The following is a 57,329-nucleotide window of genomic DNA, read 5'->3' on the forward strand; positions in this document are numbered from 1 at the left end:
CGCGCTACGTCAACAAGGGCCACATCGCCCGCGCCGCCCTGGAGGCGACGGCGTTCCAGACGCGCGAGGTGCTCGACGCGGTCAACGCCGACTCGGGCGTCGACCTGACCGAGCTGAAGGTCGACGGCGGCATGACCGGCAACGACGCTCTGATGCAGTTCCAGGCCGACATCCTGAACGTGCCCGTGGTGCGTCCGGTCGTCGCCGAGACCACCGCGCTGGGCGCCGCCTACGCGGCCGGCCTCGCGGTCGGCTTCTGGGAGACGCTCGACGACCTGCGCTCGAACTGGCAGGAGGACAAGCGCTGGACGCCGAACATCGACGCGGACGAGCGCGATCGCACCCTCCGCCTCTGGAAGAAGGCCGTCACGAAGACCTTCGACTGGGTCGACGAGGACGTCAACTGACGCCAGCCTCACCTGAGGTGACAGCACGCTGACACGAGCTCCACGCGAGCTGACAGCACGAGGGCCCGTTCCGTCAGGAACGGGCCCTCCGTCGTGTCCGAGCCGACCGCCTCCTCGGGACCTCTGCAGGCAGCCCCGCAGGAGGCGGTCGGCACGGCTCAGCGCCGGGTGGCGGCCACCCAGTCGTCCAGCTTGCGGGAGGCGGCGCCCGAGTCGATCGCCTGGGCGGCGACCAGCAGCTGCTCGCGGAACCGGGTCAGGATCGGCCGGTCGCGCTCGGCCGGGTCCTGGGCGAGCCGGTAGGACACGAGGCCGGCCGCGGCGTTGAGCAGGACGATGTCGCGGACCGGCCCGGTCTCGCCGTCGAGGACTCGACGGGCCACCCCGGCGTTGTGCTCGGCGTCGCCGCCCACGAGGTCGGCGATGGCGGCACGCGGGATCCCGAGCTCGAGGGGGTCCAGGTCGTGCTCGGTCACCGAGCCGGCCGACACCTCCCAGATGTGGCTGTGGCCCGTGGTCGTGAGCTCGTCGAGACCGTCGTCGCCGCGGAACACCAGGGCCGTCGCCCCCCGCGTCTGGAACACGCCGACGATCAGCGCGACCTTCTCGGGCGACGCGACGCCGACCGCGCTCGCCTCGGGTCGAGCCGGGTTGACGAGCGGGCCGAGGAAGTTGAACACCGTGGGCACGCCGATCTCGCGGCGGACCGCGGCGGCGTGGCCGAACCCGGGGTGGAACGCGGCCGCGAAGGCGAACGTGAGCCCCACCTCCCCCAGCACCTCGGCGACCCGGTCGGCGCCGAGCCCCAGGTCGATGCCGAGGGCCGCCAGCACGTCGGACGACCCCGACGACGAGCTCGCCGCGCGGTTGCCGTGCTTGATGACGGGGACGCCCGTCGACGCGACGACGACGGACGCCATCGTCGACACGTTCACCGTGCCGAAGCGGTCGCCGCCCGTGCCCACGATGTCGACGGCCATGGAGTCGACGGGCAGCGGCACCGCGTGGGCGAGCACGGCGTCGCGGAAGCCCACGATCTCGTCGACGGTCTCGCCCTTCGCCCGGAGCGCCACGAGGAACGCCGCGAGCTGAGCCGGGGTCGCCTCCCCCACCATGACGCGCTCCATCGCCCAGGTCGCCTCGCTGATCGAGAGGTCGTGCCCGGAGAGCAGCTGGTCGATGAGGAAGGGCCAGGTCAGGTCGTCGATCATGCCGCCAAGGCTAGCGGCGCACAGGGTGGCCCATTACATAGCTCGTCGTCAACGCAAAATCCACCACCCGGGGTTTCCTGCGCAAACCCTGGGCCGGTTACCAGGCATAATGGTCGACGTGACAAGTACCTCTCTCTCGAGACCTTCTGCAGGACCGGTCGTGAACCGGCCGAGCACGGTTGCCGTGGGCACCATCGTGTGGCTCGGCAGCGAGGTCATGTTCTTCGCCGGCCTCTTCGCGATCTACTTCACGCTGCGCAGCACCTCCCCCGGCCTGTGGGCTGCGGAGACCGCCAAGCTCGACGTGCCGTTCGCCCTGACGAACACGATCATGCTCGTGCTCTCGTCGGTCACCTGCCAGTTCGGCGTCTTCGCCGCCGAGCGCATGCAGGCACGACGCACCGGCAAGCTGTTCCAGGTCGGCTCGTGGGGCATGGTCGAGTGGTTCTTCCTCACCTACTCCATGGGCGCCGCGTTCATCTGCCTGCAGGTCTTCGAGTACGCGCACCTCATCTCCGAGCACGTCACCCTCAGCTCAAGCGCCTACGGCTCGGCCTTCTACATGACGACCGGGTTCCACGGGGCCCACGTCATCGGCGGGCTCATCGCGTTCCTGCTCACGATCGGCCGCGCCTTCGCCGTCAAGAACTTCGGTCACAAGGAGGCGACGACCGCCATCGTCGTCTCGTACTACTGGCACTTCGTCGACGTGGTGTGGATCGGCCTCTTCATGGTCGTCTACGTCCTCAAATAGGCATTGGATCCCTCGCACAGCATGTTCCTCAAAAGCTCAGCAGCCACGTCCTCTCCTGAGGGCCGCACGCCCAAGCGCCGCCCGGCCAAGACCGGTCGCCGCAGCCCCCTGGCCACGGCCTCGCTCCTCCTGGTCGGCCTGCTGACCACCGGCGGTGCCTACGCCCTCTTCTCGTCCACCGCCACGGCCGACGAGAGCACCACCTCTGCCGCCTCGCAGCAGAGCATCGACGAGGGCCAGAAGCTCTTCGCCTCGAACTGCGCCACCTGCCACGGCCTCGCCGCCGACGGCACGGGCGAGGGCCCCAGCCTCATCGGCGTAGGTGCGGCCTCGGTCGACTTCCAGGTCGGCACGGGACGCATGCCCATGGCGGCCAACGGCCCCCAGGCCGAAGAGAAGCCGACGCAGTTCACCGACGACCAGGTCTACGACCTCGCCGCCTACGTCGCCTCGCTGGCCCCCGGCCCCGCGATCCCCGACGACGAGTACCTGCAGGCTGACGGCGACACCACCAACGGTGCCGAACTGTTCCGCATCAACTGCGCCATGTGCCACAACGTCGCCGGTGCAGGAGGCGCCCTCACCGAGGGCAAGTACGCCCCCGCACTCGACGGCGTCAGCGGCGCTCACATCTACGAGGCCATGCTGACCGGTCCGCAGAACATGCCCGTCTTCAACGACCTCAACCTGTCCCCGCAGGACAAGGCCGACGTCATCACCTACCTCAAGTACCTGGAGAAGAACCCGTCGCCCGGCGGGTTCGAGCTCGGGAGCCTCGGCCCCGTCGCCGAGGGCCTCTTCATCTGGATCTTCGGCCTCGGCGCGATCGTCGCCGTGACCATCTGGCTCACCGCCCGGTCCAACTGACCCGCGACTCTCCCGCACTCCACGAAAGGCAAGAAACCATGGCACAGCACGACGACGAGGCCCCGATCACGGGCTCGGCTGTCGAGAAGCATGAGCCTCGACAGGTGTCGGCCGGCACGGCCGTCGTCACGACGGACGTCTTCGAGAACCCGGGTGAGCCGCCCCACCGCGACCGCGTCACCGACATCGACCCCCGGGCCGAGAAGCGTGCCGAGCGCCAGGTCAGCATCTGGTTCTTCCTCTCGATCGTCGGCAGCATCGGTGCCATCGGCGCCTACGTGGCTTTCCCGATCACGTCCGGCGACTCGGGCTCCGTCCGCCTGAACAACCTCTTCCTGGGCCTCGGCATCGCCCTCGGCCTGCTCTCCGTCGGCATCGGTGCGGTGCACTGGTCGAAGACGCTGATGCCTGCGCGCGAGATCACGGAGATGCGCCACAGCACCCGTGGCACGGACGAGACCCGCGAGAAGGCCGTCGAGGTCTTCTCGCTGGGCAACCAGGAGTCGGGCTTCGGTCGTCGTGCCCTGATCCGCAACAGCCTCATCGGCGCACTCGTCGCCACTCCCCTGCCGGCCGTCGTGATCTTCCGCGACCTGGCCCCGGCTGAAGACCCCAACGAGGTCCTCCGTCACACCCTCTGGGAAGACGGCATGCACCTCACCCGCGACCCTGACGGCTCGCGCATCAGAGCGTCCGACGTGACCCTGGGCTCGGTGTTCCACGTGATCCCCGAGAACCTGAACGAGTCGGAGCACCTCCTCGAGGAGAAGGCGAAGGCAGCAGTGCTGCTCATGCGCCTGAAGCCCGAGGACCTCAACATCCCTGAAGGCCGCGAGGGATGGCAGTACGACGGCATCGTCGCGTACTCCAAGATCTGCACGCACGTAGGGTGCCCCGTGGCGCTCTACGAGCAGCAGACACACCACCTGCTCTGCCCCTGCCACCAGTCGACCTTCGACGTGACGAACAACTGCGAAGTGATCTTCGGACCGGCCAAGCGGCCGCTCCCGCAGCTGCCCATCGCCGTGGACTCCGACGGGTACCTCGTCGCGCAGAGCGACTTCCACGAACCTGTGGGCCCTAGCTTCTGGGAGCGCGAAAAGTGATCACCACCACCCCTGCACCGAGCACGGAGACGACTACGTCCGAGGGCTCGAACACGACCACCACGGCACCGGCGTTCGCCCCCACCAGGACGAACAAGATCTTCGGGGCCGCGGCGAACTACGTCGACGAGCGCACCAGCATGTCGGGCCTCGTCCGCGAGGTGGGTCGCAAGATCTTCCCCGACCACTGGTCGTTCATGCTCGGCGAGGTCGCGCTCTACTCGTTCGTCGTGATCCTGCTCTCGGGCACGTTCCTGACGTTCTTCTTCCAGCCGTCCATGGCCGAGGTCAACTACAACGGCTCGTACGTGCCGCTCAAGGGCCTCAACATGTCGGCCGCCATGGCCTCGACGCTGGACATCTCGTTCGACATCCGCGGCGGGCTCCTGTTCCGCCAGATCCACCACTGGGCAGCCCTGCTGTTCGTGGCGTCGATCATGCTGCACATGCTGCGCGTCTACTTCACCGGCGCGTTCCGCAAGCCGCGTGAGATCAACTGGGTCGTCGGCTTCACCCTCTGGGTGCTGGCCATGGCCGAGGGCTTCACCGGCTACTCGCTCCCCGACGACCTGCTCTCCGGGAACGGCGCGCGGATCATCGACGGCATGGTCAAGGGCATCCCCGTGATCGGCGTCTGGATCTCGTACCTGCTCTTCGGCGGCGAGTTCCCCGGCACCGACATGGTGGGTCGCTTCTACTCGCTGCACATCATGCTGCTGCCGGCGCTCCTGATCGCCCTCCTCGGTGTCCACCTCCTGCTGCTCATCATCAACAAGCACACGCAGTGGGCCGGCCCCGGCAAGACCAACGAGAACGTCGTCGGCGTGCCCGTCATGCCGGTCTTCGCCGCCAAGGCCGGTGGGTTCTTCTTCATCGTCTTCGGCGTCCTGGTCCTGATCGCCTCGCTCTTCACGATCAACCCGATCTGGAACTACGGCCCCTACGACCCGTCCCCGGTCTCTGCGGGAACACAGCCTGACTGGTACATCGGCTTCGCGGACGGCGCGCTGCGACTGGTGCCGCCGGGCTGGGAGTTCCTGTTCTTCGGCTACACGGTGTCGATGAACATCCTGGCGCCCATCGGCGTCCTGGTGATCTTCATCCTCGCGGTGCTGCTGTACCCGTTCCTCGAGGCATGGGTGACCGGCGACAAGCGCGAACACCACATCCTCGACCGTCCCCGCAACGCTCCCACCCGTACGGCGATCGGTGCTGCTGGCATCGTCGTCTACGCAGCTCTCTGGGCCGCGGCCAGCTCGGACATCATGGCGACGCACTTCAGGCTCTCGCTGAACTTCGTGATCCACTCGGTCCAGGCCGTGCTGATCATCGGTCCGTTCCTGGCCTTCTGGATCACCAAGCGCGTCTGCCTGGCGCTCCAGAAGAAGGACCGCGAGATCGCCCTGCACGGCTACGAGTCCGGTCGCATCGTCCGCCTCCCCGGTGGCGAGTACGTCGAGGTCCACGAGCAGCTCGACGAGTACGAGCGCTGGCGTCTGCTCAACTTCAACGAGTACGAGCCGCTGATGATCCGTCCCAACGCGAACGGCCAGATCACTCCCCTGCAGCGCGTTCGTGCATCGGTCTCGACGTTCTTCTTCGAGGACCGCATCGCACCGGTCAAGCGCTCGGAGATCGAGGCCTCGCACCACGACGAGCACTGACTCACCAGCACCACCCGGAGGGCCCGACCGCACCAGCGGTCGGGCCCTCCGCCGTTCGCGCAGGTCCTCCGGCACCCGCACCTCCGGCCGGTCCTGCACCTCCGACCGACTCCGCACCTCCGACCGCCTCCGCCGCTCCGGGCCGCCCCTGCCCGCCCCTCCGGCCGGCTCCGCCCCTCCGGCCGGCTCCGCCCCCTCCGGGCCGCCCCTGCCCGCCCGGGCCGATCCTGCACGGGATGACACGGCTGCTGTCCCGCCTGGAGATGTTGCGGCGGGTTCCCGTACCTCGCGGCGGGTGAGCACCTGCCCTCTGGCATCAGTGGCAACCGGTTCCCACTCCCCCAGCCCTCACCCTCACAACGGGTGCGGCGGGTTCCCGCAGCCCTCGGCGGGTTCCTGCCGCACTCGGCGGGTTCCCGCGGCCCTGGGCGGGTCCGCGCTGACCCGCCGGGGACGACAACAACCCGCCGAACGCATCTACACCGCGTCGACGCATGCCTGTGGTCGCCGAGAGGGCTGCCTGCAGGATCCTCCGGGTTCGGCGGGTTCCTGCCGCACTCGGCGGGTTCCCACAGCCCTCGGCGGGTCCGTGCTGACCCGCCGAGGACGAGGGCAACCCGCCCAACCCGTTCTACCGCGTCGATCCATGCCCCTGGTCGCCAAGAGAGCTGCCTGCAGGATCCTCCGGGTTCGGCGGGTTCTCGCCGCGATCGGCGGGTTCCCGCGGCCCTGGGCGGGTCCGGGCTGACCCGCCGGGGACGACAGCAACCCGCCGACTCCAGCCGGTCCGTCTCGATGGACTGGCGACACCGACGGTAGTCCGGCGTGGAGCCCCCACCGCAGCCAGGCGGGCCTGTCGTGCTGCCTTCGGTACGCTGTGCCCGCCACCCGTCCGCCTCCTGTGACCACAGGCGGGCAAGCGCCAACCTGCATCGGTGCCAGGGACTTGGCGGCGGCTCGGGCCCTCCGGGCCGGGAGCCGTGGCCCAGAGGGCTCCGGCGGGTTCCCGTGGCCGCTGGCGGGCGGGCGTGAACCCGCCCCGGGTGGCGGGAACCCGCCGACATGACAGGACGACACCGGTAGCTGGTCCGTGCCCGTACCTTGGGCTCCCCAGAGGTTGCCATGCGCCGGGCACTACTACGCCGACGAGCCGGCTAGCTCCTCACGGCCGCAACGACAGATGCCGCCCACCCGTGAGGGTGAGCGGCATCCATGCAGGACCCGAGGGTCAGTGGGCGAAGTTGCCCCGGTAGTACTCGTAGACCCAGCCGACGAGGGCGACGGCGACGAGGGCCCCACCGATGTAGATGATCCACATGCCGACCGCGAGGGCCAGGAAGATCAGGCCACAGGAGAAGGCGAGGAGGATGGGCCACCACGACCACGGGCTGAAGTGCCCGAGCTCGGGGTCGCCGTCGTCGATGTTCGCGTCCGGACGGTCCTCAGCGAGCTCGCCGCCCTGGGCCGCGTGCGAGCGACCCATGTAGAAGGCGAGGAACACGCCCAGGGCGCCAGCCAGACCGATGCCCATGGTGCCGGCCCACTCGACACGTCCGACGTCGATGAGGCTCCAGATGACGTACACGGCGTCCATCAGGAAGAAGAAGATCGCGAGGATCCAGAACAGGGTCGCGTTGGTTCTCATCGGACTACTTCACCTCGTTGCTGGATGCGTCGTACGTGGGGGCCTCGGGTGCGTCCTTGACCGGACCGATGCCGACGGGGATGCCTGCCTCGGGGTGGTTGAGGTCGAACGCCGGCGACTCCGAGCGGATGCGCGGGATCGACGTGAAGTTGTGACGGGGCGGCGGGCACGAGGTGGCCCACTCGAGCGAACGGGAGTAGCCCCAGGGGTCGTTGACCTCGACCTTGGGCGCCCGACGCGCGGTGATGTAGACGTTGTAGAGGAACGGCAGGATCGAGACGCCGAGCAGCATGGCGCCGATCGTCGACAGCTGGTTCATCCACGTGAAGTGGTCCTCGGCCTGATAGGTCGCGTAGCGACGGGGCATGCCCATGACGCCGAGCCAGTGCTGGATGAGGAACGTCGTGTGGAAGCCGATGAACAGCATCCAGAAGTGGATCTTGCCGAGACGCTCGTTGAGCATCTTGCCCGTCCACTTCGGCCACCAGAAGTAGAAGCCGGAGAACATGGCGAAGACGACCGTGCCGAACACCACGTAGTGGAAGTGCGCCACGACGAAGTAGGTGTCGGAGACGTGGAAGTCGAGCGGCGGCGAGGCGAGGATGACACCGGTCAGACCACCGAAGGTGAACGTGACCAGGAAGCCGATCGCCCAGAGCATCGGGGTCTCGAACGTGACCGATCCGCGCCACATCGTGCCGATCCAGTTGAAGATCTTCACGCCGGTGGGGACCGCGATGAGCATCGTCATCAGCGAGAAGAACGGCAGCAGGACGGAGCCGGTGACGTACATGTGGTGCGCCCAGACGGTGACCGAGAGTGCGGCGATGGAGATCGTCGCGTACACGAGCGTCTTGTAGCCGAAGATCGGCTTGCGGCTGAAGACCGGGAAGACCTCGGACACGATGCCGAAGAACGGCAACGCGATGATGTACACCTCAGGGTGACCGAAGAACCAGAAGAGGTGCTGCCACAGGATGGCGCCTCCGTTGGCCGGGTTGAAGACCTGTGCGTCGAACACCCGGTCGAACCCGAGCCCGAACAGCGCCGCGGCCAGCACGGGGAAGGCCATGATCACGAGGATCGAGGTGATCAGCGTGTTCCAGGTGAAGATCGGCATGCGCCACATCGTCATGCCGGGGGCGCGCATGGTCACGATCGTGGTGATGAAGTTCACCGAGCCGAGGATGGTGCTGAATCCGGTCATGCCGAGCCCGAAGACCCACAAGTTGCCGCCGAGCCCTGGTGAGAACGTCGTGTCCGACAACGGCGCGTAGGCGAACCAGCCGAAGGAGGCGGCGCCCTGGGGGGTGAGGAAGCCGGCGACCGCGATGAGCGAGCCGAACAGGTAGAGCCAGAAGGCGAAGCCGTTCAGTCGCGGGAAGGCGACGTCGGGCGCACCGATCTGCAGCGGCATCAGGGCGTTGGCGAAGCCCGAGAACAGCGGCGTCGCGAACATGAGCAGCATGATCGTGCCGTGCATGGTGAAGAGCTGGTTGTACTGCTCTTTGGTCTGGACGATCTCGAGCCCGGGAGCGAAGAGCTGCGCACGGATGAGCAGCGCCATCACCCCGCCGAGGCAGAAGAACAGGAACGACGCGATCAGGTACATGTACCCGATGGTCTTGTGATCGGTCGACGTCAACCACGTGACGACGACGTTGCCCTTGCGGCCGACCTTCGAGGCGCCGAAGTTCTGGCCGGAGGAGGTGCCGCCTGTGGTGGGGCGGGTGGCGGTGGCTGTCATCGAACCCGTGCCTTTACTTCTCGTCCGAACCGGCGGCGACGGGCGCCTCGTTGTTCGGCTGGTTGGTGTTGGTGTTGTACTGGTCGCCGAGGAGGCCGGTGTTGCCCTCGTCGGCGAGCGTGCTGAGGTAGTCCTCGTACTCGCTCTCGGAGACGACCTTCACGTTGAAGAGCATCAGGGAGTGGTACTCGCCACAGAGCTCGGCGCACTTGCCCGTGAACGTGCCCTCTTTCTCGGGCGTGAAGTACATGAAGTTGGTCTTGCCGGGGATCGTGTCCTTCTTGTAGAGGAAGTCGACGATCCAGAACGAGTGGGCGACGTCGCGCGACTTGAGGTCGATCTGGACGGTCTTGCCGACGGGCAGGTACAGGACCGGGAGCGCGTCCTGGTCGACCTCGCCGCTCGGGAGCTCCTGGGCCTGGATGCCCTGGTAGTAGACGCTGTCGTCTTCTTGCTGCTGGTCTATGTAGTTGAAGTCCCACGCCCAGCGCTTGGCGTAGACGTCGATCTTGACGTCGGGGTTGGCCGTCGGCTCTTCGATGGCGGCCTGGTCGCGCGCGGTGAAGGCGAAGAAGCCCAGCACGAGGATGAGCGGCACGACCGTGTAGAAGATCTCGATCGGCATGTTGTAGCGGAGCTGCACGGGCAGGCCCGTCTGGCCCTTGCGACGCCGGTAGGCGATGCAGGTCCAGATGATGAGGCCCCAGACGATGAGGCCGACGATCAGCAGGACGATCCACGACGTGACCCAGAGGCCGATGATGCTGTCGACGTGGTTGGTCGTGCCCGCAGTGGTGGGGAGCCAGCCCTGGAGCTGCTCGGGCGTACATCCCGCGAGGACGAGGGCCATGACGGCGGCCACGGGGATGGCGGCCCAACGAAGACGGCGGTTAGAACGCACTGTTACCTCTCGGATGACACGACAGCTTGGGGTCTTCCCAGTCTAGGACGGGACTTCCCTAGCCTACTCGCAGGTTGACCAGGCCTCTGCACACGGCCCCGCCGAGTCGTTCGAGCACGAGGCACCTGGACGTGCGAGAGGGACCACCTCTCGGCGGTCCCTCTCGTGTGGTGCGTCGTCAGCGGCCCCTCGGGGGCGCCTCCTGCGTCAGTGGAAGCTGTCGCCGCAGGCGCAGCTGCCCTGTGCGTTGGGGTTGTCGATGGTGAAGCCCTGCTTCTGGATCGTGTCCTCGAAGTCGATGGCCGCGCCGTCGAGGTAGGGAACGCTCATCTTGTCGACGACGACCTCGACGCCGTCGAAGTCGACGGTCGCGTCGTTCTCGAGGAGGCGCTCGTCGAAGTAGAGCTGGTAGATCAGGCCGGAGCAGCCACCGGGCTGCACGGCCACGCGGAGGCGGAGGTCGTCACGCCCTTCCTGCGTCAGGAGGCTCTTCACCTTGTCGGCGGCGGTCGCGGTGATCGTGACGCCGTGGGCGGTCGTCGTGTCGCCGGCGGTCGTCTCGACGGCGGGGGTCGCGGTGTCGGTCATGGAGCCTCCTCGGGTCGGTGCACGGGTGCACTCGTCGTCGACCAGTGTAAGCAGCCCGGTCCGGAATTTGTTCCCGGACCGGGTCTGCCTCAGCCCCGCGCGTCGAGCCGGGCGATCAGCACGGCCTCGCTCAGCACCGCGCGGTGCAGCACGCCGAGGTGCTGCGACTCGTTCGGGCTGTGCGCCCGCGTGTCCGGGTCCTCGACGCCCGTGACGAGGATCTGGGCCTCGGGGAACGTGCGGACGAGATCGGCGATGAAGGGGATCGAGCCGCCGATGCCGATCTGCAGGGGCGCCTCCCCCCAGGCCTCGGTCATGGCCGCGGTGGCCTCGGCCAGGGCCCAGCCGCTCGTGTCGACGAGGAACGGGTCGCCCTGGTCGACGTCGTCGATCTCGACGTGAGCGCCGAACGGGGCGTGCTCCCGGAGGTGCGACTCGATCGCCGCGTAGGCCTCGGACGCTGCCTGCCCGGGGGCGATGCGCGCGCTGATCCGCACAGACACCTCGGGCGACAGCGTGTTCGACGCGTTCGCGACGCTCGGGGCGTCGATGCCCGTGACCGTGACGGACGGCTGCGACCAGACGCGGCTGAGGAGCGGCCCGGTGCCGATCGGCGTCACGCCCTCGAGCAGGCCGGCCTCCTCGCGCAGCTGCTGCTCGGTCTGCTCAGGGTGCTCGGCCTCGCGGCTGTGCAGCCCGGCGACGGCGACGCTGCCCGCGTCGTCGTGCAGGGTGGCGAGCAGCTTGATCATGGCGAGCATCGCGTCCGGCACCGCGCCGCCGACCATGCCCGAGTGGGACGCGTGCGCCAGGGTGCGGACGGTCAGCCGGAAGGTCACGTTGCCCCGGAGGCCCACGGTGATCGCGGGGACGGTGGTGCTCCAGTTGCCCGAGTCGGCGACGACGATGACGTCGGCCGCGAGGTCGTCCCGGTGCTGGCGGAGGAAGTCGGCGAACGAGCGCGAGCCGAACTCCTCCTCGCCCTCGATGAAGACGGCGACGCCGACGCCGAGGTCGTCGCCGAGCACCTCGCGGACGGCCCGCAGCGCGGCGACGTGCGTCATCACGCCGGCCTTGTCGTCGGAGGCGCCCCGCCCGTAGAGACGATCGCCCTTGACGGTGGGCTCGAACGGAGGCGAGTCCCAGTCGGCGTCGTCGCCCTGCGGCTGGACGTCGTGGTGCGCGTAGAGCAGCACCGTCGGCTTGCCGTCGCGCGCGGGACGACGGGCGAGGACCGCGGGCTGCCCGAGGGCGCCGGTGTCGCCGATCGGGGCACGGCTCACCTGCACGGTCTCGAAGAGGCCGGTGCCCCGGACGAGCTCCGCGACGGCCTCGGCGCTGGCGGCCACGTGGGCCGGGTCGAAGGCGTCCCAGGAGACGGACGGGATGCGCACGAGGCCGCCCAGGTCGGCGACGGCGGCGGGGAACCCGCCCTGCACCGCCTCCGCGAGTTCGCTGACAGTACGAGGATCGGTCGGGGTCACGGGGTGCTGCGAGTCGGTCATGCAGGTAATCTTAGGAACTCGTTCAACCCCGAGGACTCTCCGTGGCCAAGGCACCTGACAAGACCATCACGACGACCGTCGACGAGACGGAGCCGCTGACGACCGGCAAGGGACGGCCGACGCCGACCCGGCGCGAGCGCGAGGCCGCCAACCAGCGCCCGCTCGTGGCCACCGGCAAGGAGGCGCAGAAGGCGCAGCGCGCCCGTCTCGCCGAGCAGCGCGAGCGCCAGCGAGTCGGCCTCGCGAACGGCGAGGAGAAGTTCCTCCCCGAGCGCGACAAGGGCGTCCAGCGGAAGTTCATCCGCGACTACGTCGACGCTCGCTACAGCGTCGGCGAGGCGATGATCCCGGTCATGGTGCTCGTCATCGTGATGAGCATCGTCCAGAACGTGGCCGTCCAGACCACGACGCTCTTCGTGCTGTGGGGCTTCTTCATCTTCGCCGTCGGCGACTGCCTCCTCGCGGGGCAGCGGGTCTCCTCGCAGCTGCGTGCCAAGTTCGGCGACGACGGCCTGCAGAAAGGCAACCGCTGGTACACCGCCATGCGCGCCATGCAGATGAAGCCGATGCGCCTGCCGAAGCCGCAGGTGAAGCGCCGCGAGTTCCCCACCCTCTAGCGAGGCAGTGCGAAGAAACCCCCGACCACGTGGTCGGGGGGTTTCTTCGTTCCGGTGCGCCGGTCCGGGGAAGATGCCCCTGTCGGGGCCGGCGACGCTGGTCAGGCTGCGCAGCGGAGTGCGCGCAGCCCCCGGTTGACCTTCCGTGCCCAGAGCGGCCCCTCGTAGAGGAACGCCGTGTAGCCCTGCACGAGCGTTGCGCCGGCGTCGAGCCTGGCCTGGACCTCGGCGGCGGTCGTCACTCCCCCGACGGACACGACGCAGGTCTCGGCGGGCAGCACGGAGCGGAGCACGCGCAGCACCTCGAGTGACCGCGCCGCCAGCGGGGCCCCGGAGAGGCCGCCGGCCCCTGCGGCCTCGACGACCGAGGACGAGGTCCGCAGTCCAGACCGAGACAGGGTGGTGTTGGTGGCGATCACTCCCCCGAGACCGATGTCCGTGACGAGCTCGGCGATGTGGCGGATGCCGTCGTCGTCGAGGTCCGGGGCGATCTTGACGAGCACGGGGGTCTCGCCCGCGGCCGCGTGGACGGCGCGCAGCAGCGGCGACAGCTTGTCCAGCTCCTGCAGGCCGCGGAGACCGGGCGTGTTCGGCGAGCTGACGTTGACGGCCAGGTAGTCGGCCAGCGGGGCGAGCAGACGAGTGCTCACGAGGTAGTCGTCCACCGCGTCGTCCACCTCGACCACGCGGCTCTTGCCGATGTTGACGCCGATGACGGGCCGGACCGGGGCACGCCGCGCGCTGGTGAGCTCACCGGCCGCCTGCGCCGCGCCTCCGTTGTTGAAGCCCATGCGGTTGACGACCGCGAGGTCCGGCACGAGCCGGAACAGCCGCGGACGCTCGTTGCCTGGCTGGGCCCTGGCCGTGATCGTGCCGACCTCGACGTGGCCGAAGCCGAGCGCCCCGAGACCGGCGATGCCCGTGGCGTCCTTGTCGAAGCCGGCGGCGACGCCGAACGGCGAGTCGAAGCGGAGGCCGAGTGCCTCGACGGCGAGCGACGGGTGCGGGGCCGTGAGGCGTCGGACCAGCGGTGCCAGACCGAGCCGGGGCACGGCACGGATGACACGGGACGCGAGGTGGTGCGCGTCCTCGGGGTCCATCTTCGAGAGCGCCAGGTCGAAGAGGACCCGGTAGGCCGTCCTCACTCGTCGACCGATCGAGGCGTGCGCACCCGGTCGCGGTGCTCGTCGCGCAGCTGCGTGATGGACGCCTCGAAGTCCTCGAGCGAGTCGAAGGCCTGGTAGACGCTCGCGAAGCGCAGGTAGGCCACCTCGTCGAGCTCGCGCAGCGGCGGGAGGATGGCGAGGCCGATGTCGTTCGCCTCGATCTGGGACGTGCCGGACGCGCGGACCGCCTCCTCGACCTTCTGGGCCAGGACGGCCAGGTCGCCGTCGGTCACCGGACGGCCCTGGCAGGCCTTGCGGACGCCGGAGATGATCTTCTCCCGGCTGAACGGCTCGAGCACGCCGTTGCGCTTGACGACGTTGAGGCTGGCCGTCTCGGTCGTGCTGAAGCGCCGGCCGCAGTTCGGGCACTGACGTCGCCGGCGGATGGAGGTGCCGTCGTCGCTCGTGCGGGAGTCGACGACGCGGGAATCGGGGTGGCGACAGAAAGGACAGAACATGGTGCCCTCAGCGTACTGGGAGCCCGTGCCTCGACCCCTCGACGCCACGGGCCCGACGCAGCCGGCCGCGCCCAGCACAGGAGCGGCCGGGGCGACCGGTCAGGGCTTGTGCAGACGCGCGGCCACGGCCTCGCCGTGCGCCGGCAGCAGCTCGGCCCGGGAGAGGGCGACGAGGCGGTCGGCGACCTCGGCCAGGGCGTCGTGCTCGTAGCGCACGATCTGCTGCGGCCGCAGGAACGTGTACGCGCCGAGCCCGGACGAGAACCGGGACTGCCCGCCGGTCGGCAGGACGTGGTTCGAGCCGGCCAGGTAGTCGCCGAGGCTCACCGGGGTGCTCGCCCCCACGAACACCGCGCCGGCGCTCGTGATGCCCGCGAGCACCGCGTCGTCGTCGCGGGTCTGGAGTTCGAGGTGCTCCGGCCCGTAGGCGTTGCTGAAGTCGACGGCGGCAGACAGGTCGTCGACGAGGACGAGGGCCGACTGGCGGCCGTCGAGGGCGGTCTGCACGCGGGTCGCGCTGAGGGTGAGCGGGACGAGCCGCACGAGCTCGTCGCGCACGCGGTCGGCGAGCTCCTCCGAGGTGGTCACGAGGACGGCGGCCGCCTCCTCGTCGTGCTCCGCCTGGCTGATCAGGTCGACCGCGACGAGGGTCGGGTCGGCCGATTCGTCGGCGATGACGAGGATCTCGGTCGCGCCGGCGACGGCGTCGATCCCGACACGTCCGCGGACGAGCTGCTTCGCCGCCGCGACGAAGTTGTTGCCCGGCCCGGTGATGACCTGCACGGGCTCGAGCCCGATCTCGGGCACGCCGTAGGCGAGGGCCGCGATCGCGCCCGCACCGCCCATCACGTACACCTCGTCGATGCCGAGCAGGCCTGCCGCACCGAGGATGACCGGGTGGACCGCCCCGCCGAAGTCTCGCTGCCCCGGCGAGACGAGCGCCACGGAGCCGACCCCGGCCACGAGGGCAGGGACGACGTTCATGACGACGCTCGAGGGGTAGACGGCCTTGCCGCCGGGCACGTAGACACCCGCACGGGCGACCGGCTGCCAGCGCTGCTCGATGCGCGCCCCGGGAGCCGGGACCGTGACGGAGCCGGCGGGGACCTGGGCCCGGCTGGCCTCGGTGACGCGCGCGATCGACTCGACCAGCGCCTCCTTCACCAGGGGGTCGAGCTCGTCGACGGCCCGGGCGATCGCCGCCGCCTCGACCCGGAACACGTCGGTGCGGACGCCGTCGAAGCGCTCCGCCTGGTCGCGAAGGGCGTCGGCGCCGCGCTCGCGCACGGCCTGGACGATCTGGGCTGCCGCGCCCGAGGCGGCGGCGACGTCGACGTGCGACCGCGGCACGAGGCCCAGCAGGTCGGCGTGGGTAGGCTTGAGGCCCCGGAGGTCTGTGGTCTGGATCATGGCCCGTCGAGCCTAGCCCGAGCCGTCCCGGCGCGGACGCGCCCGCCGCTCCCCCGGCAGCAGAGCACAGGAGGCGCCCACCCGTCATGCCCGACACCACCGCACCAGCACCAGCAGCCGCAGAGCCCGACCCTGCCGACCTCGCCGCGTTCAAGGCCGGCTTCCGCCGCCACGCCGCGGGCGTCGCCATCGTCACCGCCCTGGACTCGGACGGCAAGCCCGTCGGCTTCACCGCGACCTCGCTGGCCTCGCTCGCCGCCGTCCCGCCGCTCGCGACCTTCAACATGGCGCGGACCGCCAGCTCGTGGCGGGCGATCGAGGAGACCGAACACGTGGTGATCCACCTGCTCGGCCTCCGCAACCAGGGCCTCGCCCGCCGCATGGCCGGCCCGGCCGCCGAGCGGTTCGCAGGCGACCACTGGAGCGAGGGCCCGCACGGCCTGCCCCTGCTGCACGACGTCACCGCCTGGATGACGGGTCGGATCGTCGAGCGGGTGCACGTGCACGGCAACGCCGTCGTCGTCGTCCAGGTCGAGGACGGCGGCACGGGCGCGGACGACGACGCCCTGCTCTACCACGACCGCCGCTGGCTCCGGCCCGTGCACCTGGAGGCGTAGCCCCAGCTCGCCCGCACGCCGAGGCGGCCCCGCAGACTCGCGTCTGCGGGGCCGTCGTCGTTGACCGACAGAGGTCGGGCGTCAGACGAGGCAGCCGGGCCCGAGGAGGCTCTTCAGCTCGCCGTACAGGTCGGCCGTCACGTCGACCGGCATCGGGATCTCGAACGACCGCGCGACGTCGCCCTTGACCAGCCGGAGCCGGACCTCGGTGCCGCCGGTGTGCCGGCCGAGCACGGCCGCGAGCTCGGTGACGGTGTCCGTCGTGGCACGGTGCTCGGGGATCTGCAGGACGAGCGGGCCCTGCGACGCCCCGACGCCGAGGTCGGGCATGAACATGCTCGCGGCGTGCATGTTCATGCCGTCGTCACGCACGCTCACGCGCCCCTTGAGCACGATGATCGAGTCGCCGACGAGCGACGGCCCGAACTCCTGGTAGGCCTTGCCGAGGAACATCGCCGAGATCTCGCCGCCGAAGTCCTCGACGGTGACGATGCCGTACGGGTTGCCCGAGTTGCGGGCGACCCTGTGCTGCACGCTCGTGATGAGGCCGGCGATCGTCACCGTCTCGCCGTCGATCGCGGTGGGCTCGCTCGTGAGGATGTCGGTCACCGTCGTGCTCGCGTGCTTCGCGAGCGGCAGCTCGAGCCCGGCCAACGGGTGGTCGCTGACGTACAGGCCCAGCATGTCGCGCTCGAAGGCGAGCTTGTCTCGCTTTGACCACTCGGGGCGCTCCGGCACGTGCTGGACGTCCTGTGGCTCGTCCCAGAGGGAGTCGAAGTCGAAGCCGACCTGGCCGTTCGCCTCTGCCCGCTTCTCGTTGACCGCGGCCTCGACCGCCGACTCGTGGATCTCGACCAGCGCCCGGCGGGTCGAGCCGAGGCTGTCGAACGCCCCGGCCTTCACGAGGGACTCGACCGTCCGCTTGTTGGCGACGGGCAGCGGGACCTTGCGGAGGAAGTCGTGGAAGGACGCGAACGCGCCCTCCTTCTGGCGGGCGGCGATGACGTGGTCGACGACGTTGAAGCCGACGTTGCGGACCGCGCCCATGCCGAAGCGGATGTCGTCGCCCACGGCCGCGAAGAAGCCGATCGACTCGTTCACGTCCGGCGGGAGGACCGTGATGCCCATCCGTCGGCACTCGTTGAGGTAGAGCCCCAGCTTGTCCCGCGAGTCGCCGGTGCTGGTGAGCAACGCGGCCATGTACTCGGCCGGGTAGTGCGCCTTGAGGTAAGCCGTCCAGTACGACACCACGCCGTAGGCGGCGGAGTGCGCCTTGTTGAACGCGTAGTCGGAGAAGGGCAGCAGGATGTCCCAGAGCATCTTGACCGCGTCGGGCGAGAAGCCGTTGTCGAACATGCCCTGCTCGAAGCCCGCGTACTGCTTGTCGAGCTCGGACTTCTTCTTCTTGCCCATGGCACGCCGCAGGATGTCGGCCTGGCCGAGCGAGAACCCGGCGACCTTCTGCGCGATCGCCATGACCTGCTCCTGGTAGATGATCAGGCCGTAGCTCGTCGACAGGATCTCTTTCAGGGGCTCCTCGAGCTCGGGGTGGATCGGCGTGATCTCCTGGATGCCGTTCTTGCGGAGCGCGTAGTTGGTGTGCGAGTTCGCGCCCATGGGACCGGGACGGTACAGGGCGATGACGGCCGAGATGTCCTCGAAGTTGTCGGGCTTCATCAGCCGCAGGAGCCCTCGCATGGGCCCGCCGTCGAGCTGGAACACGCCGAGGGTGTCACCGCGGCCGAGCAGCTCGTACGCTGCCCGGTCGTCGAGCTCGAGGTCCTCGAGGACGAGGTCGAAGCCGCGGTTGGTGCGGATGTTGTCGAGGGCGTCGTTGATGATCGTCAGGTTCCGGAGCCCGAGGAAGTCCATCTTGATCAGGCCGAGCGACTCGCACGCGGGGTAGTCGAACTGCGTGACGATCTGGCCGTCCTGCTCGCGCTTCATGATCGGGATGATGTCGATCAGCGGGTCGCTCGACATGATGACACCGGCCGCGTGCACGCCCCACTGGCGCTTGAGCCCCTCGAGGCCGAGAGCAGTGTCGAAGACGGTCCGGGCCTCGGGGTCGGTCTCGACGACCGTCCGGATGTCGCCTGCCTCCTTGTAGCGCTCGTGGGCCTTGTCGAAGATGCCCGTGAGCGGGATGTCCTTGCCCATGACCGCCGGCGGCATGGCCTTGGTGAGCTTCTCGCCCATCCCGAACGGGAAGCCGAGCACCCGCGAGCTGTCTTTCAGGGCCTGCTTCGCCTTGATGGTGCCGTAGGTGACGATCTGGGCGACGCGCTCGTCGCCGTACTTCTCGGTCACGTACTGGATGACCTCGCCGCGGCGACGGTCGTCGAAGTCGACGTCGAAGTCGGGCATCGAGACGCGGTCGGGGTTGAGGAAGCGCTCGAAGATCAGCCCGTGCCGGAGCGGGTCGAGGTCCGTGATGCGCATCGCGTAGGCGGCCATCGACCCGGCGCCCGATCCGCGGCCCGGCCCGACCCGGATGCCGTTCTCCTTCGACCAGTTGATGAAGTCGGCGACGACGAGGAAGTAGCCGGGGAAGCCCATGCCCGTGATGACGCCGATCTCGTACTCGGCCTGCTTGCGCACGTCGGAGGGGATGCCGTCCGGGTACCGGTAGACGAGCCCCTTCTCCACCTCCTTGATGAACCAGGTCTCTTCCGTCTCGCCCTCCGGCACGGGGTAGCGAGGCATGTAGTTGGCCGAGGTGTTGAACTGGACGTCGCAGCGCTCGGCGATGAGCAGGGTGTTGTCGCAGGCCTCGGGGTGGTCGCGGAACAGGTGCCGCATCTGCTGGGCGGACTTCAGGTAGAACTCGTCCGCGTCGAACTTGAAGCGGTTCGGGTCGTTGAGCGTCGAGCCGGACTGCACGCAGAGCAGAGCTGCGTGGCTCGTGGCGTCGTGCTCGTGCGTGTAGTGCAGGTCGTTGGTGGCGACGAGCGGCAGCCCCAGGTCCTTAGCGAGGCGCAGCAGGTCGCCCATGATCTGCCGCTCGATGCCGAGCCCGTGGTCCATGATCTCGGCGAAGTAGTTCTCGGCGCCGAAGATGTCGCGGAAGTCGGCGGCCGCCTTGACCGCCTCGTCGTACTGGCCCAGTCGGAGGCGCGTCTGGACCTCGCCGCTCGGGCAGCCCGTCGTGGCGATCAGGCCGTCCGAGTACTGCGACAGCAGCTCGCGGTCCATGCGCGGCTTGAAGTAGTAGCCCTCGAGCGAGGCCCGCGACGACAGCCGGAACAGGTTGTGCATGCCCGCCGTGCTCTGCGAGAGCAGCGTCATGTGGGTGTACGCACCGGCACCGGACACGTCGTCGCGCCCGCCGTCGCCCCAGCGGATCCGCGTCTTGTCGCTCCGGTGGGTTCCCGGCGTGATGTACGCCTCGGTGCCGATGATGGGCTTGACCCCGGCGTCGGTCGCCGTCTTCCAGAAATCGTAGGCGCCGAACACGTTGCCGTGGTCGGTGACCGCGACGGCCGGCATGCCCTGTGCGGCCGCCTCGGCGATCAGCGGCTTGACCCTGGCCGCACCGTCGAGCATCGAGTACTCGCTGTGGACGTGCAGGTGGACGAAGGAATCTTTCGAGGCCACGCGGCTCCTCGTCTGTGGTTCGGCTGTTCTGGGGTGGTTCGGCGGTTCAGCGCCTCAGCGCCTCAGCAGTTCGGCGGATCAGCGGCAGGGGAACAGCCTAAGCCGCACGGAGGACATCGAGAGCGTGCTGCAGGTCGTCCGGGTAGGTCGACCGGTAGACGACGGGCTCGCCCGTCCCCGGGTGGCGGAACCCGAGCTGGACCGCGTGCAGCCACTGCCGGCCGAGGCCGAGCGCGGCCGACAGGGTCGGGTCGGCGCCGTAGGTGGCGTCGCCCACGCACGGGTGCCGCTGCGCCGCCATGTGGACGCGGATCTGGTGCGTGCGACCGGTCTCGAGGTGGATCTCGAGCAGCGAGGCGGAGCGGAACGCCTCGACCGTCTCGTAGTGCGTCACCGAGGGTTTGCCGTCGACGACCACGGCGAACTTCCAGTCCGACGACGGGTGCCGGCCGATGGGCGCGTCGATCGTGCCGGTGAGGGGATCAGGGTGGCCCTGCACGACGGCGTTGTAGATCTTCTCGACGGTGCGCTCGCGGAAGGCGTCCTTGAGCTGCGCGTAGGCGCGCTCGGACTTGGCCACGACCATGAGGCCGCTGGTGCCGACGTCGAGACGGTGCACGATCCCCGCGCGCTCGGCGGCTCCGGACGTGGCCACCTGGAACCCCGCGGCCGCGAGGCCGCCGAGGACCGTCGGCCCCGTCCAGCCGACGGAGGGGTGGGCGGCGACGCCGACCGGCTTGTCGACGACGACGATCTCGTCGTCGTCGTGCACGATCCCGAGGCCCGGCACGTCGAGCGGCACCACAGTGGGCGCCTCGCGCGGCGACCAGCTGACCTCGAGCCAGGCACCGGCCTCGAGCCGGTCCGACTTGCCGACGGGACGACCGTCCACGGCCACGCCCCCTGAGGTCGCGACCTCGGCGGCGAAGGTGCGGCTGAAGCCGAGCAGCTTGGCCAGGGCGGCGTCGACCCGCTCGCCGGCGAGGCCGTCGGGGACGGGGAGCTGGCGGGACTCGGTCACGGGCGCTCCGTCGGTCGACCCGCAGGAGGAGCGGTGTCGGCACCGGCATCCGTCGGCGACCCCGACGCAGTCGTCTCGTCGACCTGCGGCTCCCCCGCCGCGTCACGGGCAGCGCTCGCCTTCGTGGTGCGCGTGCCGTCGAGGTTGACGCCGAGCAGCGTGAGCAACAACAGCAGGCCCATGCTGGACACGATGAAGATGTCGGCCACGTTGAAGATCGCCGGGAGCAGCGACGGGAAGTACAGGAAGTCGACGACGTGCCCCTGGCCGAAGGAGGGCTCGCGAGTGAGGCGGTCGGTCAGGTTGCCGAGCGTGCCGCCCAGCAGCATCCCGAGCATGACCGCCCAGGCGCGCGAGCGGATGCGCCGTGCGAAGACGATGATGGCGACCACGACCGCCGAGGCGGCGATCGAGAAGATCCACGTCGTGCCGCTGGCCAGGGAGAAGGCAGCCCCGGGGTTCCGGACGAAGTGCAGCTGGAAGAACTCGCCGATGACGTCGACGCTCTCGCCCTCGACGAGGCGTGTGGTGACGAGGTGCTTCGACACCTGGTCGAGCACGTAGGCCGTGACAGCGACGAAGGCCAGCGCCGCGATGATGCGGACGCTGACCTTCGTCGGAGGAGTGCTCTGCGTCAAGACCTTAGTTGGAGCCGAAGCCCTGGGCGCTGGCCGGAGCGAAACCGCTGGCGGGCTGCTGCTCGCCCGACTCGGCCTCGAGGTCGCGGAGCTGACCCTCGATGTAGCCCTTCAGCTTCTGGCGGTAGTCGCGCTCGAAGGTGCGGAGGTCGTCGATGCGACGCTCCAGGCCGGTGCGCTCGTTCGCCAGCTGCTCGAGCACCTCGCGGCGCTTGGTCTCGGCCTCGGCCACGACCTCGCGCGAGCGGGCCTCGGCCTCGGTGACCACGTCACGCTGCTTGGCCTCGGCCTCGGCCACGAGACGTGCCGACGTCGACTGCCCCTCGGCGATCAGCGCGTCACGCTTCTCGACGCCCTCGCGGACGTGCTCCTCGTGCAGGCGACGAGCGAGCTGCAGGAGGCTGTTGGTGCTCTCCGTGTCGTCCTGGCTGGGTCCGGCGTAGGCCGGGACCGGGGTGACGGCCGCAGCGGCGACCGGTGCGGGCGCTGCCTCGGGCTCGGGCGCGACCTCGACGGGAGCCGGGACCGACGCGGGAGCCGGCTCGGAGACCGGGGCCGACTCGGGCTCGGGCACCGGGGCGGAGGCGGGAGCCTGCGCCGAGGCGGGAGCCTGGGCCGATGCCGGGGCGCCTGCGGCGACCGGCGCGGGGACGGACGAGCCGCCCGCCGACTCGGCGGCCGTCAGCCGCTGACGCAGCTCGTCGTTCTCCTGGCCGAGTCGTCGCAGCTCTGCGACGACCTCGTCGAGGAAGTCGTCGACCTCGTCCTGGTCGTAGCCCTCGCGGAACTTCGTCGGCTGGAACCGCTTGTTGACTACGTCTTCAGGCGTCAAAGCCATTGCCGTCACCTCGTGCATCTGTGGGATCACGTGATCGTGATCGTGGTCTGTGTCGTTCGACTACACCGTAGCGAACACTGGCCCTTGAGGGCAGCGGGGGCGCGGACGCCCTCGCGTAAGCCTACCCTCTCGCCGCGCGGTGAGGGGGCAGGCGGGACGTCATGCGTAGCGGAGCCCGCTGGCCACGCCCATGAGGATGACGACCGCGAGCATGATGACGCTCCACCCGAAGTCGAGAGCCACCGAGCCGAGGCGGACAGGGGGAAGGACGCGCCGGACCGCCTTGATCGGAGGATCGGTGACCGTGTAGGCGATCTCGGCGAGCACCAGGATTGGCCCCCTCGGGCGCCACCCCCGGCTGAAGGACTGCGCCAGGTCGAGGACGAAGCGCCCCCACATCAGCAGGAAGAACAAGAGGAGCGCGTAGTACGCGATCGAGGCGATCAAGAACGTCATCGGGGTGTCATCAGCTCACACTGGTCGGCGTGGTAGCACCACGGAGAGGAGTCGGGGCGTCGGGACGCCGCCGCTCAGGACTGAGCGAAGAAGGACGCCTCGATGTCGGACTCTACCTCGGCCTGCTCGCCGCTCACTGCGATGTGGGCCGGCGACAGGAGGAAGACCTTGTTGGTGACGCGCTCGATCTTGCCGAAGAGGCCCTGCGACAGGCCGCTGGCGAAGTCGACGAGGCGACGCGCGTCGGCCTCGGTCATCTGCGAGAGGTTGATGATGACGGGGATGCCGTCGCGGAAGCTCTCGGCGATCGCCTGGGCGTCCTTGTACTCGCGGGGGTGGACGGTGAGGATCTCGTTCATGTCGTGGGGCACCGTGTTCTTCGAGGTGGAGGTCGAGCTGCGACGCAGGGGCGTCACGGGGGCACGCGTGGCGGCGGGGGCAGGTGCCGGCGCGGGGACGGGCGCGACCGGGGAGGGGTGGGCCGCGGCGGAGGACTGACGGGCTGTCGGCTGGGCGGCCGGGGCCGGCTGCTGCCGCTGCTCCTGCTGCTCGTCGTACTCGAGTTCTTCGTCGGCGAGGCCCAGGTAGACCATCGTCTTGCGCAGGGGGTTGGCCATGGGGTGTCCTCCGGGTCGTGGGGCGTTGTGTCCGAGGTTAACGAGCTTCGGGCCTGGAACCCGTGATTGCGGTGCCGATGCGGAGGTGTGTCGCCCCCTCGGCGATCGCGTCGGCGAAGTCGTGCGACATGCCGGCCGAGATCGCGTCGGCGCCGGGAGCGATCAGGCGGACCCTCTCGGAGACACCCCGGAGGCGCGCGAAGGCAGGCCGAGCCGGCTCGCCGAGCGGCGCCACGGCCATGACCCCCCGGAGGCGGATGCCCTGAGCCCGGACCAGGCGCTCCACGAGCCGCTCGACGTCCGACTCGGGAACGCCGCCCCGGCCCTCCTGCTCGTCCAGGGAGACCTGCACGAAGCCGTCCACCACGTGGCCGTCGTCGACGCCTAGGGCGTCCACGACGCTGTCGCGGTCGATCGAGTGGACGGCCGAGGCGTAGCGCCGCGCCTGGCGAGCCTTCTTCGACTGGAGCTGGCCCACGAAGTGCCAGCGGAGGCCCTCGAGATCGGTCGTGTCGGCCGACTTCGCCTGCGCCTCCTGGTGTCGGTTCTCGGCCACGTCACGCACGCCGAGGGCGTGCAGCTCGCGGACCAGCGAGGCCGGCTGGAACTTGGTCACGACGATCGTCGTGACCTCGTCGGGCTGCCGACCGGCAGCCCTGACGGCGTCGTCCACGCCGGAGGCGACCCGGGCGAGACGCTCGCCCAGGTCGCCTCCGAGATCGAGACCGTCCGTCACGTGCTACTTGAGGAAGTCGGGCACGTCGAGGTCGTCGTCCCCGCCGTCGAAGGCCGGGTCGACGGCCTGCGTGGCCGCGTGGTCGTCAGGACGACGCCATGAGGGGGTGTCGTGCGACGCCCCGCTGTCGGCGATGGCGGAGACCCCCGGCGTGGACGCCGCGGCCGGGGCCGCGTCCGACTCGACGAAGCTCGAGCGCCTGTCCTTCGTCTTCGCGGTGGGCTCGCCGCCGTCGAACCCGGCTGCGATGACGGTCACCCGCACCTCGTCGCCGAGGGTGTCGTCGATCACGGCGCCGAAGATGATGTTGGCCTCGGAGTGCACGGCCTCCTGCACGAGCCGAGCGGCGTCGTTGATCTCGAAGATGCCGAGGTTGGAGCCGCCCTGGATCGAGAGGAGGACGCCGTGGGCGCCGTCGATGCTCGCCTCGAGCAACGGCGACGCGACGGCGAGCTCTGCCGCCTTGATCGCACGGTCGGCACCTCGCGAGGAACCTATCCCCATCAGGGCCGAGCCCGCGCCCTGCATGACGGACTTCACGTCGGCGAAGTCGAGGTTGATGAGTCCGGGCGTCGTGATGAGGTCGGTGATGCCCTGGACGCCGGCGAGCAGCACCTGGTCGGCGGTCCCGAAGGCCTCGACCATGGAGATGCCGCGCTCGGAGATCTCGAGGAGGCGGTCGTTGGGGACGACGATGAGGGTGTCGACCTCGTCCTTCAGCTGGGCCACGCCCGCCTCGGCCTGGGCCTGGCGACGCTTGCCCTCGAAGCCGAAGGGCTTCGTGACGACGCCGATGGTCAGCGCGCCGATCGACTTCGCGATCCGGGCCACGACCGGCGCGCCGCCGGTGCCCGTGCCGCCGCCCTCGCCCGCGGTGACGAAGACCATGTCGGCGCCGGCCAGCGCCTCCTCGATCTCCTCCGCGTGGTCCTCGGCGGCGCGACGGCCGACCTCGGGGTCGGCTCCGGCGCCGAGGCCGCGCGTCAGCTCACGGCCGACGTCGAGCTTGACGTCTGCATCGCTGAGGAGCAGGGCCTGGGCGTCGGTGTTGATGGCGATGAACTCGACTCCGCGGAGGCCGAGCTCGATCATCCGGTTGACGGCGTTGACGCCACCGCCGCCGACGCCGACGACCTTGATCACGGCTAGGTAGTTATGGTTCGTTGTCACGTCCGGGCCTCCGCTGAAACCTTAACTCGGAAGTTGAAGGTTAAGGTTGTACATGGTATGCAAGTGCTGCAGTCACAAGTTAGGGGCCGCTCGGGGACACGCCGCCCAGCCGACCAGGCGTGTCGCGAACGCACGGCGTGTCACCGGGTCCGGATGATGCCGTTGTCCGGTGCGGAGACGTCGAACTCGACGGACGCGGCGGGGTCCCGTCTCGCCTGGTCGGCGATGAGCCCCGCCAGGACCTGCGCCTTCTCGGCCGAGTGGTCGGCGCTGCCCCAGACCACGCGTTCCCCTGTGGTGAGGGACAACGTGACGTCGTCCGCCGTGGAGGCGGTCGCCGAGTCGACGGTCTGCCGCAGCGCCTGCGGGAGGGCGAGCAGGACCTCCGCGGCGGACCGGAAGGCCGTGTCGTCGAGAGGGGCGCCGCCCACGTCGACCAGCGGGACGCCGTCCTGACGCGCGTCGAGGTGCTGGACGACGATGCCGGCGGGGTCCACGAGGTCGAAGCCGTCGCCGGAGGGCACGGTCGCGATCGGCTGGCGCTCGGTGACGCGGATCACGAGGGTGTGCGGCGGGGCCGTCTCGGTGACGTAGCTCGCGATGAGCGGGAACCGCTCGAGCTCGGTCGTGATGCGCCCGAAGTCGATCCGGGCCAGTGGCGTGCCGAGCTGGTCGGAGACGGCTGCCTGGACCTCCGCGGCGTCGACCCTGTCCGTGCCCTCGACCTCGATCTGCTCGAGCGACAGGAGCGGCGAGAACACGGCCACGGCGACCGAGGCCACGAGCAGCGCGGCGACGGCACCGGCGGTGACCCACGCGGCGCGGCGGTGGCGTGACCTCCGCGTGAACCGCCGGACCTCGGTCCGCTCCGTGCGCCTGCGCTCCCCCGAGGCACGGCGCGCGGCACGACGCGCCTCGGCAGCACGCCGGCGCGCCTCCTCCGCACCGCTGGCGGGATCGATGCGCGGGGTGTCCGGGGTGCTCGTCCCGGCCGCTCCGACGTCGGGTCGATCGCTCGCCGAGGCTCCCCCGCGAGGGCCGAGTCGAGAGGTGACTCCCGACACGAGGCGGGAGGCGGCACCCGGGACGACGGAAGCCGGGGCGGCGGAGGTCGGCAGCGTCACGGGGCCCGTGGGCGTGTCGTCCGCGTGCGCCGATGTCGGCGGCGCGCCGGCGGACTCAGGACGCGCTCGGCGGGCCCTCGCCGCGGCGAGCCGGTCGCGGAGGGACGACGCACGTGCCGCCTCCTCGGTCCCCGGCTCGTCGGAGGACCCCTCGGCGGACGGGTCGAAGCCCTCTGGCCGCCTCACGAGCGCCGCCGCCCGGTCGACACGGGTCGACGCGCGGTCACTCTGCGGGCTCCTCCGCGGTCGACGCGTCCGGCGCCGACGCGGCGTCGAGCGAGCCGAGCAGCTGGGGAACGATGCGGTAGACGTCGCCACAGCCGAGCGTGATGACGAAGTCGCCGTCGCGGGCGACGGCTGCCGTGCGGTCGGCGGCCGCCTGCCAGTCCGCGACGAAGTCGACCCGCGAGGCGTCGGCGAAGCGCTCGGACACGAGCGCGCCGGTCACCCCGGGCTCGGGGTCCTCCCGGGCGCCGTAGACGTCGAGCACGATCGTGTGGTCGGCCAGGCGCTCGTAGGTCTCGGCGAACTCGCCCGCCATCATGCGGGTCCGGCTGTAGAGGTGGGGCTGGTGCACCGCGATGAGGCGCCCGTCGCCGACCACGGAGCGGGCGGCCTGCAGGGCGGCCGCGACCTCGGTGGGGTGGTGGGCGTAGTCGTCGTAGACGCTCACGCCGCGCACCGTGCCGTGCAGCTCGAAGCGACGCTCGGTGCCGCCGAAGGTCTCGAGCCCGGCGATGGCCGCCTCGGGCTCGACGCCGAGGCCGACGAGGACCGCGAAGGCCCCCGTCGCGTTGACGGCGTTGTGGTGCCCGGGCACGCGGAGCTGGACGGGCCAGCTGGAGCCGGCGTGGTGCAGGGTGAACGACACCGGGCCTGAGGAGGCGACGTCGGAGAGGCGGAAGTCTGCCGACGCGTCCTCGCCGAAGGTCACCACGTGCGGGTGCGACAGCGCGCTCGTGACGCGACGCGCGCCGGCGTCGTCGGACGACACCACGACGAGCTCGCGGGCCGCGGACGCGAACTCCACGAAGGCGGCGTCGAACGCCTCGTGCGAGCCGTAGTGGTCGAGGTGGTCGGCGTCGACGTTCGTGATGAGCGCGACCGACGTGTCGTAGAGCAGGAACGACCCGTCCGACTCGTCGGCCTCGACGACGAAGAGGTCGTCGGCGCCGCCCTTCGCGCTGACGCCCAGGGACTGGATGACGCCGCCGTTGACGAAGCTCGGGTCGTGGCCCGCCGCCAGCAGGGCGGTGACGATCATGCCGGTCGACGTCGTCTTGCCGTGGGCGCCGGCGACCGACACGAGGCGGTGCTGCCCGATCAGCCAGGCGAGCGCCTGCGACCTGTGCAGCACCGGCAGGCCGCGCTCGAGCGCGAGCTGGTACTCGGGGTTGTCCTGCCAGAGGGCGCCGGTGACGACGAGCGTGTCGGCGTCGCCGACGTTGGCGGCGTCGTGACCGATGGCGATCTCGGCACCGAGCTCGCGAAGTGCCGCGACGCCGGCCGTCTCACGGATGTCGGAACCGGACACGGTGTGTCCCGCCGCGAGGAACACGCGCGCGATGCCGCTCATCCCGGAGCCGCCGATGCCGACGAAGTGCACCCGGCCGAGCTCGGCCGGGATCTGCTGCTGGAGGTCGGGCTTGATCATGAGAGCTCGGGGCTCGCCTTCTGGTTCTCGTCGTCGTCGATGCGGTCGGGTGAGGGTCGGGCAGGTGCCGTGCGGACGGCGTCGCGCACCAGCTCGACCGTGCGGTCCGTCCCGTCGAGGACGCCGACGGTGCCTGCCCGGACGGCCATCTCCGCTATCGCGGCGCGGTCCTGCAGGAGGCGCACCAGGGTCGAGCGCACCCAGTCGGGCGTGAAGTCGGCGTCCGCGACGAGGAGCGCTCCCCCGGCGGCCACGACGTCGGTCGCGTTGTGGCGCTGCTCGCCGTTGCCGACCGGGTAGGGCACGAGCACGGAGGGCAGGCCGAGGGCCGTCAGCTCGCTGACCGTCGCGGAGCCGGCGCGCGAGACCACGAGGTCTGCCGCCGAGAGCGCCAGGTCCATCCGGTCGCAGTAGGGCAGGAGGTGGTGGTCGGCGAGGTCGGTCGAGCGCAGCTCGGACTTCTGTCCCGTCACGTGCAGGATCTGCCAGCCTGCGCCGAGCACGCTCGTCGCGGACCTGGCGACCGTCTCGTTGATGCGCCGCGCGCCCGACGAGCCGCCGGTGACCAGCAGCGTCGGCTTGCGGGGGTCGAGGCCGAACTCGACCAGCGCCTCCTGCCGGCTCGCACGGCGGTCGAGCTGCTCGATCTCGCGGCGGAGGGGCATGCCGACCTGACGCCCGTGACGGAGGCGCGTCGACGCGTGAACGACGCCCACGTGCCGGGTGAACCAGGAGCCGAGGACGTTGGCGATGCCCGGCTTGGCGTTGGCCTCGTGGACGACGAGCGGGACGTGCGAACGCCAGGCCGCGACGTAGGCGGGCGCGGACGCGTAGCCGCCGAAGCCGACGACGACGTCGACGCCGTGCTGGTCGAGCAGCTCGCGCACGCCGGCGACTGCTCCGCGCAGTGCCGAGGGGAACCGGAGGGCGGCGCGGGAAGGGCGGCGCGGGAAGGGCAGCCGGGGCACGGTCAGGAGCTCGTAGCCCCGCAGCGGGACGAGGCGGGCCTCGAGTCCCTCAGCCGTGCCGAGGACCAGGACGGTCGCGTCCGGCTCGGTGTCACGGATGCGGTCGGCCACCGCGAGCAGGGGGTTCACGTGCCCGGCGGTGCCGCCGCCGGCGAGGAGGTACGTCGTCACCGGAGAGACCCTACCCGCTGGCGGGGAGCACCCCGTCCGGGCAGCGGTTCCTCGGGTCGACGGGCGAACGAGAGCACGACGCCGATGGCCACGAGGGTCACGATGAGGGCCGATCCTCCGGCGGAGATCAACGGGAGCGGCACGCCGAGGACGGGCAGGAGGCCCAGCACGACGGCGATGTTGATGAGCGCCTGACCGATGATCCAGGCGGTCACCGCACCGGTGACGACCCGGACGAACGGGTCGTTCGTGCGGCGGATGATCTTGACGAATCCGACGGCGAGGACGACGAAGAGGGCCAGCACGACGATCGCGCCGATGAGCCCCAGCTCTTCACCGATGATCGCGAAGATGAAGTCGTTGTCGGCCTCCGGCAGCCACGACCACTTCGACTTCGAGTTGCCGAGGCCGACCCCGAACAGCCCGCCGGAGGCGAGCGCCCAGGTGCCGTGCAGCGTCTGCCAGCAGGCCGCCTGGTAGTCGCTCGAGTCGGTGCAGCCGGACATCCAGGCGGCGATGCGCTCGTTGCGCGAGGCAGAGCCGGAGGCGATCAGCGGGATCGCCGCGGCGAGGAAGAGGACGGGGACGGCGAGGTAGCGGAGCCGCACGCCGGCGAACCAGACGGCCGCGAAGACGAGGAGGAGCATGACCATCGTGGTGCCGAGGTCGCCGCCCAGCACGACGAGGCCCACGGCGACGCCGACCACGGGCACCAGCGGGATGGCGAGGTGCTTCCAGTCGTCGAGCAGGTCGCGCTTGACGCTGAGGATCATGCCCAGCCAGATCGCGAGGGCGAGCTTCACCGCCTCGGAGGGCTGCGCGGTGAAGGAGCCGAGGTCGATCCAGTTGCGGTTGCCGCCGATCTCGTAGCCGAGGGGCGTGAACACCAGCAGCTGGAGCACGACCGCGACGAGGAGGATCTGCCAGGCCCAGCGCTTCCAGAACGAGACGGGGACGCGGGAGGCGATCAGCATCAGCGGGACCCCGATGGCCGCGTAGATGCCCTGCCGGACGAACGCGCCGAAGAACGACGTGTGCCGGGACGCGATGTACTGCTCGACCGACGACGACGACAGGACCATGACCAGTCCGAGCACGACCATGAACAGCGTCGTGCCGAGGATGAGGAAGAACGACCCGGTCTCGGCGGCGAAGAGCCTCTTGACGGCGACCACGGCCGCGGCCTGGCGGCCGTCGTGGGCCGACGGGTGCGCCGACGGGTGCGCCGTGTCGTGGTCGTCCCGCGGTCGGGTCGACTCAGTCGGCCGGCGACGCGGGAGGCTGGTGGGCTTCGGAGCCATCAGCGTCACCTCCCAGGTGGTGTGCGACCGCGGCGGCGAATGCCCTGCCGCGCGCGGTGTAGTCGGTGAACTGGTCGAAGGACGCCGCCGCGGGGGCGAGGAGGACGGTGTCGCCCGGCCTCGCCGCGGCCGCCGCCAGGCGGACCGCCGTCGGCATCACCCGCTCAGTGTCGGTCTCGTCGACCTCGAAGACGGGCAGCTCGGGGGCGTGTCGCCGGAAGGCCTCGCGGAGCCCCTCCCGGTCGACGCCGATCAGGACGGCGGCGGCGAGGCCCTCGGCCGCGTCGCGGACGAGCGGCTCGGGATCGACGCCCTTGAACGTGCCGCCCACGATCCACACGACGGACGGGTACGAACCGAGCGACGCGTGCGCGGCGTGGGGGTTCGTGGCCTTCGAGTCGTCGACCCAGACGACGCCGGCCGAGTCGCCGACGATCTCGGTCCGGTGGTGGTCGACGCGGAACGACAACACGGCCTCGCGCACGGCCACGGGGTCGACGTCGATCGCGCGGACGAGCGCGGCCGCGGCCAGCACGTCCTCGACGAGGTGGTCGGCTCCGAGGCCGGCCGCCTCCAGCTCTGCCGTCGTCGCGAGCTCGAGGGCCCGGTGGCGACGCTCCGCCAGGAACGCCCGGTCGACCAGCACGCCGCCGTCCTCGCCGCTCACGATGCCGAAGTCGCTCGGACCGGGGGCGGAGAGACCGAAGCCGACGGCACGACAGCCCTCGGCCACGTCGGCCTCCTCGACCATCCGGATCGTCGCTGCGTCTGCCTTGTTGTAGACGCACGCGGTGACCGTGTTCTCGTACACGCGGGCCTTGGCGTCGCGGTAGGCGTCGAACGACCCGTGCCACTCGAGGTGGTCGGACTGCAGGTTGAGGCACACCGACGCGCGAGGCCGCAGGGCGCCGGGGCCCTCGACGGGCAGCCAGTGCAGCTGGTGGCTCGAGAGCTCGACCACCAGGACGTCGAGGCCCTCCGGGTCGCGGACGGCGTCGAGCACGGGCACGCCGATGTTGCCGACGGCGGCAGCACGTCGCCCGCCGGCCAGGGCCATCGCCGTCGCGAGCTGCGTCGTCGTGGTCTTGCCGTTCGTGCCCGTGACGAGCAGCCACTCGGCGATCGTCGCGGTCTTGTCGCGGAGGCGCCAGGCGAGCTCCACGTCGCCCCAGACGGCGGCGTCCGACTCGACGGCTCGCACGGCCAGCGGGTGGTGCGGCGCGAAGCCCGGCGAGAGGACCACGAGCTCGGGGTCGAAGTCGACGACGCTCTGCGGGAACTCGGTCATCGCGGGGTCGAGGACGAGCTCGGCGCCGATCAGGCCCAGCAGCTCGGCCCGGTCGTCTTCGACGCTCGGGGCGAGCACCACGACGCGGGCCCCCAGCTCGGTCAGGGTGTCGGCGACGGAGAAGCCGGTGACGCCGAGGCCGAGGACCAGCACGCGGAGGCCCGACCAGTCGGAGTGCCAGCTCGTGAGGCCGTCGAGCCTCGCCGCCAGGACAGGATGGGAGGCGGAGTTCGTCATGAGGTGCGGGAGATCCACTCGAGGTAGAAGACTCCTACGCCGGCGGCCACGAACAGACCGGCGATGATCCAGAAGCGGACGACGACCGTCACCTCTGCCCACCCCTTGAGCTCGAAGTGGTGGTGCAGCGGGCTCATCAGGAATATCCGCTTGCCGTGCGTGATCTTGAAGTACGCCCGTTGCAGGATCACCGAACCGGTGACGACGATGAACAGCCCGCCGATCAGGACCAGGAGCAGCTCGGTGCGGCTGAGGATGGCGAGTGCCGCCAGCGCCCCGCCGAGTCCGAGCGACCCCGTGTCGCCGAGGAAGATCTGGGCCGGCGACGTGTTCCACCACAGGAACCCGATCAGGCCGCCGCAGATCGCCGCGGCCACCACCGCGAGGTCGAGCGGGTTGGCGACCGTGTAGCAAGCCGACCGGGTCGACTCGTCGAGCCGGGTGCTGAAGCACGACTGGTTGAACTGCCAGAAGCCGATGAAGATGTAAGAGGCGATGGCCAGGATCGACGCGCCGGTCGCGAGGCCGTCCAGGCCGTCGGCCACGTTGACGCCGTTCGACGTGCTCACCGTGATGAGCACGACCCAGATCAGGAAGAGCCCGCCGCCGGCGATCGTGCCGAAGAACATGAAGTCGAGCCACGAGATGTCGCGGACGCCGCTGATCATGGTCGAGGCCGGCGTGAGGCCGTTCTCGTTCGGGAACGACAGCGCGAGGACGGCGAACACCGCGCCGACCACCACCTGGCCCGCGATCTTCGCCCAGCCGCCGAGCCCCAGGCTGCGCTGGTTGCGCACCTTGAGGAAGTCGTCGAGGAAGCCCACGGCGCCGAGCCCGACCATCATGAAGAGGACGAGCAGGCCGCTGTTGGTGATCGCGTCGGGCGCGACGACGTGGCCGACGAAGTAGCCGAGCACGGTGCCGATGATCAGGACGATGCCGCCCATGGTCGCGGTGCCGCGCTTGGTGTGGTGCGACTGCGGGCCGTCGTCACGGATGAACTGGCCCCAGCCGAGACGGTGGAACAGCCGGATGAAGAGCGGCGTCATGAGCAGGGTGAAGACCAGCGACACGGCGCCGGCGATGAGCAGCGCGATCACGCGGTCACCCCCGCGAGGCGGTCGCCGAGGTGGCGGAGACCGGCGGACTTCGACGACTTCACGAGCACGACGTCGCCGTCGCGCAGGCTCTGCCGGAGCAGGTCGTACGCCTCGTCGACGGTGTCGACGAGGACGGACTCGCCGTCCCACGAGCCCTCGAGGCCGGCGGCGACGTGGATGTGCCGGGCCTCGTGACCGACGACGACGAGCTGGCCGATGTTCAGGCGCACGACGAGACGACCGACGCGGTCGTGCTCCTCGCGGGCGAGCTCGCCGAGCTCGGCCATCTCGCCGAGCACGGCGACGGAGCGACCACCGGGAGGCACGATCTGCGCGAGGGTCTTGAGGGCCGCGGCGACGGAGTCGGGGCTCGCGTTGTACGCGTCGTTGACGACGGTGACGCCGTCGCCCCCGTCGAGCACCTCCATGCGCCAGCGCTCGGCACGGGCGACGCCCTCGAGCACCGTGACGGCGCGGTCGAGGTCGAGGCCCCACTCCCCTGCCACCGTGAGGGCGGCGAGGGCGTTCATGACGTGGTGCTCGCCGAGGATGCGCAGCCGGACGGGGCGGGAGACCCCGTCGTGGTCGAGCACGAAGGAGGTGCCCTCGCGGGTGACCTCGAGGTCGGACGCCCGGTAGGCGGCCGAGTCGGTCAGGCCGAAGCCGACGACCCGGGCGGCCGTGTCCGCCGCCATGCCGGCGACGCGGTCGTCGTCGACGTTGAGCACGGCGGTCGCCGTCGCGGGCAGGTCGGTCACCATCTCGGCCTTCGCCGCGCGGGTGCCCTCGATGCCGCCGAAGCCGCCGGCGTGGGCGAGGCCCACCTTGAGCACGACGCCGGTGTCGGGTCGGGCGATCGCGACCAGGCGGGCGATCTCGCCCGGGCCGGAAGCGCCCATCTCGACGACGAGGAACTCGGTGTCGAGATCGACGCGCAGCATCGAGATCGGTGCCCCGACGTGGTTGTTGAACGAGCCCTCCGGCGCGACGGTCGGGCCGACGTCGGACAGCACGGCCCGGAGCATGTTCTTGGTGCTCGTCTTGCCGTTCGAGCCGGTGACGCCGACGACGCGCAGGCGACCGCCGCGGCGGACGCGCTCGACCACCCCGGCGGCGAGGCGCGAGAGCGCGGCCACGCCGTCGTCGACGACGACCACGGGGACGGCCAGGTCGAGCGGGCGCTCGGCGACGACGAGCGCGGCGCCGGAGGCGACGGCCGCGTCGGCGAACAGGTGTCCGTCGGTCTCGTCGCCGCGGAGGGCGAAGAACACGGAACCGGCGGTCACGAGCCGGGAGTCGGTCTCGACCGATCCGTCGACGACCTGGCCGGCGTCCTGACCGGCCTCGGGGAGGTGGAGGGCGCCTCCCGCGATCTCGGCCAGCTCGGCCAGCGTGAGGGCGATCACTCGGCCCACCCGGCCTCTCGCAGCGCGGCGCGCGCCTCGTCGCGGGCGGAGTACGGGGTCCGCTCACCACGGATGTCGCGGTAGTCCTGGTGGCCGGGGCCGGCCCAGAGGATCGAGTCGCCCTCGCCGGCCAGGCCGACGGCGGTGCGGATGGCCGCCTCGGGCGGGCTCACCTCGTGGATCTCGTGCTCGGGGTACGCCTCGCGGGCCGCGCCGACCAGGGTCGCGCGGATCTCCGCCGGGTCCTCGAAACGAGGGTGGTGGTCCGTGACCACGAGGATGTCGGAGCCCTCCGCGGCCACGCGGGCCATGTCGCCGCGCTTGGTCTTGTCGCGGTCGCCGTCGGCGCCGAACAGCATGATGACCTTGCCCGGCGTGAAGCGGCGGACGGCTGCGAGGGTGGTGAGGAACGCGTCGGGGCTGTGCCCGAAGTCGACGTAGACGCTCGGCCCACGGTCGCCCGAGACGCGCTCGGTGCGGCCCGGCAGGTAGGCGACGATGCCGCCCTCGGCCTCCAGCGCCTGCGAGATGGCGCCGAGCTCGAAGCCCGCCTCGACGAGCATGACGATCGCCAGGGCGGCGTTCGCGACCATGTGCCAGCCGATCAGCGGCACGCGGGTGACGAGCTCGCGGTTCTCCGGCCCGGTCAGGCGGAACTCGGTCCACGCCGCCTGCTCGTCGAGGATCTCGACGCGCCAGTCGGCCTCGACGTCGGGGAGGATCGTGATCGTCGTCAGCGGCACGCGCGCGTTGTCGACCACCCGGTGGCCGTACGGCGAGTCGAGCGAGATGACCGCGCGCTTCGCCCGGTCGGGCTGGAACAGCGGCAGCTTCGCGTGGAAGTACTCCTCCATGTCCGCGTAGTCGTCGAGGTGGTCGTGGCTGAGGTTCGTGAACGCCGCGACGTCGAAGACCAGGCCGTCGACGCGGTTGCGGCTGAGCGCCTGCGCGCTGACCTCGACGGCCACCGCGCGCACCTCGCTCTCGCGCATGCGGGCGAGCAGGGCGTGCATCTCGCTCGCCTCTGGCGTCGTGAGCCGGCTGACGACGGTGAGGTCGCCGATGTGGCGCTCGGCCGTGCTGCTGAGGCCGGTCACCAGCCCGAGCTGACGGAGCACGCCCTCGAGCAGGTAGGAGGTGCTGGTCTTGCCGTTCGTGCCGGTGACGGCGAACAGGAGGGGCGAGTCGTCGCCCCCGGTGCGGTAGATCCACGCGGACACGTCGCCGAGCGCGGCCCTGGGCGAGTCGACCAGGACGACGGGCAGGCCGCTCTCGCGAGCCAGCTCGAGGCCGGCCGCGTCGGTGAGCAGCGCGACGGCGCCGCCGTCGCGGGCCTGCGAGGCGAACTCGGCGCCGTGCCGGTGCTCGCCGGGCACGCCGACGTACAGGTCGCCGGGGTGGAGGTCCGCCGTGCTCAGCGTGACTCCGGTGACCTCGACGCCGTCGAGGGAACCCTCGTGCTCGAGACCGAACTCGCTGACCAGCTGGGCGAGTGACCTCGCCGACGGATGTTCCGGTCGAAGGACCGGGGGGATCCGGGCGCTCAATGAATCCTCTTCTCTCACCAGGTCTGGGGGATGGCCGGTGCGGGCTCCGTCGACGGAGGGACGCGGTACATCTCGAGGACCTGGGACATGATCTTGTTGAAGGTCGGCGCCGCGGCGGCCGACGTCTTCATGGTACTGGGCTTGGTGAAGGTCACGACGACGACGTACTTCGGGTCCTCGGCGGGGGCGATGCCCGCGACGGACACCACGCGGTCGGAACCGTAGCCCGTGCCGTCGGCGCGGGCCATCTCGGCGGTGCCGGTCTTCGCGGCGACCCGGTAGCCGGGGATGGTCAGGGCGTCCTTCTGCTCGCCTGCCGAGACGACGCTCTCGAGCATGTTCACGGTCGTGTCGGCGGCCCACGGCGACACCACCGTGGTGCCCGCGACGGCCGGTGCCGGCGTGACCGTTCCGTCGGCGGCCGTGCAGCTCTCGACGAGCTGGGACGGGAGCCGGACACCGTGGTTCCCGAGCGTCTGGAAGATGCTCGCCACGTGCAGCGCCGTCGTCGACACGCCCTGGCCGAACGTGGTGTTGATGCTCGTCTGCTGGTCCCACGAGCTCGCGGGTCGCACGCCCTGCGTCGGCTCGCCGAGGAAGCCAACGGCCGTGGGCTCGTTCAGCCCGAACTTGACCATGTAGTCGTGACGGGCCTGGGCGCTCAGGTTCTGGCCGAGCAGCGAGATGCCGACGTTCGACGAGTCGCGCAGGATGCCGGTCAGGGTGAGCCGCTCGGTCGGGTGGAAGCTGGCGTCGTGGATCTCGCCGCCCCACGGGAACGAACGCGAGTAGGGAACGGTCGCCTGGCTAGTCGGGGTGGCCTTCCCCGAGTCGAGCAGCATTGCTGCGGTCATGGCCTTGAAGGTCGAGCCGGGCTCGTAGGAGGCGGTGAAGGCCTTCGAGCCGAGGTCGCCCACGTCCTTCGTCAGGTTCACGTCGTTCGGGTCGACCGAGGGCCAGTCGGCGACGGCCATCAGCTTGCCCGTCGACACCTCCTGGACCACGGCCGTGGCCGACTCGGCGCCGATGGTCTGCGCCTGCTCGGCGATGGCCTGCTGGGCCATGTACTGGAGGTCCTTGTCGACGGTGAGCTTCAGCGTGCCGCCGGCCACCGCCTCCTCCTCGGTCACGGTGCTGCCCGGCAGCTGCACGCCGTCGGCGCCGCGCTCGTAGGTCTCGCTGCCGTTCGTGCCGGCCAGGCAGGAGTCGGCCGTGCGCTCGAGGCCCGCCTGGGGCCCGTCGGTGCCGACGAAGCCGGTCAGGTTGCCGGCCACCGAGCCGTTCGGGTACGTGCGGGCGGACTGCCGCTCGAAGTAGAGCCAGGACACGCCGCTGTTCTTGAGGTCGCGGACGGCCCGGAAGGCGTCGACGTCGACGCCCTTGACGAGGAACGCGAAGTTGGCCTCGGGGTCGCGGCTGAGCGCCTCCTCCATCTTGGCCTCCGACGCGCCGGTGATCTCCGCCACCTGGGCGAGCACCTGGTCCACGGACATGGCGACCTTGGTCTTCTCCCCGTCGGCGTCCGTCGTCGTGACGGTGACGTCGGCGGCGAAGGCCGGCGCGGCGGTGATGTTGTACCGGGTGACGCTGCCTGCGAGGACGGTGCCGTCGTTCGCGGTGATGTCGCCGCGGTCGCCGTAGGTCACCTGCTGGATCTCGCGCTTGTTCTGCGACTGGGCGTTGAGCTCTGCGGCCTGGACGAGCTGGATGTCGGCCAGGCGGACGACGAACACGCCGACCAGGGCGATCACGACGGCCATGGCCAGCGTGGCCCGGAGCCGGCGGCTGCGAGGGGCTGTGTTCACGAAGGTGTCCTCACCGCGGCAGGCCGTGTGGCGCCGGCCGCTGTCGTCGTCAGGTGCGCCCCGGAGGGCACACCGCTAGCGGGTCTGGGGAGCCGCGAGCTGGTCTGGGGCAGACGCTACCGACGGGGTGCCGGATCCTGCGGTCGCCGCGCCCGTCGTGGCCGAGTCGGCCGACGTGTCCGGGTCGGTGTCCTGGGCTGCCCCCGCGTCGGTCGCGGCTGTGTCCGGTGCCGCGGTCGCGAGCGGGACGCCGTCCAGCAGCGTGTTCGGGATCAGGTTGTCGGTGCCGTCCGCCGTGCCGTCGGCAGGGGCCGGGTCGCCGTGCACCGCACCCGTGGTCGGGTCGAGGTACACAGGGTTGGAGTTGCGGACCATGCCCAGCTGCTCGGCGTTGTTCGCGAGGTTCTGCGGCGACGAGAGGACGTCGAGCTGCTCGGAGTACTTCTGCTGGTCGCGCGTCAGCTCGGTCTTCTCGGCCTGCAGGTCGGAGATCGTGTACGCGCCGTCGCTCAGGGCGATGCTGATCGCCAGCTGCGTGAGCAGCAGCACGAAGAGGGAGGCGGTCGCCACGAGGGCGTACGCGATCCGCGGGCGTGCGCGACGCTGGGCCCGGCTCGTGACGATCTCGACCGGAGCACGGCGGGGCTCGTGGGAGGGGCGGCGCTGCGGGATCGGGTCGATCGCGGCGTTGCTCATGCTGTTCTCCGGATTCGTTCGGCTGCGCGCAGTCGCACGGGCTTGGCTCGGGGGTTCAGGTCGATCTCGTCCTCGGACGCGAGCTCGGCTCCACGGACGAGGAGGCGGAAGCCCGGCCGGTGCTCGGGCAGCTCGACCGGCAGCCCCTGGGGCGCCGTCGACGTGGTCCGGGCCGCGAGCTCGCGCTTCACGAAGCGGTCCTCCAGCGACTGGTAGGCGAGGACGACCATGCGGCCCTCCACGGCGATCCGGTCGAGAGCGGCGGGGACGGCCGCCTCGAGCGACGCCAGCTCGCCGTTGACCTCGATGCGGAGCGCCTGGAACACGCGCTTCGCGGGGTGACCCGCCCGCTGGAGGGCCATCGGGGTGGCGGCGATGAGGAGGTCGACGAGCTCGCCGCTGCGACGGAGCGGCGCCTCGGCGCGGTGCTCGACGATGCGGCGGGCGTAGCGCGGGCTGAGCTTCTCCTCGCCGTACTGGTAGAAGATGCGTCGCAGCTCGGACTCGGGGTACTCGGCGAGGATCGTCTCGGCCGTGACCGGGGAGGTCGGGTCCATCCGCATGTCGAGCGGGGCGTCCTTCGAGTACGAGAAGCCGCGCTCGACCCGGTCGAGCTGCAGGGACGAGACGCCGAGGTCGAACAGCACCCCCTGCACCTCGGAGATGCCGAGCCCGTCGAGGGCGTCGGCGACGCCGTCGTAGCGCGTGTGGACGAGGCGTGCCCTGTCGCCGAACGGCCGGAGGCGCTCCCCCGCGATCGCCAGCGCCTCGGTGTCGCGGTCGAGGCCCACCACGGTGAGGTCGGGGAACCGCTCGAGCATCGCGGCGGCGTGGCCGCCCATGCCGAGGGTCGCGTCGACGGCGACGGCACCGGGGCGCGAGATCGCCGGCGCGAGCAGCTCGAGCGTGCGCTCGAGGAGGACGGGGGTGTGGATCTGTTCTGCCATGGCTGACCGGGGCTGGATCCCGGGCCCTGATCCCCATCCATCACGACCTGGCACCGGGGAAGGTGCGCCAGGGCGGACGGCTGGGAGTCAGGGCCGAGGAGCTAGAAGAGCCCGGGGATCACCTCCTCCGTGGTGTTGGCGAACGCGGCCTCCTGGGCCTCGTAGTAGGTGTTCCAGGCGTCGGTGGCCCAGATCTCGGCACGGTTGCCCGCGCCGATGACCGTCAGGTCGCGGCCGAGGCCCGCGTAGTCGCGCAGCTGCGACGGGATGGTGACCCGGTTCTGCTTGTCGGGGACGTCGTCGCTGGCGCCTGACAGGAAGAGGCGCATGTAGTCGCGCCCCTCCTTGCTCGTGATCGGCGCCTGCCGGATGCGCGTGTGCATGTCCTCGAACTCGGCCTGGCTGAAGACGTAGACGCAGCGTTCCTGACCACGGGTCATGACGAGGCCGGAGGCCAGCTCGTCACGGAACTTCGCGGGGAGGATGATGCGGCCCTTCTCGTCGAGCTTGGGCGAGTAGGTGCCGAGGAACATGCGCCTCGCCCCCTCTCGCCCCGCACCCCGTTCGTGGCACGTGCCTCCACTTTACTCCACAATCCACCACCCGGATAGGCGCGGCGGGCACGAAAGTGCCTTGCGCCTCCTCAGATCCGCTCCAGTTCGGGGGTCGTGGGGGTGGAGGAGAAGGGAGGAACCACACCGCGGCCAGCGCAGGGGAAAGGTCGGACCACGGGCCCGCCCGCGGCCGGGAAGCCCCGGGCACACGAGAAAAGGGGCCGGCCCGAAGGCCGACCCCTGAGGTCGTGGTGCGAAGTGGAGGACTAGGAGCGGTCGCCGTCCTGGCGGCGTTCCCACCGGTCGTTGAGGCGGTCCATCATGCTGCCGCTGCGGGCCGGGCGGGAGGCCGCGGGGCGGGATGCGCCAGAAGCCGGCGAGGTCGCCGAGGGGCGAGCCTGTGCACCGCGGCGAGGAGGCGCCATCGCGAACACGGCACCGGCCACGAGGAGCACGAAGCCGGCGACGCCCACGAGGGGGCCGACGGGAGGCTGGCGGATGATGACGCCCGTGACGATGACGGCGATGCCGACGAGGGCTGCGAGCACGCCGATGACGACCATCGTGTAGTTCGGGCGCCCACGGCGCCCGCCGACCGTCGCCACGAAGTCGGAGTCGTTGCTGTAGAGGCTCCGCTCCATCTCTTCGAGGAGTCGTTGCTCCTGTTCGGAAAGTGGCATCTCTTTGTTCCCTTCGAGCACAGGCCCCGCGGCCTCGGGATCACCGCGTGTGGATACGGGCGAGTGTATGCCCGCGCGCTGTGGCTAGGCTAGGCAGCGTGGCTGAGAGTACGCGGTTAGTGGACGTCGTTCAAGAGCGCATCGATCGGTTCCTCGACGACCGCCGACCGGCCCTCCGGGGCATCGCCGACGACCTCTCCCCCTTCGCCCTGTTCTCGAGCGACCTGCTGCGGGGCGGCAAGCGGTTCCGTGCCCTCTTCTGCTACTGGGGCTGGCAGTCCGTGGCCGGTCGCGACGCGGGCTTCGACCCTCTCGGCGCCCCGGTCGACCAGCGGTCGCTCGACGCCGTGATGACCGCCTCGGTCGGCCTGGAGTTCTTCCACGCCGCCGCGCTCGTGCACGACGACATCATGGACAACTCCGACACCCGTCGAGGGCGGCCGGCCGCGCACCGTCGTTTCGAGGCCCTGCACCGTGACGGCGGCTGGTTGGGCTCCGCACCTGACTTCGGCACGTCGGCAGCGCTGCTGATGGGCGATCTCCTCCTGGCGTGGAGCGACGAGCAGATCAGCGAGGCCCTCGACTCCCTCGAGTCCCGGGGCGCGGCCCTCTCGGCACGACGCGAGTTCAACCGCATGCGCACCGAGGTCACGGTGGGCCAGTATCTCGACATCCTCGAGGAGAACGCCTGGCGGAGCGTCCCCGACGTCGACCTCCTCCCCCGCGCCCAGCGGGTCATCGTCTACAAGTCGGCCAAGTACAGCGTCGAGGCGCCGCTGACGATCGGGGCGGCCATGGCCGGCGGCACCGAGGCCGAACTCGAGTCGCTGCGGCGTTTCGGGCTCCCCCTCGGCATCGCCTACCAGCTGCGCGACGACCTGCTCGGCGTCTTCGGCGATCCCGAGGTGACGGGCAAGCCCGCAGGAGACGACCTCCGCGAGGGCAAGCGCACGGTCCTGGTGGCAACGGCCCGTCGGGCCCTGCCGCCGAGCTCGGTCCGGCTGCTCGACGAGCTGCTCGGCGATCCCGACCTCGACGACGACCAGATCGGCGTGCTGCAGGCGACGCTGCGTGAGTCAGGCGCGGTGGAGGCGGTCGAGCAGTCGATCACCGACCAGGTCGAGCGGGCCGTCGCGGCCCTCGACGGAGCTGACCTCGCTCCGTCCGCCAGGGCCCAGCTGACTCGACTCGCCGACACGGTGACGAAGCGCACCTACTGACGGCCAGAGGAGGCTGACGGTCAGAGGAGGCTGACGGTCAGAGCAGGCTCTGCGCGACCCGTCGGACCTCGGCCTTGCGCCCGGCGCGCAGCGCCTCGACCGGGGAGACGCCCAGGCTGTCCTCGACGGAGAGCATCCAGTCGAGCGCCTCGTCGTCGGTGAAGCCGTTGTCGGAGAGCACGGTCGCGGTGCCGCGGAGCTCGTGCATGGGCTCGCCGTCGACGAGGAACGCGGCGGGGGTCACGACGACGCCGTCGACCCGCGTGGAGATGAGGACGTGGTCCTCGAAGAGCCGGTGCACACGGCTCACGCTGAGGCCGAGCATCTCGACGAGGTCCGGCACGGCCAGCCACTCGGTGTCGTCGAACCAGGGCTGCTGAGAGAGATCGGTCACGGGTCAACCTTGCCACGGACACTCGGGCCTCCGCGCCGTTCCGTACTGCCGGAGACACGTCTGTCACGCGAACAACATGAGTCACACCCGTCACTGTGATTGACACGGGTGGCCTCCTGTGCCAACTTTGCAGCACGAGACACGCCGTCGCGGATCAGGTTGTCGACGTGTCGGACGCCACGACCCGAGGATCACCTCATGAACGACAGAAGCTCGGACCGCGCCCTCGACCTCGACGGTTCTCCCGACACGCCCCGCGCCACACGGCTGCCCGGCGCCGCCTTCGGACGGGGCGCCCTCGACGCCGACGGCCGCGGGGCCCGCTCGAGGGTCGCCCGCTCCATGCTCCAGACGGTCCCCATCATGCTCGTCGGCTCGATGGCCCTCAGCCTCGGCATGACCGGTCCCGTCGCCTCGCTGGCGCACGACCAGCAGCCCACGAAGAAGCCGCACGCCTCACCGCGTCCGCTCGCGCTGCCGCCGACCGCCGCCGCTCCCGCGCCCGAGACGTCCGTCGCGACGGTGGACGTCGCCGCGTCGTCGAGGACCGTGCTCGCGCCGTCGACCTACACGGTGGTGGCAGGCGACACCGTCGCCAGCATCGCCGGGTCGTTCGGGCTCAGCACCGCCTCCGTGCTGGCCCTCAACGGCCTCAGCTGGAAGTCGACCATCTTCCCCGGCCAGACGCTCAGCCTGGTCGCGTCGGCGCCGGCACCCGCTCCCTCCGCGACGACCAGCCCGCCGCGGACCGCCGCGGCAGGCAGCTACACGATCGCCCGCGGCGACACCCTCAGCTCGATCGCCGGCGCGCACGGCGTGAGCACCGCCTCCCTGCTCGGCGCCAACGGCCTGAGCTGGTCGAGCATCATCTACCCGGGCCAGGTGCTCTCCCTGCCCGGCGGGGCGTCGACGGCGGCGGCCCCTGCGGCGCCGGCTGCCGCAGCGCACTCCCCCGCCGCGGGCGCCGGGCACGTCATCCGGAGCGGCGAGACCGTCGCCTCCATCGCCCGGCAGACCGGCACGACCGTCCAGGCGCTCCTGGCCGCCAACGGGCTGAGCATGACGAGCACGATCTACGCCGGCCGCACCCTGGTGGTCCCCGGCGCCTCCTCGCCCGCTCCCGCCGCCGCGGCCCCCACGGTCGCCGCGGCCACCGTCGTGACCCCGCTGAGCGCCAGCGCGACCCTCACCGCCGAGCAGCAGCAGAACGCCCGCGTGGTCATCCGCGTCGGTCGTGAGCTCGGAGTCGGCGACCAGGCCATCGTCGTCGCCCTGGCGGCGGCGGCGCAGGAGTCCAGCCTCAGGAACATCGACCACGGCGACCGCGACTCCCTCGGCCTCTTCCAGCAGCGTCCGAGCACCGGCTGGGGCACACCCGCCCAGCTCACGGACGCGGCCCACGCGACGAAGCTCTTCTTCGGCGGTCGGACCAACCCGAACCCGGGCAAGACCCGTGGCCTGCTCGACATCCGCGGCTGGGCCTCGATGTCGCTGACGGACGCCGCCCAGGCGGTGCAGCTCTCTGCCCACCCCACGGCCTACGCCAAGTGGGAGGCGCCGGCGCGCACGTGGCTCAGCACGCTGGGCTGACCTGCCCCGGCGGCCTCGGCGGCGACCACGGCACCGACCTCGTTCGACACGCGCCGGTGAGCCGCCCCGGCCACCGGCCGGTCGACTCGTAAGATCGCCTCGATGAGCGCGAACCAGACTGACCCGATGATCGGCCGGCTCATCGACGACAGGTACCAGGTCCGCTCGCGCATCGCCCGTGGCGGCATGGCCACGGTGTACCTGGCCACCGACCTGCGTCTCGAGCGCCGGGTCGCGATCAAGATCATGCACGGGCACCTGGCCGACGACGCCTCCTTCAAGGAGCGGTTCATCCAGGAGGCGCGCTCGGCAGCGAGGCTCGCCCACCCCAACGTCGTCAACGTCTTCGACCAGGGCCAGGACGACGACAGCGCCTACCTCGTCATGGAGTACCTGCCCGGCATCACGCTGCGCGAGCTGCTGCAGGACCACAAGGTCCTCACGAGCGAGCAGGCGATGGACATCCTGGAGGCGGTGCTCGCCGGGCTCGCCGCAGCGCACCGCGCGGGCATCGTCCACCGCGACCTCAAGCCCGAGAACGTCCTCCTCGCCGACGACGGGCGCATCAAGATCGGCGACTTCGGCCTCGCCCGCGCCGCGACCGCGAACACGGCCACCGGCGCGGCCCTCCTCGGGACCATCGCGTACCTCTCCCCCGAGCTCGTGACCCGCGGGGTCGCGGACACGCGGAGCGACATCTACGCACTCGGCATCATGCTCTACGAGATGCTGACCGGCGAGCAGCCCTACAAGGGCGAGCAGCCGATGCAGATCGCCTACCAGCACGCCAACGACACCGTGCCCGCGCCCAGCTCGGCGAACCCTTCGGTCCCCGCCGAGCTCGACGAGCTCGTGCTGTGGGCGACGGCGCGCGACCCCGAGCACCGTCCCAGGGATGCCAGGGCGATGCTCGACCAGCTCGTCGACGTCCAGCGCGTGCTCGCTGATCCGTCGGGCGCTCCCCTCGGCCGCACCATGGTGCTCCCCGCAGCCTCCGCGACGATGGTCCTCCCCCGTGGCGGCACCGGCGAGACCCAGGTCCTGCCCAAGGCGCGTCACCGCACCGGACCGGTCGGGCCGGCTGCCGTCGACACCGTCTCCGAGCTCTCCGACGTGGCGCGTCGACGTCGACGCCGTGGATTCGCCTGGATCGTCCTGGTGCTCGTGCTGGCCGTGGTCGGCGGCGGCGCGGGATGGTGGTTCGGCGCGGGGCCGGGCAGCCAGGTCGCCGTCCCCGAGGTGACCGGTCAGGACCCGGCTGCGGCCACGGCCGCCCTCGAGGCGGCGGAGTTCGTCGTGGCCGACCAGAACGCCTCCGACTTCTCGGTCGAGGTGCCGACCGGACAGGTGATCGGGACCGACCCCGGCTCGTCCTCGCGCCTCCAGAAGGGCTCCACCGTCACGCTCGTCGTCTCGCAGGGCCCGCAGCCGCTCGACCTCCCGACCGTCGTCGGCCAGTCGGAGGACTCGGCCCGCGCCTCCTTGTCCTCGTTCTCCGTGCAGGACTCCGTGCCGCAGTTCGACGACGCCGACCCTGGCACCGTCCTCGCCGTCTCCGGGGTCGACGCCACGGGGGCGGCGGTCGACCTGGCCGGGGCCGCCCAGTACGGCGAGCAGCAGCCCGTCACCTTGACCGTGTCGCTCGGTCCTGTGCCCGACGTCGTCGGCCAGTCCGTCGAGGACGCCCAGGCCGCGCTGCAGGAGGTCGGGCTCACCGGCGTCGAGGCAGGTACCGAGTTCAGCGACGACGTCGACGAGGGCGCCGTGATCCGCGCCGACGCGCAGCAGGACGGTCCGATCCGCCCTGGTGCCGCCCTCGATCTCGTCGTCTCGAAGGGGCCGCCGCCCGTGACCGTCCCCGACGTCACCGGCAAGACCATCGACCAGGCCACGGCCCAGCTGCAGGCGCTCGGCCTCCGGGTCAGCTACGACCGGTGCACGGCGTTCACCTGCGCCTTCTACGACTGGGAGGCGAGCCTGCCGGTGCTGGCGACCGACCCGCCCGCCCAGAGCACGGCCGCCCGCGGGTCGACCGTGCGGCTCAGCTACCGCGTCGAGTGACGCCAGAGCCTGCCAGAGCCTGCCAGGGACCACGAAGGGCCCGCCTCCCCCAGGAGGCGGGCCCTTCGTGTCGGTCTCGCGGTGAGCCGAGGAGGCGCGGCCTAGTTGGCCGCGAGTTCTTCCGCCACGAGGAACGCGAGCTCGAGCGACTGCATGTGGTTCAGCCGCGGGTCGCAGAGCGACTCGTACCGCGTCGCGAGCGTGGCCTCGTCGATGTGCTCGGAGCCGCCGAGGCACTCGGTCACGTCGTCGCCGGTCAGCTCGATGTGGATGCCGCCGGGGTGCGTGCCCGCTGCGCGGTGCGCCTCGAAGAAGCCCTTGACCTCGTCCATGATCTCTTCGAAGCGCCGGGTCTTGTAGCCCGTCGGCGTCGTGAGGCCGTTGCCGTGCATCGGGTCGCTGACCCAGAGCGGGGTCGCGTCGGCGCCCTTGATCGCCTCGAGCAGCGGCGGCAGCGACTCGCGGATCTTGCCGGCCCCCATGCGCGTGATGAAGGTGAGGCGGCCAGGCTCGCGGTCGGGGTCGAGCACGTCGATGAGCCTGAGCATGTCGTCCGGCGTGGTCGACGGGCCGAGCTTCACGCCGATGGGGTTGCGGACCCGCGAGAGGAAGTCGACGTGGGCGCCGTCGAGGTCGCGGGTGCGCTCGCCGATCCACACGAAGTGCGACGAGAGGACGTAGGGGTCGCCCGTGCGCGAGTCGATGCGCGTCATGGGGCGCTCGTAGTCCATCAGCAGGCCCTCGTGGCTGGTGTAGAACTCGACGCGCTTGAGCTCGTCGAAGTCGGCACCAGCCGCCTCCATGAAGCGGATCGCCTTGTCGATCTCCTTCGCGAGGTGCTCGTAGGCGGCGTTGGCGGGGTTGGAGGCGAAGCCCCTGTTCCAGCTGTGCACCTGACGGAGGTCGGCGAAGCCGCCCTGCGTGAACGCGCGGATCAGGTTGATCGTCGACGCGGAGGTGTGGTACCCCTTCACGAGCCGGGCCGGGTCGGCCCGCCGCGACTCGGGCGTGAAGTCGTAGCCGTTGACGATGTCGCCGCGGTAGGCCGGCAGGGTCACGCCGTCACGGGTCTCGGAGTCGCTCGACCGGGGCTTCGCGAACTGGCCGGCCATGCGACCCATCTTGATGACGGGGACGGAGGCGCCGTACGTGAGGACGACGGCCATCTGCAGGATCGTCTTCACGCGGTCGCGGATCTGGTCGGCGGTGGCGCCGGCGAAGGTCTCGGCGCAGTCGCCGCCCTGGAGCAGGAAGGCGTCACCGCGGGCCGCGGCGGCGAGCCGGTCGCGCAGGGTGTCGACCTCGCCCGCGAAGACGAGGGGCGGCAGCGCGGCGATCTCGGCCGACGCGGCTTGGACCGCTGACGGGTCCGGCCAGGCGGGCTGCTGCTTGATGGGGAGCGTGCGCCAGTAGTCGAGCCCGTCGATCACGTCGGTGGTGGAGGCGTCGGTGACGGCGCCCGCGGACGGTTCGGCGATGGGGACCACGGTCTTCCTTGCAGCTAGGACGAGCCAGGGACCGATCGATCCCAGCGGTCGAGCCTACCGCGAGGAGGCCACGCGCTTCTCCTTCACGGAGGAGGCGTAGACGTCGGCGTACTCCTGGCCGCTGAGGGCGCCGAGCTCGTACATGATCTCGTCGGTGATGGACCGGAGGATGAACCGGTCGCCCTCCATGCCCTCGAACCGGCTGAAGTCGAGGGGCTCGCCGAAGACGATGCCGACCCGGCGGATCTTGGGGATCTTGGTGCCCGTCTTCATGACCTTCTCGGTGTCGATCATGGCGACCGGCACGACGGGGACGTGCCCCTCGAGGATCATGCGCGCGACGCCCGTGCGGCCGCGGTAGAGCTTGCCGTCGGGGCTGCGGGTGCCCTCGGGGTAGATGCCCAGCTGCTCGCCGCGCCCCAGGACCGACAGGCCCGTCGCGAGCGACGCCTCCGACGCCTTGCCGCCCGAGCGGTCGATCGACAGCTGGCCGGTCGCGGTGAAGAACAGGCGCATCGCCCAGCCCTTCAGGCCCGATCCGGTGAAGTAGTCGCTCTTGGCGAGGAACGAGATGCGCCGCTCGAGCGCGAGGGGCAGGAAGATCGAGTCGACGAACGAGAGGTGGTTGCTCGCGAAGATCACGGCGCCGGACGCGGGGACGTTCTCGAGCCCGCGGACCCAGGGACGGAAGACGGTGAGCATCAGCGGGCTCGCCACCATCGTCTTCAAGAACCAGTAGAGCATCGGGGCCCCTCCCTCTTCGGCGGTCGGAGTCTAGCGAGTGGACGCGTGCAGCCGGGCCAGGTCGGCGGCGCCCACGACGCCCGCGTCGTTGACCAGCTCGGCGATGACGAAGTCGGGCTCGGGGTGGAAGCCCCGCGCCGGCAGGTGCTCGTGGAACGCCTTGCGGACCGGGGCGAGGAGGAGCTCGCCGGACTGTGCCACTCCCCCGCCGAAGACGAAGACCTGCGGGTCGAGGATGGCGGCCAAGGAGGCGGCGGCCTGGCCGAGCCAGGTGCCCAGCTGGCGGAGCGCCTCGAGGGCCCCCGGGTCGCCTGCCTGCATCAGCGCGGCGACGTCGTGGCCGGAGAGCTCGCCCTTCTCCGCCCGTACGGCGGCGAGTGCCGAGCCGACGCCGCCGAGGTCGGCCACCTCGCCGGCCATCCGCAGCAGGGCGCGGCCGGAGCCGTACTGCTCGATGCAGCCGCGTGCGCCGCAGCCGCACGGCAGCCCGTCGGGGACGATGCGCATGTGCCCGAGCTCGCCGCCCGTGCCGAAGCCGCCGCGGAGCAGGCGGTCCTGGGCGACGACGGCACCGCCGACGCCCGTGCCGATGGTGAGCATCGTCATGTCGCTCGCGAGGCGGCCGGCGCCGAACCGGAACTCGGCCCAGCCCGCCGCGTTCGCGTCGTTGTCGATCGTGATGTGCAGGTCGAGCTGCTCGGAGAGCCTGGCCCTGAGCGGCTCGTTGCGCCACGGGATGTTCGGCGTGTAGTAGACGACGGACTGTGAGGCGTCGATGAAGCCGGGGGCAGCGACGCCCGCGGCCACCACGTCGGGGTGTCGCGCCTGGAGGCCCTTCACCATCGCGACGACGGCGTCGACGATCGCTCCGGCGTCGCCGGCGGGGGTCGGGACCCGTTCTTCGGCGACGATCTCGCCCAGCTCGGTGACGACTCCGCCCGCGATCTTCGTCCCGCCGATGTCAATGCCTATTGCCTGCACGATCGACGAGTCTATCCTCGGGCGCTCAGCTGCCGTTCCACGACGCCCGCAGGTCGTCACGGGACGCCAGGAGGGGCCACCGCTAAGCTCGTCGGACCCTGCCGGTGCCGAAGGAGCTGCCGTGAACGAACACACCGTCCCCCTCGTGGTCCCTGCCGACCCGACCGCCAACGCGACCGACCTGCTCGTGGAGCGAGCCGCGGCCACGCCGAACGAGCCGTTGTTCTCCGTGCCCGACGGCACGGGCGGCTGGACCGACGTGACCGCCGCCGAGTTCGCCGCCCGCGTGCGCGAGGTCGCCAAGGGCCTCATCGCGGCCGGCATCCAGCCCGGCGACGTCGTGGGCCTGATGAGCCGCACGCGCTACGAGTGGACGCTGGTCGACTTCGCCGTCTGGTTCGCGGGCGCGCTGCTCGTGCCCGTCTACGAGACGTCGTCGCCGAGCCAGGTGCACTGGAACCTCAGCGACTCCGGCGCCGTGGCGGTCTTCGTCGAGACGCCGGACCACTTCGCGCGCTTCGACGAGGTGCACCCCGAGCTGCCCGACGTCGCCCACGTCTGGCAGATCGACCTCGGCGACCTCGACAAGCTCGCCCGCTCGGGTCGCGGCGTGTCCGACGACGAGCTCGAGCGTCGCCGCACCCTGGCGAACGGCGACGACCTCGCCACCATCATCTACACGTCGGGCACCACCGGCCGCCCCAAGGGCTGCATGCTCACCCACGCCAACTTCGTCGAGACCAGCCGCAACGCCGCGGTGGCCATGGGCGACGTCGTGGCGCCGGGCTCGTCGACGCTCCTCTTCATCACCACCGCCCACGTCTTCGCCCGCTTCATCGCGGTCCTGTCCGTGCACGCCGGGGTGAAGGTGGGGCACCAGGCCGACACCAAGCAGCTGCTCCCGTCGCTCGCCTCCTTCCGTCCCACCTTCCTGCTCGCCGTGCCCCGGGTGTTCGAGAAGGTCTACAACTCCGCCGAGCAGAAGGCCGAGGCCTCCGGCAAGGGCGGCATCTTCCGTCAGGCCGTCGCCGTCGCGATCGCCCACTCGAAGGCCCTGGACGAGGGAACGGTGCCGCTCGGCCTGCGCCTCCGCTTCGCCCTGTTCGACCGGCTCGTGTACGGCAAGCTGAAGAAGGCCATGGGCGGCAACATCCGGTACGCGGTGTCGGGCTCCGCTCCCCTCGGCACCCGTCTCGGCCACTTCTTCCGCAGCCTCGACATCCGCATCCTCGAGGGCTACGGCCTGACGGAGACCACGGCGCCGGCCTCGGTGAACCTCGTGTCGCGCTTCAAGATCGGCACGGTCGGGCCGGCCCTGCCGGGCGTCTCGCTGAGGATCGACGACGACGGCGAGGTGCTGGTCAAGGGCGAGAACGTCTTCGCCGGCTACTGGAAGAACGAGGAGGAGACGGCCGCGGTCATGCAGGACGGCTGGTTCCGCACGGGCGACCTCGGCAGCCTCGACGGTGACGGCTACCTCACCATCACGGGCCGCAAGAAGGAGATCATCGTCACGGCGGGCGGCAAGAACGTCGCCCCCGCCGTGCTCGAGGACCCGATCCGCGCGAACCCGCTCGTCGGCCAGGTCGTCGTCGTGGGCGACCAGCGCCCGTTCATCTCGGCGCTCGTCACCCTCGACCCCGAGATGCTGCCGGTCTGGCTGAACAACGCGGGCGAGGCCGCCGACATGCCGCTCGCCGAGGCTGCCGAGCACCCTGCCGTCCTGGCCGAGGTGCAGCGGGCCGTCGACCTCGCGAACGAGGCGGTGTCGCGAGCGGAGTCCATCCGCAAGTTCGTCGTCCTGCCGATCGAGCTGACCGAGGCCAGCGGGCACCTGACGCCGAAGATGAGCGTCAAGCGGGCCGTCGTGATCAAGGACTTCGCCGGCCAGATCGCCGATCTCTACACCGTCTACCCCAACACGGAGTCGGTCAGGACCGTGTCGTCCGCGGACAAGCCCGACTCCGCCGCCTGACCGAGGGAGCTGCTGGTGGTGCGCCGATCAGGCCCGCCACCAGTCGCTCGCCCGGATCTGCCTGAGGGCGTCGCGACGGGTCTCGGTCTCGAGGGTCATGACGTAGAGGGTGCCGGCGAGGTGGTCGGTCTCGTGCTGGAGCGCCTGGGCCATCAGGCCGTCTCCCTCGAGCACGACCGGCTCGCCGTCCAGGTCGATGCCCTCGACGCGGGCCCGGGACCAGCGCGGAGTCGGGAACCAGAAGCCCGGCACGGACAGGCAGCCCTCCTCCACCAGCTCCTTCTCGCCCGACAGCTCGGTGATCTCGGGGTTCAGGACGTAGCCGACCTCGCCGTCGACGTTGTAGCTGAATGCCCGGAGCCCGACGCCGATCTGTGGCGCGGCCACGCCGGCACGGCCCGGCTCGCGCACGGTGTCGAGGAGGTCGTCGACCAGCGAGGCCAGCCGTGCGTCGCCCACCCGGACGGGGTCGGAGGGCGACCGGAGCACCGGGTCGCCGAAGAGTCGGATGGGTCGGACGCTCACGACGAGCACCTCCTGGGAACGGGACGGGGAACGGGGCTCTGGGCCGCCGGAGACAGAGGGAGCCTGCCGGGATCGCCCGTCGGGCGACGTGGCGTGCAGGTGCTTCAAGAATAGTGACGGTATCGTCGTCGTCGTGCATGTACTCAGCGTCAGTTCTCTCAAAGGCGGCGTCGGCAAGACGACCGTGACGCTCGGACTCACGTCGGCGGCCTTCGCCAAGGGCCTCCGGACCCTGGTGGTCGATCTCGACCCGCAGTCCGACGTCTCCACGGGCCTCGACATCACCGTCGCGGGTCACCTCAACGTCGCCGACGTGCTCGCGTCGCCGAAGGAGAAGACGGTCAGGGCGGCGATCGCCCCCAGCGGCTGGACCAAGGGGCGCACGGGCAAGATCGACGTCATGATCGGCAGCCCCTCGGCCATCAACTTCGACGGGCCGCACCCGTCCATCCGCGACATCTGGAAGCTGGAGGAGGCGCTCGCGAACGTCGAGGCCGACTACGACCTCGTCCTGATCGACTGCGCACCCTCCCTCAACGCCCTGACGCGCACCGCCTGGGCCGCGTCCGACCGCGTCACCGTGGTCACCGAGCCCGGCCTGTTCAGCGTCGCGGCCGCCGACCGGGCCCTGCGCGCGATCGAGGAGATCCGCCGAGGCCTCTCGCCCCGCCTGCAGCCCCTGGGAATCATCGTCAACCGTGCCAGGGTCCAGTCGATCGAGCACCAGTTCCGCATCAAGGAGCTGCGCGACATGTTCGGCCCCCTCGTCCTCAGCCCTCAGCTGCCCGAGCGCACGTCGCTGCAGCAGGCCCAGGGCGCCGCCAAGCCGCTGCACGTCTGGCCCGGCGAGAGCGCCCAGGAGATGGCACGGAACTTCGACCAGCTGCTCGAGCGCATCATGCGGACGGCGAAGATCGGCGACTACGCGGAGCCTGCCCCGCGCTGAGTCGGTCCGCGCTGTATCCGACCTGATCCGTGCCACAGTCGCGGCGTGTCACAGCCGGTTCGTGCAGCAGTCGACGCGTGTCACGACCGGTTCCAGCCGCAGTCGGCTCATGCCGATGCCGCAGCCGGCAGGCCGGAAGTCATCCGCCGCCGAGCGTCAGCTCGCGCGGTCGCCCCGGCGTGCGGCGAGCTCGTCGGAGGGATCTGCCGCCGGAGTGCTGTCGAGCTCGACGAGGCTGGTCTCGACCTCGCGGAGGACCTTGCCGACGGCGATGCCGAAGACGCCCTGTCCGCGACTGACGAGGTCGATGACCTCGTCGTTCGAGGTGCAGAGGTACACGCTGGCTCCGTCGCTCATGAGCGTGGTCTGTGCCAGGTCGCTGACCCCCGCCTCCCGCAGCTGGTTCACGGCCGTGCGGATCTGCTGGAGGGAGATGCCGGTGTCGAGGAGGCGCTTCACGAGCTTCAGCACGAGGATGTCGCGGAAGCCGTAGAGACGCTGCGAGCCGGAGCCGGCAGCGCTGCGGATGGTGGGCTCGACCAGGCCGGTGCGGGCCCAGTAGTCGAGCTGGCGGTAGCTGATGCCCGCGGCGCGGGCCGCGACGGTGCCGCGGTAGCCACTGTCGGCGTCGAGCTCGGGCATGCCGTCCGTGAAGAGCAGGCCCCGCTCGTAGCGGGATCCCTCAGGGGAACCTGACTCGTTCATGCACTTGCCTTCCACGTCGCGATCTGACCCGAAACATTCAACACCGGGTTGATGGTTCGACCTGGTCCCACGGTACCCACATCGGGTGCTCGTCGAGGCGACATCCGCGTCGAGGAGTCGGCGTGTCGAGGATATTCGTCGACGGCGCCGCCGTCTACGTGTCGAGGCGGTCGAGGGCAGAGCGGATGAGGGAGGTGCGGACCACCTCGAGCTGCCCGGCGAGCTCTCGGGAGAGCTCCGCGACCCGGGCCCGACCGGCAGGGTCACGACGACGCGCGACCGAGGCGAGCGCGCTCTCGATGAGGCTCAGCTCGCGCTCCGCGGCCGCGCGGAAGCTGCGCAGGTGACGGGGCTCGATGCCTGAGCGACCGAGCTCGACGAGTGCCACGAGGACTGCCAGGGGCTCGTCGCCGTAGGACTCGGACGGCGAGATCAGGGACGACGCGATCGCGTCGTCGAGCAGGGCCGAGGAGGCGCCGGACTCGCGGAGCAGGTCTGCCCGGGAGAAGCGGCGCACGGTCGAGAGCATCGACACGGGAGCCGAGCCCGTCGGGAGCGTCGAGGGCCGGCCGGCGTCGAGGTCGTCCAGGTGCTGGCGGATGACCTTGAGCGGCAGGTAGTGGTCGCGCTGGAGGCCGAGGATGAAGCGCAGGCGCTCGACGTCGGCCGACGAGAACTTGCGGTAGCCGGACGCCGTGCGCACGGGCGTGACCAGCTGACGCTCTTCGAGGAACCGGAGCTTGCTGTTGCTGAGGTCGGGGAACTCGGGCTTCAGACGCGCCAGGACCTGCCCGATCGTCAACAGGTCGGCCGCCCCGGTCGGCGACGACCGGGCGGCGGCGGAGCCGGGCACTACTGGAGCGCCAGGTTGGCCAGGTCGACGCGCGAGGCGTAGAAGGTGAGGCGGAACTTGCCGACCTGCACCTCGGCGCCGTCGCTGAGCAGGGCCTCGTCGATGCGGACGCCGTCGAAGTACGTGCCGTTGAGCGACCCGAGGTCGTTGACCGTGAAGGTCGTGCCCGACCGACGGAACTCGGCGTGCTTGCGGCTGACCGTGACGTCGTCGAGGAAGATGCCCGCGTCGGGGTGCCGACCCGCGACGGTGACGTCGGAGTCGAGGAGGAACCGGGCGCCGATGTTCGGGCCCCGCCGGACGACGAGGAGGGCAGAACCGGACGGGAGGGCAGCCACGGCCTCGCCCTCGTCGGACGTCGCCCCGCCCTGGAGGGCGGCCAGCTGGGCCTGGTACTCCTCGTTGAAGCTGAGGGTGGTGTCGACCTCGCGGGAGGACCCGGGGACGCCTTGGACCGGAGTGTGCGCCGTGTGGCCGTCGACACGGGCGTCGCCGTGCTGCTCGGGGCCGTGCTCGTCGGACACGTGGTGAACGGGCTCTGCCATCGTGGACCTCCTTCGGGTGACCAGCGTATCGGATCGACGGCACCCGGCGGCAACGCTTTTCCGGGCGGTCCGCAGCGGGGCGGGCGGGCGTCCGCCTAAGGGAGGACAGGACCAGGGGCTGTCGGCGGTTCCTCCGAGAACTCACGACCACCTCCTCGACGGTTCATAGGGAACTGATGGGCGAGCGCCGTTCCATGGTCCTCATCACCTCGACCACCGCCTCAGGAGGCACCTCATGAACGACCGCGAGAGCGACGCCGACCGCACCGCTGACCAGCCGACGCCCGCGACGACGCCGACCCCGACCCCGACCGACGCGGCTCCGCCCGAGGTGCACACGCTTCCCCACGTGACGGGTGCCTCCGAGGCCCGCTTCGTGTCCGCCGCCGCCGAGGACCCGGCCGCGACCCAGGGCCGTCCGGCCGCGGTCGGGCCCGAGCTGCCCGCCGCGTTCGGCCCCCGGCCCTCGCGCCGCCGCCGCCCCGGCCGGTGGGCCCTCGTCACGGGAGCGGCCGCGGTCCTCGTGCTCGGCATCGGCGGGGCCGGCGTGGGCGCCTGGTCGCTCGGCCACTCCGTCGGCCTCGCCGCCGCGGAGGCACGCCAGCAGACCTACCAGCTCTCGCCCCAGCAGCTCCCGTCGCAGGGCTCGCCGTTCGGCAGCTCGGACGGGTCGTCGTCGGGAGGCCAGCTGCTCCCCGGCCAGGACCAGGGCGGCACGGGCGGGACCGGCACCTCAGAGTCGTCCGCCACCGCGGCCACCGCGGACGAGACGCAGGGCGTCGTGACGATCGTCAGCACCCTGAACTACGACCCGTCGTACAGGTCGGCCGGCACCGGGATGGTCATGACGGCCAACGGGCTCGTGCTCACGAACAACCACGTCGTCCAGGGCGCCACGAGCATCGAGGTCACCGACGAGACGACCGGGCAGGCCTACACCGCGAAGGTCGTCGGCACCGACGCCACGAACGACGTCGCCGTGCTGCAGCTCGAGGACGCCAGCGGGCTCACCCCCGTCGACTTCGACGCGTCGGGCGCCGTCGCCACCGGCGACGCCGTGCACTCGACCGGCAACGCCGGCGGCACGGGCGACCTGGTCACGGCCGAGGGCACGGTCCTGGCCACCGACCAGGCGATCTCGGTCGCCAGCGAGACCGGCAGCGGCACCGAGTCGCTGTCGGGCCTGATCGAGCTGCAGTCCGACGTCGTCTCCGGCGACTCCGGAGGGCCTCTGCGCGACGCGGACGGCGAGGTCGTCGGGATCGTGACCGCCGCCTCCTCGGGCACCGCCCCCATCACCGGCTACGCCATCCCGATCTCGCACGCGCTCACGATCGCGAGGCAGATCGTCGCGGGTCAGGGCAGCTCGACGGTCCAGATCGGCCTGCCTGCCTTCCTCGGCGCGCAGATCTCGGGCACGGCGACGGGCACCGGGGCAGGCGTCCCGATCGCCGGCACCGTCCAGGGCAGCGCCGCCGAGTCGGCCGGCCTCGTGGCCGGCGACACCGTCACCGCGCTCGACGGCACCCCCGTCGCGGACGCCTCCGCCCTCACCGCGGCCGTCCAGGCACACGACGCGGGCGACCAGGTGCAGCTGACCTGGACCGACGCTGCCGGCACGAGCCACACCGCGACGGTGACCCTCGGCGAGGGCCCCGCGGCCTGACCGCAGCGAGCACGAAGGCCCTCCCTCCGCATCCGGAGGGAGGGCCTTCGTCCGGTCAGCCGAGCAGGTCGAGGAGACGCCGGGGGCCGACGACGGACCCGCCTGCTGCGCGGACGCGGTCGGCCAGGCCGCGATCGGCCGTCACGACGACGACCCTGGGGTGCGCTCCCCCCTCGGTCGCCGAGGCGACGCGCTGCTCGACCTCCACGACGATCGCGTCGTCGCCCTCGCCGGTCGCGCGACGCACCGTCAGCCCGTCGACGTCAGCGGCGTCGCGGGCCCTGCCCTCGAGGACGACCGTCGTCGTCGGCCACCAGGACGTGGCGGCGCCGGGACCCTCGGGCGGAGCGTCGGACAGGAGCCCGGCAGGCAGGCCGACCGCGAGCGCGTCGGCCAGGGACCCGAGGAGGCGGGCGGCGCCTC

The 57,329-nt window shown here is 70.9% G+C and carries 52 protein-coding genes (2 of these 52 running past the window's edge); 13 read left to right on the forward strand and 39 right to left on the reverse strand.

Translation table 11 applies throughout. From position 1 onward, the window contains the following. Positions 1-407, forward strand: partial view of a glycerol kinase GlpK gene (gene glpK / locus JOE35_RS09985; RefSeq protein WP_209560951.1) — the 3' portion only. The gene continues 1,111 nt to the left of window position 1, outside the view; 407 of the gene's 1,518 nt are visible here — the last part of the coding sequence; the start codon falls outside the window, past its left edge; its stop codon occupies positions 405-407. A 158-nt stretch (positions 408-565) separates the two neighbouring features. Here glpK and trpD read toward each other — a convergent pair whose 3' ends face one another. Then, on the reverse strand, positions 566-1,618 hold the full coding sequence (trpD, locus tag JOE35_RS09990) for an anthranilate phosphoribosyltransferase (RefSeq protein WP_209560952.1): 1,053 nt from the start codon (positions 1,616-1,618) through the stop codon (positions 566-568). A gap of 109 nt (positions 1,619-1,727) precedes the next feature. On the opposite strand from trpD, the gene JOE35_RS09995 reads away from it, so the two are divergent. The 4 genes from JOE35_RS09995 to JOE35_RS10010 are packed head-to-tail and all read left to right on the forward strand — an operon-like array spanning position 1,728 to position 6,009. After that, positions 1,728-2,372 carry a heme-copper oxidase subunit III gene (locus JOE35_RS09995; RefSeq protein ID WP_209560953.1) on the forward strand — a complete coding sequence of 215 codons (645 nt, stop codon included), beginning with the start codon at positions 1,728-1,730 and terminating at the stop codon, positions 2,370-2,372. A 21-nt stretch (positions 2,373-2,393) separates the two neighbouring features. Further along, positions 2,394-3,239, forward strand: a complete 846-nt coding sequence (locus JOE35_RS10000) for a c-type cytochrome (protein ID WP_209560954.1) — start codon at positions 2,394-2,396, stop codon at positions 3,237-3,239. A 38-nt stretch (positions 3,240-3,277) separates the two neighbouring features. Next, positions 3,278-4,345: a ubiquinol-cytochrome c reductase iron-sulfur subunit gene (locus tag JOE35_RS10005; RefSeq protein ID WP_209560955.1), complete on the forward strand. Its 1,068-nt coding sequence runs from the start codon at positions 3,278-3,280 to the stop codon at positions 4,343-4,345. Beyond that, a complete protein-coding gene (locus JOE35_RS10010; protein WP_374099704.1) occupies positions 4,342-6,009 on the forward strand; it encodes a cytochrome bc complex cytochrome b subunit in 1,668 nt (555 codons plus the stop codon). Before JOE35_RS10005 ends, JOE35_RS10010 begins: the two co-directional genes overlap by 4 nt. A 1,228-nt stretch (positions 6,010-7,237) precedes the next feature. Here the strand turns inward: JOE35_RS10010 and JOE35_RS10015 are convergent. From JOE35_RS10015 to JOE35_RS10035, 5 genes are all read right to left on the reverse strand, one after another. After that, the gene (locus tag JOE35_RS10015; RefSeq protein ID WP_209560956.1) at positions 7,238-7,654 is read right to left on the reverse strand and encodes a cytochrome c oxidase subunit 4; all 417 of its coding nucleotides are present in this window, start codon (positions 7,652-7,654) and stop codon (positions 7,238-7,240) included. Between the two features lie 4 nt (positions 7,655-7,658). After that, positions 7,659-9,401 (reverse strand): cytochrome c oxidase subunit I, encoded by a 1,743-nt coding sequence (gene ctaD, locus JOE35_RS10020; protein ID WP_146901127.1) that lies wholly within the window; start codon positions 9,399-9,401, stop codon positions 7,659-7,661. Positions 9,402-9,414: 13 nt separating this feature from the next. Next, positions 9,415-10,251 carry a cytochrome c oxidase subunit II gene (gene coxB, locus JOE35_RS10025; protein ID WP_209560957.1) on the reverse strand — a complete coding sequence of 279 codons (837 nt, stop codon included), beginning with the start codon at positions 10,249-10,251 and terminating at the stop codon, positions 9,415-9,417. A gap of 258 nt (positions 10,252-10,509) precedes the next feature. Further along, entirely contained in the window at positions 10,510-10,890 is a 381-nt protein-coding gene (erpA, locus tag JOE35_RS10030; RefSeq protein WP_209560958.1) for an iron-sulfur cluster insertion protein ErpA, read from the reverse strand. 89 nt (positions 10,891-10,979) lie between these two features. After that, positions 10,980-12,395: a dipeptidase gene (locus JOE35_RS10035; RefSeq protein WP_209560959.1), complete on the reverse strand. Its 1,416-nt coding sequence runs from the start codon at positions 12,393-12,395 to the stop codon at positions 10,980-10,982. Positions 12,396-12,436: 41 nt separating this feature from the next. Here JOE35_RS10035 and JOE35_RS10040 point away from each other — a divergent pair, with 41 nt between their 5' ends. Next, positions 12,437-13,012: a DUF3043 domain-containing protein gene (locus JOE35_RS10040; RefSeq protein ID WP_307803029.1), complete on the forward strand. Its 576-nt coding sequence runs from the start codon at positions 12,437-12,439 to the stop codon at positions 13,010-13,012. A gap of 101 nt (positions 13,013-13,113) precedes the next feature. Here JOE35_RS10040 and JOE35_RS10045 read toward each other — a convergent pair whose 3' ends face one another. From JOE35_RS10045 to hisD, 3 genes are all read right to left on the reverse strand, one after another. Beyond that, positions 13,114-14,157 (reverse strand): quinone-dependent dihydroorotate dehydrogenase, encoded by a 1,044-nt coding sequence (locus JOE35_RS10045; protein ID WP_307803030.1) that lies wholly within the window; start codon positions 14,155-14,157, stop codon positions 13,114-13,116. Next, the gene (gene nrdR / locus JOE35_RS10050) at positions 14,154-14,636 is read right to left on the reverse strand and encodes a transcriptional regulator NrdR (RefSeq protein WP_146901131.1); all 483 of its coding nucleotides are present in this window, start codon (positions 14,634-14,636) and stop codon (positions 14,154-14,156) included. Before nrdR ends, JOE35_RS10045 begins: the two co-directional genes overlap by 4 nt. A 99-nt stretch (positions 14,637-14,735) precedes the next feature. After that, positions 14,736-16,046, reverse strand: coding sequence for a histidinol dehydrogenase (gene hisD, locus JOE35_RS10055; protein ID WP_209560960.1), 1,311 nt, complete (start codon positions 16,044-16,046; stop codon positions 14,736-14,738). Between the two features lie 86 nt (positions 16,047-16,132). Between hisD and JOE35_RS10060 the strand changes: the two genes are divergently transcribed. Further along, positions 16,133-16,663, forward strand: coding sequence for a flavin reductase family protein (locus JOE35_RS10060; protein WP_209560961.1), 531 nt, complete (start codon positions 16,133-16,135; stop codon positions 16,661-16,663). An 81-nt stretch (positions 16,664-16,744) separates the two neighbouring features. On the opposite strand, the gene dnaE is transcribed toward JOE35_RS10060, so the two are convergent. From dnaE to JOE35_RS10165, 21 genes are all read right to left on the reverse strand, one after another. After that, complete coding sequence (dnaE, locus tag JOE35_RS10065; RefSeq protein ID WP_209560962.1) at positions 16,745-20,260, reverse strand: DNA polymerase III subunit alpha; 3,516 nt, start codon at positions 20,258-20,260, stop codon at positions 16,745-16,747. Between the two features lie 97 nt (positions 20,261-20,357). Further along, complete coding sequence (locus JOE35_RS10070; protein ID WP_209560963.1) at positions 20,358-21,281, reverse strand: RluA family pseudouridine synthase; 924 nt, start codon at positions 21,279-21,281, stop codon at positions 20,358-20,360. After that, positions 21,278-21,919, reverse strand: a complete 642-nt coding sequence (gene lspA, locus JOE35_RS10075; protein WP_245186090.1) for a signal peptidase II — start codon at positions 21,917-21,919, stop codon at positions 21,278-21,280. Before lspA ends, JOE35_RS10070 begins: the two co-directional genes overlap by 4 nt. A gap of 4 nt (positions 21,920-21,923) precedes the next feature. Further along, complete coding sequence (locus JOE35_RS10080; RefSeq protein ID WP_209560964.1) at positions 21,924-22,757, reverse strand: DivIVA domain-containing protein; 834 nt, start codon at positions 22,755-22,757, stop codon at positions 21,924-21,926. A 159-nt stretch (positions 22,758-22,916) separates the two neighbouring features. After that, positions 22,917-23,213, reverse strand: coding sequence for a YggT family protein (locus JOE35_RS10085; protein ID WP_209560965.1), 297 nt, complete (start codon positions 23,211-23,213; stop codon positions 22,917-22,919). A 74-nt stretch (positions 23,214-23,287) separates the two neighbouring features. Continuing rightward, positions 23,288-23,830 (reverse strand): cell division protein SepF, encoded by a 543-nt coding sequence (locus tag JOE35_RS10090; protein WP_209560966.1) that lies wholly within the window; start codon positions 23,828-23,830, stop codon positions 23,288-23,290. Between the two features lie 37 nt (positions 23,831-23,867). After that, complete coding sequence (locus JOE35_RS10095) at positions 23,868-24,566, reverse strand: YggS family pyridoxal phosphate-dependent enzyme (RefSeq protein ID WP_209560967.1); 699 nt, start codon at positions 24,564-24,566, stop codon at positions 23,868-23,870. Between the two features lie 3 nt (positions 24,567-24,569). Next, complete coding sequence (gene ftsZ / locus JOE35_RS10100; protein WP_123545577.1) at positions 24,570-25,736, reverse strand: cell division protein FtsZ; 1,167 nt, start codon at positions 25,734-25,736, stop codon at positions 24,570-24,572. A gap of 140 nt (positions 25,737-25,876) precedes the next feature. Further along, positions 25,877-27,046, reverse strand: a complete 1,170-nt coding sequence (locus JOE35_RS16120; RefSeq protein ID WP_307803031.1) for an FtsQ-type POTRA domain-containing protein — start codon at positions 27,044-27,046, stop codon at positions 25,877-25,879. 37 nt (positions 27,047-27,083) lie between these two features. Continuing rightward, the gene (murC, locus tag JOE35_RS10110) at positions 27,084-28,514 is read right to left on the reverse strand and encodes a UDP-N-acetylmuramate--L-alanine ligase (protein ID WP_209560968.1); all 1,431 of its coding nucleotides are present in this window, start codon (positions 28,512-28,514) and stop codon (positions 27,084-27,086) included. Next, the gene (locus JOE35_RS10115; protein ID WP_209560969.1) at positions 28,511-29,653 is read right to left on the reverse strand and encodes a glycosyltransferase; all 1,143 of its coding nucleotides are present in this window, start codon (positions 29,651-29,653) and stop codon (positions 28,511-28,513) included. Before JOE35_RS10115 ends, murC begins: the two co-directional genes overlap by 4 nt. Then, positions 29,650-30,954, reverse strand: coding sequence for a putative lipid II flippase FtsW (gene ftsW / locus JOE35_RS10120; protein ID WP_209560970.1), 1,305 nt, complete (start codon positions 30,952-30,954; stop codon positions 29,650-29,652). The genes JOE35_RS10115 and ftsW overlap by 4 nt, the downstream gene beginning before the upstream one ends. Continuing rightward, on the reverse strand, positions 30,911-32,479 hold the full coding sequence (gene murD / locus JOE35_RS10125; RefSeq protein ID WP_209560971.1) for a UDP-N-acetylmuramoyl-L-alanine--D-glutamate ligase: 1,569 nt from the start codon (positions 32,477-32,479) through the stop codon (positions 30,911-30,913). Before murD ends, ftsW begins: the two co-directional genes overlap by 44 nt. Continuing rightward, on the reverse strand, positions 32,476-33,579 hold the full coding sequence (mraY, locus tag JOE35_RS10130) for a phospho-N-acetylmuramoyl-pentapeptide-transferase (RefSeq protein ID WP_209560972.1): 1,104 nt from the start codon (positions 33,577-33,579) through the stop codon (positions 32,476-32,478). Before mraY ends, murD begins: the two co-directional genes overlap by 4 nt. Continuing rightward, positions 33,576-34,985, reverse strand: a complete 1,410-nt coding sequence (gene murF, locus JOE35_RS10135; RefSeq protein ID WP_209560973.1) for a UDP-N-acetylmuramoyl-tripeptide--D-alanyl-D-alanine ligase — start codon at positions 34,983-34,985, stop codon at positions 33,576-33,578. Before murF ends, mraY begins: the two co-directional genes overlap by 4 nt. Further along, on the reverse strand, positions 34,982-36,532 hold the full coding sequence (locus JOE35_RS10140) for a Mur ligase family protein (RefSeq protein WP_209560974.1): 1,551 nt from the start codon (positions 36,530-36,532) through the stop codon (positions 34,982-34,984). Before JOE35_RS10140 ends, murF begins: the two co-directional genes overlap by 4 nt. A gap of 14 nt (positions 36,533-36,546) precedes the next feature. Next, a complete protein-coding gene (locus tag JOE35_RS10145) occupies positions 36,547-38,337 on the reverse strand; it encodes a penicillin-binding protein 2 (RefSeq protein ID WP_307803032.1) in 1,791 nt (596 codons plus the stop codon). 75 nt (positions 38,338-38,412) lie between these two features. Continuing rightward, positions 38,413-39,033, reverse strand: coding sequence for a hypothetical protein (locus JOE35_RS10150; RefSeq protein WP_209560975.1), 621 nt, complete (start codon positions 39,031-39,033; stop codon positions 38,413-38,415). Further along, positions 39,030-39,980: a 16S rRNA (cytosine(1402)-N(4))-methyltransferase RsmH gene (rsmH, locus tag JOE35_RS10155; protein ID WP_209560976.1), complete on the reverse strand. Its 951-nt coding sequence runs from the start codon at positions 39,978-39,980 to the stop codon at positions 39,030-39,032. The genes JOE35_RS10150 and rsmH overlap by 4 nt, the downstream gene beginning before the upstream one ends. A gap of 101 nt (positions 39,981-40,081) precedes the next feature. Continuing rightward, entirely contained in the window at positions 40,082-40,513 is a 432-nt protein-coding gene (gene mraZ / locus JOE35_RS10160) for a division/cell wall cluster transcriptional repressor MraZ (RefSeq protein ID WP_123545558.1), read from the reverse strand. Positions 40,514-40,800: 287 nt separating this feature from the next. Beyond that, positions 40,801-41,214, reverse strand: a complete 414-nt coding sequence (locus JOE35_RS10165) for a DUF3040 domain-containing protein (RefSeq protein WP_209560977.1) — start codon at positions 41,212-41,214, stop codon at positions 40,801-40,803. A 98-nt stretch (positions 41,215-41,312) separates the two neighbouring features. Here JOE35_RS10165 and JOE35_RS10170 point away from each other — a divergent pair, with 98 nt between their 5' ends. Continuing rightward, on the forward strand, positions 41,313-42,434 hold the full coding sequence (locus JOE35_RS10170; protein WP_209560978.1) for a polyprenyl synthetase family protein: 1,122 nt from the start codon (positions 41,313-41,315) through the stop codon (positions 42,432-42,434). 37 nt (positions 42,435-42,471) lie between these two features. On the opposite strand, the gene JOE35_RS10175 is transcribed toward JOE35_RS10170, so the two are convergent. Next, positions 42,472-42,828 (reverse strand): Rv2175c family DNA-binding protein, encoded by a 357-nt coding sequence (locus JOE35_RS10175; protein WP_374099705.1) that lies wholly within the window; start codon positions 42,826-42,828, stop codon positions 42,472-42,474. 198 nt (positions 42,829-43,026) lie between these two features. Here JOE35_RS10175 and JOE35_RS10180 point away from each other — a divergent pair, with 198 nt between their 5' ends. Together JOE35_RS10180 and pknB are read left to right on the forward strand one after the other, a co-directional pair. After that, positions 43,027-44,418, forward strand: a complete 1,392-nt coding sequence (locus JOE35_RS10180; RefSeq protein ID WP_245186091.1) for a LysM peptidoglycan-binding domain-containing protein — start codon at positions 43,027-43,029, stop codon at positions 44,416-44,418. 102 nt (positions 44,419-44,520) lie between these two features. Further along, positions 44,521-46,479, forward strand: a complete 1,959-nt coding sequence (pknB, locus tag JOE35_RS10185; RefSeq protein ID WP_209560979.1) for a Stk1 family PASTA domain-containing Ser/Thr kinase — start codon at positions 44,521-44,523, stop codon at positions 46,477-46,479. A 101-nt stretch (positions 46,480-46,580) separates the two neighbouring features. Here the strand turns inward: pknB and JOE35_RS10190 are convergent, their stop codons facing one another. From JOE35_RS10190 to JOE35_RS10200, 3 genes are all read right to left on the reverse strand, one after another. Continuing rightward, positions 46,581-47,909, reverse strand: a complete 1,329-nt coding sequence (locus JOE35_RS10190; protein ID WP_192169469.1) for a class II 3-deoxy-7-phosphoheptulonate synthase — start codon at positions 47,907-47,909, stop codon at positions 46,581-46,583. A 111-nt stretch (positions 47,910-48,020) separates the two neighbouring features. Beyond that, a complete protein-coding gene (locus JOE35_RS10195) occupies positions 48,021-48,710 on the reverse strand; it encodes a 1-acyl-sn-glycerol-3-phosphate acyltransferase (RefSeq protein ID WP_209560980.1) in 690 nt (229 codons plus the stop codon). A 30-nt stretch (positions 48,711-48,740) separates the two neighbouring features. Then, on the reverse strand, positions 48,741-49,691 hold the full coding sequence (locus JOE35_RS10200) for an ROK family glucokinase (protein WP_209560981.1): 951 nt from the start codon (positions 49,689-49,691) through the stop codon (positions 48,741-48,743). 121 nt (positions 49,692-49,812) lie between these two features. On the opposite strand from JOE35_RS10200, the gene JOE35_RS10205 reads away from it, so the two are divergent. Further along, positions 49,813-51,666, forward strand: a complete 1,854-nt coding sequence (locus JOE35_RS10205) for a long-chain fatty acid--CoA ligase (RefSeq protein WP_209560982.1) — start codon at positions 49,813-49,815, stop codon at positions 51,664-51,666. A gap of 27 nt (positions 51,667-51,693) precedes the next feature. Here JOE35_RS10205 and def read toward each other — a convergent pair whose 3' ends face one another. Next, the gene (gene def, locus JOE35_RS10210; protein WP_133737430.1) at positions 51,694-52,191 is read right to left on the reverse strand and encodes a peptide deformylase; all 498 of its coding nucleotides are present in this window, start codon (positions 52,189-52,191) and stop codon (positions 51,694-51,696) included. Positions 52,192-52,324: 133 nt separating this feature from the next. Here def and JOE35_RS10215 point away from each other — a divergent pair, with 133 nt between their 5' ends. Further along, a complete protein-coding gene (locus tag JOE35_RS10215) occupies positions 52,325-53,137 on the forward strand; it encodes a ParA family protein (RefSeq protein ID WP_146901198.1) in 813 nt (270 codons plus the stop codon). A 156-nt stretch (positions 53,138-53,293) separates the two neighbouring features. On the opposite strand, the gene JOE35_RS10220 is transcribed toward JOE35_RS10215, so the two are convergent. From JOE35_RS10220 to JOE35_RS10230, 3 genes are all read right to left on the reverse strand, one after another. Next, a complete protein-coding gene (locus JOE35_RS10220; RefSeq protein WP_146901201.1) occupies positions 53,294-53,842 on the reverse strand; it encodes a MerR family transcriptional regulator in 549 nt (182 codons plus the stop codon). Between the two features lie 154 nt (positions 53,843-53,996). Continuing rightward, positions 53,997-54,695, reverse strand: coding sequence for a MerR family transcriptional regulator (locus tag JOE35_RS10225; RefSeq protein ID WP_209560983.1), 699 nt, complete (start codon positions 54,693-54,695; stop codon positions 53,997-53,999). After that, positions 54,695-55,240, reverse strand: coding sequence for an FHA domain-containing protein (locus tag JOE35_RS10230; protein WP_209560984.1), 546 nt, complete (start codon positions 55,238-55,240; stop codon positions 54,695-54,697). The genes JOE35_RS10225 and JOE35_RS10230 overlap by 1 nt, the downstream gene beginning before the upstream one ends. A gap of 235 nt (positions 55,241-55,475) precedes the next feature. Between JOE35_RS10230 and JOE35_RS10235 the strand changes: the two genes are divergently transcribed. Further along, positions 55,476-56,906: a S1C family serine protease gene (locus JOE35_RS10235; RefSeq protein WP_209560985.1), complete on the forward strand. Its 1,431-nt coding sequence runs from the start codon at positions 55,476-55,478 to the stop codon at positions 56,904-56,906. 55 nt (positions 56,907-56,961) lie between these two features. Here JOE35_RS10235 and JOE35_RS10240 read toward each other — a convergent pair whose 3' ends face one another. Beyond that, a protein-coding gene (locus tag JOE35_RS10240; RefSeq protein WP_209560986.1) for an NUDIX domain-containing protein crosses the window boundary here: on the reverse strand, positions 56,962-57,329 show its 3' end. The gene runs 529 nt beyond the window's last position; the window shows 368 of its 897 coding nt (coding positions 530-897); the start codon falls outside the window, past its right edge; the stop codon is at positions 56,962-56,964.

Source organism: Frigoribacterium sp. PvP032, from assembly GCF_017833035.1.
GTDB lineage: Bacteria > Actinomycetota > Actinomycetes > Actinomycetales > Microbacteriaceae > Frigoribacterium.

Excerpts from the sequence above, each read along its gene's own strand:
- JOE35_RS10150 (WP_209560975.1), bottom strand. The coding sequence starts at position 39,033 with ATGAGCAACGCCGCGATCGACCCGATCCCGCAGCGCCGCCCCTCCCAC.
- JOE35_RS10000 (WP_209560954.1), top strand. The coding sequence starts at position 2,394 with ATGTTCCTCAAAAGCTCAGCAGCCACGTCCTCTCCTGAGGGCCGCACG.
- rsmH (WP_209560976.1), bottom strand. The coding sequence starts at position 39,980 with ATGGCAGAACAGATCCACACCCCCGTCCTCCTCGAGCGCACGCTCGAG.
- JOE35_RS10180 (WP_245186091.1), top strand. The coding sequence starts at position 43,027 with ATGAACGACAGAAGCTCGGACCGCGCCCTCGACCTCGACGGTTCTCCC.
- JOE35_RS10235 (WP_209560985.1), top strand. The coding sequence starts at position 55,476 with ATGAACGACCGCGAGAGCGACGCCGACCGCACCGCTGACCAGCCGACG.
- ctaD (WP_146901127.1), bottom strand. The coding sequence starts at position 9,401 with ATGACAGCCACCGCCACCCGCCCCACCACAGGCGGCACCTCCTCCGGC.
- JOE35_RS10195 (WP_209560980.1), bottom strand. The coding sequence starts at position 48,710 with ATGCTCTACTGGTTCTTGAAGACGATGGTGGCGAGCCCGCTGATGCTC.
- coxB (WP_209560957.1), bottom strand. The coding sequence starts at position 10,251 with ATGGCCCTCGTCCTCGCGGGATGTACGCCCGAGCAGCTCCAGGGCTGG.
- trpD (WP_209560952.1), bottom strand. The coding sequence starts at position 1,618 with ATGATCGACGACCTGACCTGGCCCTTCCTCATCGACCAGCTGCTCTCC.
- murD (WP_209560971.1), bottom strand. The coding sequence starts at position 32,479 with ATGACGAACTCCGCCTCCCATCCTGTCCTGGCGGCGAGGCTCGACGGC.
- nrdR (WP_146901131.1), bottom strand. The coding sequence starts at position 14,636 with ATGTTCTGTCCTTTCTGTCGCCACCCCGATTCCCGCGTCGTCGACTCC.
- hisD (WP_209560960.1), bottom strand. The coding sequence starts at position 16,046 with ATGATCCAGACCACAGACCTCCGGGGCCTCAAGCCTACCCACGCCGAC.
- ftsW (WP_209560970.1), bottom strand. The coding sequence starts at position 30,954 with ATGGCTCCGAAGCCCACCAGCCTCCCGCGTCGCCGGCCGACTGAGTCG.
- JOE35_RS10035 (WP_209560959.1), bottom strand. The coding sequence starts at position 12,395 with ATGACCGACTCGCAGCACCCCGTGACCCCGACCGATCCTCGTACTGTC.
- JOE35_RS10085 (WP_209560965.1), bottom strand. The coding sequence starts at position 23,213 with ATGACGTTCTTGATCGCCTCGATCGCGTACTACGCGCTCCTCTTGTTC.
- JOE35_RS10080 (WP_209560964.1), bottom strand. The coding sequence starts at position 22,757 with ATGGCTTTGACGCCTGAAGACGTAGTCAACAAGCGGTTCCAGCCGACG.
- erpA (WP_209560958.1), bottom strand. The coding sequence starts at position 10,890 with ATGACCGACACCGCGACCCCCGCCGTCGAGACGACCGCCGGCGACACG.
- mraZ (WP_123545558.1), bottom strand. The coding sequence starts at position 40,513 with ATGTTCCTCGGCACCTACTCGCCCAAGCTCGACGAGAAGGGCCGCATC.
- JOE35_RS10090 (WP_209560966.1), bottom strand. The coding sequence starts at position 23,830 with ATGGCCAACCCCCTGCGCAAGACGATGGTCTACCTGGGCCTCGCCGAC.
- pknB (WP_209560979.1), top strand. The coding sequence starts at position 44,521 with ATGAGCGCGAACCAGACTGACCCGATGATCGGCCGGCTCATCGACGAC.
- JOE35_RS10165 (WP_209560977.1), bottom strand. The coding sequence starts at position 41,214 with ATGCCACTTTCCGAACAGGAGCAACGACTCCTCGAAGAGATGGAGCGG.
- JOE35_RS10220 (WP_146901201.1), bottom strand. The coding sequence starts at position 53,842 with ATGAACGAGTCAGGTTCCCCTGAGGGATCCCGCTACGAGCGGGGCCTG.
- murC (WP_209560968.1), bottom strand. The coding sequence starts at position 28,514 with ATGATCAAGCCCGACCTCCAGCAGCAGATCCCGGCCGAGCTCGGCCGG.
- JOE35_RS10060 (WP_209560961.1), top strand. The coding sequence starts at position 16,133 with ATGCCCGACACCACCGCACCAGCACCAGCAGCCGCAGAGCCCGACCCT.
- JOE35_RS10230 (WP_209560984.1), bottom strand. The coding sequence starts at position 55,240 with ATGGCAGAGCCCGTTCACCACGTGTCCGACGAGCACGGCCCCGAGCAG.
- JOE35_RS10005 (WP_209560955.1), top strand. The coding sequence starts at position 3,278 with ATGGCACAGCACGACGACGAGGCCCCGATCACGGGCTCGGCTGTCGAG.
- JOE35_RS10015 (WP_209560956.1), bottom strand. The coding sequence starts at position 7,654 with ATGAGAACCAACGCGACCCTGTTCTGGATCCTCGCGATCTTCTTCTTC.
- JOE35_RS09995 (WP_209560953.1), top strand. The coding sequence starts at position 1,728 with ATGGTCGACGTGACAAGTACCTCTCTCTCGAGACCTTCTGCAGGACCG.